The organism is Rhodococcus sp. IEGM 1354, assembly GCF_030056855.1.
Taxonomy (GTDB): Bacteria; Actinomycetota; Actinomycetes; order Mycobacteriales; family Mycobacteriaceae; genus Rhodococcoides.
The window spans coordinates 56,871-112,497 of sequence record NZ_JASHKT010000006.1 but is presented as its reverse complement, the minus strand read 5'-3'; the positions used below and the strand labels follow the sequence as shown (position 1 = coordinate 112,497).

The following is a 55,627-nucleotide window of genomic DNA, read 5'->3' as shown; positions in this document are numbered from 1 at the left end:
GACGCACCGCATTCGGTGGCCCCTCCCACGCGGCCTCGATCGCCGACGCCAACCACGGGGCGGACTCGACGTCGTCGTACTCGGGGAACGGAGAGAATTCACCCCACCCACCGGGACCACGAATCAACATCACCTCACGGGTGGTGATCCCGCGGAACTTCGTGCGCATCGGCATCGAGAGCACGTGCGCACCGTCGAGCAGGTCGTCGATCGGGGGAATCATTGCTGCCCCGGGAGCAACTGCACCATCAATGCCTCGCAGTCGGCGAGCAGGTTGCCGTCCAGATCCGTCAGCCTCGCGCTGATGAACGTCTTACGCCCCTCCACCTTGTCCACGGCGCCCTCGACGACCAACTCGGTGTTCAGCGGAGTCACCTTGCGGTAGTTGATGTGCAGGTATGCGGTCCGGCTGATGGGACGACCGTAGGCATGTTGGATCAAGCCAAAGAGGTCGTCGAACAGCAGCGGCAGCGTGCCGCCGTGCGCGGCGGCGTTGCCACCGAGATGGAAGCGTCGGAACATGCCACGGCTGCGGACGCCGTCGGCTGCGAACTTCTCGATGACCCACGGCGGCAGCAGCAGCGAACCCCGGCCCGGCAGAGCAGGTACCCGCCCCGCGGTCTGCTTGCCCTCGGCGACCACGTGCGGCTCCAACAACTCGATCAATTCCCGAGTCTTGCTCGCGGCTGCCTCGGTGACGTCTGCGGGCAACGACGTGGACACGGCGAGATCCTGGACCGTGCGCAGCGCCTCGAGCAACTGCCCGTATTCCGGCCCCACCTTCGCCGGAACGAAACGCGGGAAGCCGCCGTGGTGGTCGTAATCGGGGTCGGAACTGCGGTCGAGCTGCATCGGATCGGTCATGACCTGCACGCTAGCTGCATCGCCCGGCCGCAACGGATTCAGCCCTCGCCACCGTTAAGCTGGCCCACGTGACCTTCACTCCCGCACTGTGGCGTCCCGTTCCCGGCTTCGAAGATCTGACCGACATCACCTATCACCGCCACGTGTCCGACGCGACCGTGCGGGTGGCGTTCGATCGTCCCGAGATTCGCAACGCTTTTCGGCCGCACACCGTCGACGAGCTCTACCGCGCGCTCGAACACGCACGCGTGAGTTCGGACGTGGGAACGGTGCTGCTCACCGGCAACGGGCCGAGCAGCAAGGACGGCGGCTGGGCGTTCTGTTCCGGCGGCGATCAGCGCATTCGCGGACGAAGTGGCTACCAGTATGCGGACGGTGAAACGGCCGAGACGGTCGACAAGGCTCGCGCGGGCCGTCTGCACATTCTCGAGGTGCAGCGACTGATCCGCTTCATGCCCAAGGTCGTCATCTGCCTCGTCAATGGGTGGGCAGCCGGTGGCGGGCACAGCTTGCACGTGGTGTGCGATCTGACGCTCGCGAGCCGCGAGCATGCTCGCTTCAAGCAGACCGACGCCGACGTGGGCAGCTTCGACGGTGGTTACGGCAGTGCGTACCTGGCCAAGATGGTCGGGCAGAAGTTCGCCCGTGAGATCTTCTTCCTCGGCGAGACGTACTCGGCCGAGGAAATGCACCGCATGGGCGCGGTGAACAAGGTGGTCGATCACGCCGAACTCGAGAACACCGCCATCGATTGGGCCGCGAAGATCAACGCCAAGTCGCCGCAGGCGCAGCGGATGCTCAAGTACGCGTTCAACCTGCAGGACGACGGTCTCGTCGGCCAGCAGTTGTTCGCCGGTGAAGCCACCCGGCTGGCGTACATGACCGACGAGGCCGTCGAGGGGCGCGACGCGTTCCTGGAGAAGCGCGAGCCCGACTGGTCGCCGTTTCCTCGATATTTCTGACGCTTCGTGACCCCGAACTCACATCACCGCGATCGCGGTACTGCCGCGGGTGCTCTGTGGGCCTGGTTCACGCAGCCGTACGACTACCGCTGGATGGTGGACTTCCAGAACTCGCGGCCCACCGGAAAGCTCATCCGATGGGTGATGGCGATCCTGACGCTGAACTACGGCGCTCTGGCGGTGGTGGCCCTCTTCTCCGACGGCACCTCGCGAAGCGCCGCGGCGATCGCCTGGAAGGCCTTCCTCGTCGTCATGGTCGTGGGGGTCGCGGCCGCGTGGATCGCCAAGCCGTTCCCGGGCCGTCTCGGGGTGGTCGCATTCGCGGTGTTCGCCGATCTGGGCACCGCGTCGTCGATCCTCGTCAACCCGATCGCCGACGCTATCCTGACGTGCGCGCTGTTCGCCGTCATCGGCACGTTCTGCACGTTCTTCGTCAGCCCACGGTGGCTGGTGGCTCACCTGGTCTTCTCGGTGGCGTGCACCGTCGCTGCCGCGGCGGCGACGTACCGCACCGGCGATGTGGACGTCGCGTCACTGATCTTCCGGACCGACGTGGTGTTGCTCGCGATCGCCGGGGTGCCGCTCACCTCGCATCTGTTGGTCACCGTGTTGACCGACGACGCCCGCAGTTCGGTGCTCGACCCGCTCACCGGGTTGCTGAATCGACGCGGACTCGAATCGGTGATCCACGACGTCTGGTTGCTCGGCCGCGAGGAGGATCGCTGCTCGGCCGTCGTGGTCGTGGACATCGATCGCTTCAAAGCCGTCAACGACGACTACGGGCACGAAGAGGGTGACGCCGTCATCGTTCGCGTCGCCGAGCGTCTGGGAGCACACATGGGTAGGTACGGCGTGATCGCGCGCACCGGCGGCGAGGAATACCTCGCCGTGGTCTCGACGTCGCGCCTGCACATCGATGCGTTGATCCACGGTGTTCGACGAGCCCTGCGCGACCCCGACGACGGCGTCGCCGTGACGGTCAGTGTGGGGGCAGCCATCCTGCACGCGAGTTCACCCCTGTGGGAGCGCGATGTCGACCTCGTGACGCGTGCGATGCGGGTGGCGGACTCGATGATGTACGAGGCCAAGGCAGCCGGTGGGAACCGGATCGTCACGACGGTGCTGTGAACATCCTGGTCGTTCCGCAGGCTCCACTCCTGCTGTGACGATCCTGCGTAAGCAGGACCGGTCGACGTGATATCCATGCGAGGTGGACATCCTCGCTGCACGTACCATCCTGCGCCCGGCCGACTATCGGAAGACCCTCGCGTTCTATCGAGACGGACTGTCCCTTGCGGTGTGCCGTGAATACCCTGGCGGCACGGTGCTGTTCGCAGGCCAAGGGCTGATCGAGATCGCAGCGCACGGCGGTACCGAGGAGCCGGGATCGTTCGCCGGGGCACTGTGGCTGCAGGTTCGCGACATCGATTCTGCCACAACTGAATTGGAGCAGGCCGGCATCGCGATCACGAGAGCGGCGACCACCGAACCCTGGGGGCTCATCGAGATGTGGATCGAGGATCCCGACGGAATCCCCATCGTGCTGGTGCAGATTCCGCAGGACCACCCACTGCGCCGGGATACTCGCTAGCCACCCGAGACGGTTCGCAGAACCGCGGACGCCGATTGCGGCCTCGACCACAGATATCCCTGTGCCAGAGTGCATCCGAGATCGAGAGCGGCGTCGGCCTGAGCTCGACTTTCGATCCCCTCGACGATCATCGTCAGCTCCAGATCCTTGGCGACGGATGCCAACGACTTGATCATCGCCCGACCGGCCACGGTGTCGATGAACCGCGTCAGATGCCCGTCGATCTTGATGCCGTCCGGTTGCAACGTCACCAGCCGTTCCAGAGACGACCAGCCGGAGCCGAAGTCGTCGAGCAGAACGCGAAAACCCAGCCGGTGCACGTCGTCGATGTGCCTGCGCAGCAACGGCCCTGGCGTCACCGACGAGGTCTCGGTGAGTTCGAGCGAAATGGATTTCGGCGACACCTCGGACGACGCGATCGCACGCTCGAGCTGGCCGACCCCGTCCGGATGCGCCAGGTGACGCCCGGAGATGTTGACGGTCAGCCGCAGGTCCGGTCGGTGTACATGCCACTTCTTCATCTCCGCGGCCGCCTGCGCGAGCACGCTCAGATCCACGTCGATGATCAGTTCACTGGCCTCGGCGAACGGTACGAAGTCCGCGGGCACCACCAGGCCCCGCGTGGGATGGTGCCAGCGCGCCAATGCCTCGAAGCCGACGATCTCCTCTGTCCGCAGGTCCACGATCGACTGGAACCACGGCACGATGTGACCGTCGGCGAGTGAATCGGCGATGTCGTTGTCGCTGCCGAGTCGAGTGGACCCCGAGCCGACCCGCCGATGCAGATCGAGCTGCTCCTCGAGGACGGACGCGAACTGTTCGAGCTCCTGCATCTGATCGTCCGAGAGTGGCCGCGAGGTGCGGTCGAGCAAGCACAGGGTGCCGATCACCAGACCTTCTCGTCCGCGAAGCGGAACCGAGGCATAGGACTCGATACCGTTCTCGTCGAGCAGCGCGCGTTGCCGAGTGGTGGCATCTATCCGGCCGTGGGCGACGACCGCAGGCACACCCCTACGCACCACGTCGTCGCACAGGGTGTCGGCCCGAACCACGGTGGACATCGGCGGACCACCGATGTTGACCAGCGTGTACTGGGTGTCCTCGTCCAACACGTTCAGCTGGGCGATGGCGAATCCGACACTGCGTGCCGCGAATTCGACGGTGGAGCGCAACGCGGGTGTGGTTGCTTCCAGATCGAGGTAGCGACGAGCCGAGTCGCTCTGCCTCCGAGACTGGGAGCGTGCGGTGTCGTGCACCTCACCGTCCACCAGCATCTCCTCGCAGCCGACATCCGGACACGCTCTCGACCCGGGTGGAACCGAGTTTAACCGTGCGCGAACGGCAGACCGCAGGCAAACCCCATCTCGAGCTCGTCACAATGCCGGGAAGCGTGTGTGCAGGAGCCGATGACGCAACACAGCCGCGGCCACCCGTGCGCCTTCGTCGGTTGCGACGCGGTTGTCGGCCGAGCGGAACGCCCCGAGAGCGTCGAGTTCGGCGATCAACGTGTCCGCCAGAGTCTCGGCGTGCTCCGACTCCGGCTCCTCCCCCGCATGGGTCCATCCCTCCGCACGCAACAGTCGCGCCGAATCGTCGGCCGTCGCCTCCGTGTCGGCGACGTCGTTGCCCAGGATCATCCGGGCCAGGAGAACCTCCGCCGCGATCGAGTCGGGGTGGTAGTCACTGCCGACGATCCCCGCGGTGAGCACACGCCACAACCCGTCGGAGCTCAGCTGCCGGGTGCGGGTCGTCGGGACCAGCCTGCCTGCGGAGCGCCGCATCAGACGCAGTCGCATCACCAGACGCCGGAGAGCGAGCACCTTGTCGGTGTCCAATTCACGTCCCACGAACGTCGGACGCTCGGCCACCGGAAAGACGGTGCGCGCGATCCGCGCCACCAGATCGTCCGGCAGATACCCGGCATCGGTCAGCGCCACGCCGTCGCCGATACAGCCGATGAAGCTCTCGAGTCTGCGCACGCATCCGTACACCGGCTCGGCCGCCTCGTGCAGCGCCTCGCGCAACCCCAGGTAGAGCTCGGCTCGTGGAGCGCTGTAACTGCTCCACAGTTCGATGCGGTGGTCGAGAAGTTGTTCGAGCAGAACGTCGTCGGTGTCGTTCTTGCCCTGATCCGAGGTCAGCACCGCGTCGGTCACGCCGCGACGACGCGTCGCCCGTGCGGTGACTCCCAGCGGTCTGCCACCGGGCTTCGACGGCTCGAACTCACCGGCAATGGTCGCCACTTCGAGTGTCTCACCGATCTTTTCGACGATGGCCCGCTCGACCCCGGTCGGAGCGTCCTGCCACGTCACCAACTCGGTGTCGACTGCCCCGATGCCGGATTGCTCGGTGGCGGCGCGGTACTGCTGCAGCCAAATCGCATCGTCGTCGGCACGGACGAGCTCTTCTGTCACGCCGCTGCGTGCGATCTCCGCATACGCGACGCGCCCCAGCCGCTCGAGCAGATCCCCGAGCGCACGGGCGATGTCGACGGCCCGATCGGGACCCTCGGTCGCGTGGCGCAGATAGATCCACAGAAATGTCTGTACGGAATGCTGCGTCGGCCCCGCCGGCGGCGACACCCCGGCCAGTCCGTCCCACCCGAGCCGGGCGTCGGCGGCAAGAGCCGGATCGACGGAATCGAAGTACGACAGCGCGGCCGACACCGCATCATCCATACCCGATCCCTTCACGTCGTCCACTGTTCCACAATGCTTCGACCGGAGGAGACCACCGTCGTGCGCTACGCCACAGACGAAGTAGACATATAAGGCAAAAAGGTGAACTGGAGGTGAACTGGAGACGACTTCGCGGCACCCGAGAAGAACACTTCGCAAGAAATTTCCGCGAATGGCCGTTCGTGTCCCACACTTTCCACCGTGAGCGCTGAATTTCTCGTACTTCTCGTGGTGGTCGTGACGGCCCTGGCCTTCGACTTCACCAACGGTTTCCACGACACCGCCAACGCCATGGCGACGTCGATCGCAACGGGGGCACTCAAGCCCAAGGTCGCGGTCACCCTGTCTGCCGTCCTCAACCTGGTCGGTGCCTTCCTGTCCGTCGAGGTCGCAGCCACCGTCGCGAAGGGGATCGTCAATCTCGGCGACACCGGCGGCCAGGCCCTGCTGACCATCATCTTCGCCGGCCTCGTCGGCGGCATCCTGTGGAACCTCGCCACCTGGCTGCTCGGCATCCCGTCGAGCAGCTCGCACGCCCTGTTCGGCGGCCTCATCGGTGCCACCATGGCGGGCCTCGGTACCAGCGGCGTCGTGTGGGACGGGGTATGGAGCAAGATCGTCCTGCCCGCCGTGCTGGCCCCCATCGTCGCCGGACTCGTCGCCACCGTCGGCACCTGGATCATCTACCGCATCACCAACGCAGTTCCCGAGAAGTCCAAAGAGCGCGGATTCCGCTGGGGCCAGATCGGTTCGGCCTCGCTCGTCTCGCTCGCCCACGGCACCAACGACGCCCAGAAGACGATGGGCGTGATCTTCCTGGCGCTCGTCGCCTACGGCACCGTCTCACCCGATGCCGAAATGCCCCTGTGGGTCAAGGTCACATGTGCGCTCGCCATCGCGTTGGGCACCTACCTCGGCGGCTGGCGCGTCATCCGCACCCTCGGTAAGGGCCTCGTCGAGATCGCATCTCCGCAGGGCATGGCCGCCGAGTCCTCCTCGGCCGCAATCATTCTGACGTCGAGCCACCTCGGACTCCCCCTCTCGACCACGCAGGTCGCGACCGGCTCCATCCTCGGATCGGGACTCGGCAAGCCCGGTGCCGCCGTGCGCTGGAACGTCGCAGGCCGCATGGCCGTCGCCTGGGTCATCACCTTGCCGCTCGCCGGAGTGGTCGGCGCTGCGTGCTGGCTGCTCGCCCACACGATCGGCGGCCTACCCGGCATCCTCGTGGTCTTCGCCATCCTCGTCGGCCTGGCCACCGTCATGTACATCCGCTCGCGCCGCGAACCCGTCGATCCGGACAACGTGAACGCCGAGTGGGACGGCGGACTCGTTCCCGCCGCCGCCGAAACCGACTCCCCCGCGAAGGTCTGAAGACACCATGGAAACCCTCAAGCACACGCTCGATTCGCTCTGGCAGGTCGTTCTCGTCGGCCTGCTGCTCGGTGCCGGACTGCCCGCGATCTTCGCTTTCGGACTCAAGGCACTCTCGGTCGGTGAGCCCTCCGACGAGGCCACTGCCTCGGGCACCACGCGCGTGGCCCGGCCGGCAGTGGCCACTGCCGCGGCCGTCCTCTGTTTCGCAGTGGTAGTCGTCGCGATCGTGGCCGGAATTCTCTTCATCATGAAGAACTTCCTCGACAGCACATTCGGCATCTCCGTCTTCTGACACCCGAGAAGGGGTACAGCTCTCATGACCGACTCCACCAAGACCGCATTTCCGGCCTCGGTGCTCGAATGGCTCCGAGCCGGATACCCCGAAGGCGTTCCGCCCAAGGACCGATTCCCGCTCGTCGCCCTTCTGCGCCGCGCCGCACTCACCGACGCTCAGGTGCAGGAGATCGTTCTCGAACTGGTCTCTCCCGCCAACGGTGCACTCGACGACGGCGCCATTTCGACCGCAGAGATCGCGACGTACATCCGCGACCAGATCGACGCCGAGCCGACGGCCGAGGACATCTCCCGTGTCTCGGCGCGACTGGCCGCCGGTGGCTGGCCACTCGCGGATCCGGCTGCCCTGTAAGACCATGGCGGTCCCGTCGTTCCTCCACTCGATCGTCGAGTGGCTCCGCGGCGGGTATCCCGACGGGGTACCCGAAGCGGATTACGTTCCCCTCCTTGCTCTTCTGAATCGGCGACTGTCCGACGACGAAGTGCAGTCGGTGATGGATGCCCTCATCGCCGACGGCCAGCTGCCTGCCGACAAGGCAGGAATTTCCGTCACCATCACCAAGGTCACCAACGAGATGCCTCGAGAAGAGGACGTCAATCGGGTGCGCGCGAACCTCGCCGCCGGGGGTTGGCCTCTGGCCGACCCGTTCACGATCCGGCGCACGGACTAATCTCGCCACTGTGCTCGAGAGCGTTCCCATTCCTTCCGGACCGGCCGCGGCAGACATCCTGCCGCGGCTGAGCCGTGTGCTGGCCGGCGACGGCCCGGCCATCCTCCCCGTCCCCGCCGACGATCCACGCGAGATCCGACGCCTGCACGACGCGTTGGCACCGGGCACTCCCATCGACGACGGCGTCGCGTTGGTCGTCGCGACATCGGGCACGACGGGAATTCCCAAGGGTGCCATGCTGTCTGCGTCCGCACTGGTCGCGTCGGCGACGGCAACCGAGGAGCGACTCGGCGGCCCCGGCTCATGGCTGCTGGCACTCCCCGCGCACCACATCGCCGGGATGCAGGTGCTGCTGCGCAGTGTGCTCGCCGGCACGTCGCCGGTGATCATGGACGTATCTGCCGGCTTCGACCCGGCCGCCTTGGTCGACGCCGTGGGACGGATGTCGGGTCCGCTGCGCTACACCTCACTGGTGCCCGGCCAGTTGGTCAAAGCACTCGAGAACCCCGAGGCCACTGCTGCACTGGCATCGTTGGACGCCGTGTTGCTCGGCGGCGCCGCCACGCCGATTCCGTTGCGCGAGAGAGCTGTTGCCGCAGGGGTTCGCTTGGTGCGCACCTACGGCATGAGCGAAACCGCAGGGGGCTGTGTGTACGACGGTGTTCCGTTGCACAGCACCGTCGTACGCATCGACGACGGCAGAGTGGTTCTGGGTGGGCGAACTCTGGCCTCGGGCTATCGCGGATTACCCGACCACCCGGCGTTCGCCGAGCCGGGCTGGTTCCGCACCGACGACGCCGGCACGATGATCGCCGGGGTGCTGAGCATCACCGGGCGACTCGACGAGGCCATCTCGACGGGCGGCTTGACCGTCGTACCGCAGGTGGTCGAAGCCGCGCTGGCAACGCATCCGGCCGTCCGAGAGTGCGCTGTCGTCGGATTGCCGGATGATCGACTCGGCCAGAAAGTGGTGGTCGCAGTGGTGGCCTCTGCGCCGGTGACGTTGGCGGAGTTGCGTTCTCACGTCGAGCAGTCACTCGATACCACCGCTGCACCGCGGGAGCTGTTCCTCGTCGACGCACTGCCGACGCGGGGTCCGGGCAAAGTGAATCGAGCAGAATTGCGGGCTGTGCTGGGGAAGCGCTGAGGGGCCGCTGTTCGACACTCCCCCGGTTGGCGACACTCCCCCGGTTGGCGGCAAACGCGCTCGCGTTTGCGCTCGATCACCTCAGCGGCGTGCCCTGGTGGTGCACCGATTCCCATCCGGATTCGGTTCGACGCCACAGCGATGTTCGGCGCGCTCGCATCCCCGCTCTTTGCGAAATCCATTGCAGCAATGCGAAATCCCTACTGATTGCTCGCCCACTCAGTTCGAGCACCTCGATCTCGACGGGATCTTCGCTGGCCAATAGGTCGAGGATCGAGGACTTGTTCCATACGGTGCCCGAGGCTCCCACTTCGGTGAAGTCCTCGGCGAGCAGGTCGGTCAGCCGGTCTGTGTCGCATCGACATTGCGCAGTCTGCAGCTCTCGCTCGAGCTCGAGAACTGTCGACAGGTCGATGAAACCTTCGTGATTGGACGGCATGAGTCACTGTCTCACGCACAAACGCGCTCGCATTCGCCAGGTGCGCGTGAAACAGATGGTGCCGAGGTAGCGAACTCGCGCGCGTCCGGCAAACGCGCTCGCGTTTGCGCTCGGCGGGGGCAGGGGCAGGGGCAGGGACGGGGGCAGGGCCAGCGAACGATCGGCTCAACCCGCCATTTTTTCGTACAGCCGCTCGACGTCGGCGTCGGACCATCCCGGCGGTTCGAGGATGTCGGCCCACATGCGCACCGCGTCGGCTCCGTAGCTGTGGCCGTGCCCGTCGTCGACGTCGGTGGAGAACACCTGGTCGAAGGTCAATTGCCAGAACGTCACGAACGGGAACCACTGCACTCCCGGATCGACGTCGGTGCCGCGGGGTTCCCTTAACCAGTCGGGCCTGCCGAGGATCAGATCGGGTGACCACCACACGATCGGGTCGGATGCGTGCTGCCAGTAAACGATTCGCGGTTCTTCCCACGGACCACCGATGTCGAGATCCCCGGACGAGCTCGCGAATCGCACGTGCTCTCCCCCGTCGATGACAGGCAGGATTTCGCGGGAACCGGCGTCGCGTCCGCTCGTGATACGTGCCCACTGAGGCGTGAAATTGGGGTTGCCGACCCACAGAGCGCCGTCGATGCGCGCGATCATGTCCTGTGCACCGCTGAATGCATCCTGCCCGCCGTAGGCACCGAGGCTCTCACCGAACAGCACCAACTTGGGGCGTGAATTTTCCGGGAGTTCGCTCCACACCGCGTAGATCGCCTCGAACAAGGCACGTCCGGCGTCCTGCGGGGTCTGCCGGTCGGCCAGAAATGCCATCGGGCTCGGCAGGAACGAGTACTGCATCGACGCAATCGCCGAATTGCCGTCGAACAGGTATTCCAGTGGGCGAGCGACGGATTCGTTGACCCATCCGCGTCCGGTGGTGGTCGCGACACCGAGCACGGCCCGCGAAAACGCACCGGTGCGTTCGAGCTCGGCGACCACCCGATCTGCGACGCCCTCCACGGTGTCGGCCGATTCGACTCCGGCGTACACGCGGATCGGTTGCACTGCAGGCCTTCCGGTGAACTCGCCGATCTCGTCGGGCAATGCCCCGGAGACCACGAAGCGTCGCCCCTCCTGACCCAGGGACTCCCAGTCCTCGTTCGACGCATCGGACCCCGAAAGTTCTGCTGCATCAGGCTTTTCCACACCCTCGTGGTTGCCGCGGTCGGCGGTCGACGCCGACTTCTCCGCAACGGCCACGATGCCCCGGATCAGGGCACCGTTGACGGCGAACACCACCAGCAGGGCAACGACGATCACACTGGCGATCCTCGCCAACGGCCTCGGTACGTACTGCTTTCCCCATCGCGTCAACGCACGAGTTGCTCGCCGCAACAAGCGACCGAGAGCAAGCACGGCCATGGCCACCACCAGCGAGAGCACCAGCACCGCGATGTACAGGGGTCGGCCGGGGTCCTCCACACCGACCAGCCTGCGGACGATCTGCTGCCACCATGATCCGAGGATCAGGAACAGCGGAATCACCACCACCGCAGCCGCCGCCAACGCCCACCACCCACGTCGACGCCACCGATCCGGCCAGTCCGGTGACACTCCGCAGAGCCGAACCACCCAGGCAACGAGGCACCCCACGCCGTACCCGATCGCGACGCTGATCCCCGTGGCCACCGCCTGCAGGTACCACACACGAGGTAGCAGAGACGGAGTCATCGACAGCGCGAAGAACACTAGAGCGAAGAAGATCCCCACCGGATGTAGTGCGCGACAGTACCGATCCGCTCGCGAGTGCCGCCAATACGAACGTATCGAGGCCGACCGCCGTGTGGTCACCCATAGATCGTATTGGCCCGCCGACTGGGCCGTACCTACTTCGACGTGCAAGCATTCACGCCATGAGTGTTCTGGTCTGCTTCCACGCGCATCCCGACGACGAAGTGTTCGGGACGGGCGGCGTCATGCGGCTCGCGGCCGACGCCGGCCACCGCGTCGTACTCGTGACGGCCACCGACGGTGCCGTCGGCGAATATCCCGACGGCATCCTCGCCGACGGCGAGACGTTGGCCGAGCGCCGACACATCGAATTGGACCGGTCGGCTGCCGTCCTCGGCGTCGCGCGCGTCGTGCGCCTGCACTATGCCGATTCCGGGATGGCCGGCACGCCGGAGAACGGCAACCCGGAGGCGTTCTGCAACGCCGACGTCGACACCGCGGCGCAGCGATTGGCGGACATCCTTCGCGAGGAACACGCCGACGTCGTCACCATCTACGACCCGCACGGCGGTTACGGCCATCCCGATCACATCCAGGTTCACGTCGTCGGCAAGCGTGCCGCCGAGATCGCCGAGACCCCCAACGTGTACGAGACGACCACCGACCGAGACCACATGCGCAGGTTGATGGAAGCCAATCCCCAGTGGAGCGAAGAGACGACGCCCCCGGAAGTGGAGCTGTTCGGGTTGCCCGAAACGGAAATCACCACAGTCGTCGACGTGTCGAGCGTCATCGCAGCCAAGCGGGCCGCGATGGAAGCGCACGAAACTCAGGTCGGCGATTTCGGGCCGTTTCTCGCCATGCCGATCGAGCAACTGACGACTGCATTCGGTCTCGAATGGTTCCGCAAACTGCGAGGCACCGGCGGCGTCGGCCTGAAGGAGACGTCGCTGCCGCTCTGACACCGGTCTGCCGGTCGTGAGGTCCGTCTGTTGGCGTCGTAGGCCGCCGGTCGAACACCCTCTACCTGACGTTCGGATTGTTTTGGACCGCTAATCAAACCTCGAGACGGTACAGTGTCCACGTCGCCGTACAGGAGAGGCCGGGTGGAGATGCGTTCGTCGGTAGGTGTGTCCCTGGGAACGTGCGGCATCCGCACGTCTCGGACGACCGAAGACGGCACGTGGACCGACGCCGCTCCCTTCGAAGACTGGCAGCTCTCCCCGTCCCCCGAGGACGTCGCGCGAGTCGTTCGCGGAATCGTCGACCGCCCGGATGCGCCGCAATCGCTGGGCATTGCATACCGGACCGCCGACGAACGTGATCGCATCACGGACGCTCTGGCCGAGGAATACGTCTCGGACGTACATCTGATCGACGAGACCGACGCTGCCCTCGAATACCTGCGTCCCGGCCTGGCCAGCCAACACCGCACCATCGCCCTGTTCGACGCAGGCGAGACCGGTGTCGACATACACATCGTCGACGTCGAATCCGGCCGCTCCTACGGCTCGACCCGTACGACAGCAATCAGCGGAGCCTCGTTCGACGCGGTGGTTCGGGAACACATACTGGGCCTCGGCATCGTGCGGGAGCCGCACACACACGACGAGGACACTGCTCTGACGGCATTCTGCCGTGGCATCAAAGAGGCACTGTCCACGCACGAGACCACCAGCACACCCGACGGCGAACACATTCTTCTCGAGCGCCACATCTTCGAGCTGTCGATCGCCCGGTCCACCGAACAGGCGGCCACCACGGTCCGCCAACTGGGGCTCGAAGCCGAGTTCTATCCCGACGCCGTCATCGCCATCGGCGGTACGAGCAACGTACCTCTGGTTCGCACGACACTCGAACGGTTTTTGCAGCTGCCGATCATCGTCCCCGAGCAACCGGAACTCGTCGTTGCAGGCGGGGCAGCCGTCCACGCTGCACGCGTCGACGTCGACCGGATCGTGCCGGTCGTCTCGCACCGACCGGCGCTGGCGCGGCTCGGCTTGATCGCGCTGCCGATCGTGGGCGTCATCGCCGTCGTCGGACTGTTCTCGGGCCTGAGTTCCGAGAACGAAGATCAACCGCTGAGCACCCCTGCCAGCGTGGGCGAGGGCATCCGGCAGACCACGACACCGTCGGCTGCACGGACCACCACTGCCACACCGTCACCGACCCCGGACGTCCCGGTCCCGCCGCCGACGTCCGCTGCATCGCCTCCGGCCGCCGACAGCGCGCCGTACGTGCACTATCAACCGCAATACAACCCGCCGCCACCGCCGCCCGCTCCGACGGTGCCGCTACCGCAGATCCCCGGTGTCCAGATGCCTGTCATTCCGCTCCCGGTACTGCCGCGTCTGCCGTTCTGACCGGCCGCGTCCGCACCCTCCCGGCAGATACGGAAAGATCGTCGCTCATGGCCACCACAGCACAATGGATCGAAGGGGCGCGACCCCGAACGCTCCCCAACGCTATTGCCCCCGTCCTCGTCGGCACCGGTGCAGCCGTGTCCCTGGACGCAGGCGTGTGGTGGAAGGCCCTACTGGCACTGATCGTCTCGTTGGCGCTGATCGTGGGCGTCAACTTCGCCAACGACTATTCCGACGGAATCCGCGGCACGGACGACGACCGAGTCGGTCCACTTCGACTCGTCGGCTCCAAGGCCGCCTCGGCAGGAGCCGTCAAACGGGCAGCCATCGGCTGCTTTGCGGTCGGTGCTGTCGCAGGTCTCGTCCTGGCCGCCACGAGCGCATGGTGGTTGGTGATCGTCGGCCTGATCTGCATAGCCGGTGCCTGGTACTACACCGGTGGCTCGAAGCCATATGGCTACAGCGGATTCGGCGAGATTGCCGTGTTCGTGTTCTTCGGACTCGTCGCCGTGCTCGGCACCCAGTACGTGCAGGCCGAGCAGATCGACTGGGCGGGCGTGCTTGCCGCGGTAGCCGTCGGATCCTTCTCCAGTGCGGTACTCGTCGCGAACAACCTTCGGGACATCCCTACCGATACCGAATCCGGAAAGCGAACGCTCGCAGTGCGATTGGGCGATACCCGCACACGCTACCTACACCTGGCACTGCTGGTCGTCCCGTTCGCCATGACGGTCGCGCTGATCGCCCGAACCCCATGGGCCCTGGTCGCTCTGCTCGCGCTACCCCTCGCTGCGCGCGCCAACTCGCCGGTTCGCGGCGGTGCTCACGGCTTCGAGTTGATTCCTGCGCTGCGTGATTCGGGATTGGCAATGCTCGTCTGGGGTGCCGCTACCGGTGTGGCGCTGGCGTTCGCCTAACGCTTCTCGGGCACGAATGCGCCCAGCAGAAAGTTCACGATCGAGATGATGATCGCGCCCCAGAACGCGGCCGCGAAACCGACGATCTCGAGGCCGTAACCGGTCTGCGACGACAGCCACCCCGTCAACATCAGCATCAACGCGTTGATGACGAGGGTGAACAGTCCGAGGGTGAGAATCAGCAGCGGCAGCGACAACAGCTTCACCATCGGCCTGATGAATGCGTTGACGATCGTCAACACGGCCGCGATACCGAGCAGAACTACGATGTCCCACCCGTCACCGCGGCCCGAGCTGGTCACGGTGATGCCGTCCACGAATTCCTTCGCAACCCAGATGGCGACGGCATTGATCACGAGCCGAATCAGAAAGTTCATGGCGCCCATCGTAGAGTTCGGGCCCGCTCGGAGCTATGTCGTGCGAACCAGCAGGACGGCGTCGCGCAGATCGTCCAGGCTTCCGCGATCAGTCACGAGCTCGGTGAACGATGGATCGGTACCTGCGATCACACCGAGAAGCATGTGCTCGACGCCGATCTCCCTGTCCCTCAATCGGACGGCCTCCTTCAACGCCAGCTTCAGCGCTTCCTTGGCCGACGGCGCGAACGGCAGGTGAGAATCGTTCGAATGGTCGACGTCGCCGAACCCCACCGCAGTCTCGACGGTGTCGATCACTTCGTGAAGGTCGATGCCGATGGACCGTAGGGCCCGGGCGTCCCTCGACAGCACGTCCTCGAGCGCGTTGTCGAGGGTGAACCCCGCCTCGGCCAGCGCCGACCCGAGCGGTTCGTCGGCCTTGTCGAGCGCACCGAGGAACAGATGGATGGGTTCGATCCGCTCCGAGTGCAACACCCGGGCGTGCAGCCGGGCACTGATGACGACCGCCCTGGCCTGTGTGGTGAATCGCTCGAACATGGTTCTCTACCTTCCCTTTCCGCCGTGCTTCTTGTGAACGGCCTGCCTGCTGACACCCAGCGAATCCGCTATCGCCTGCCACGCCCATCCCTGATTCCGCGCATTGCGAACCTGGACGGCTTCCAGACGTTCGAGTAGACGGCGAAGTGCGGCTACGGCACGCAACCCCTCCCCCGGATCGGAACTGGCGGCCGCGGCGGCCAATGCAGTGGCTTCTGTCATGCATGTCAATGTAGGTTGACAGAAAGGGTGTTGTCAACGTTTATTGACACGCAGGTCGGCCGGGGCGTTCAGGGGCGACCGATCAGTGGTCCACAGTGATGTCGACGGACACCCGCCCACGGTCGTCGCGGGTCGCCGTCGCGAGCCCGGAGTACCGGACACCGCCGAGGTCGACATCGACGCGACCGCCGCCGTCCAGGAAGTTCCGCCACCAATTCTTCTTGTCCGGCATGGCCACCCTGACCAACAGGTGCTCGCCTTTCCGGCTGACAGCGAGCGGTAGTGAGATCCTCTTGCCGGACTTACGGCCGGTGTAGGTCAAAATGCCCATCGAACGTCCGAGCACCCTGTCGAGCACCGGTGCCCTCATCACGACCATGAAGACCTTGTTGAACGCTGCCGCCGACTTCTGAAAAGTGTTCATCGTGTCCGCCTCCGAAATCGCCCCGCACGTGTCGGCGAGCGTAGCCGTGACGCAGGCCGAAAGGGACGTCACTGCGACGGCAGACCGGACTTCGTTGCCCGGGGCCCCTTCCATCGGCGCGAAGAGTGTGTCGGTGCCCTGTTTTACACTTGCAGCACGGATCGAATACGCGTTCGATCTTCGGTCGCTGGGGGGTGACGTGGGGCTACGCAAAGCGGCGTGGGTGACGGGGGACCATTCTCCGCTCGCCGACGTTCTGGGGGCGCGACGGACGGTCAACGCTGCAGTCGCGTCAGAACTCGCTTTCATGGACGTGTACGTCCGCAGTCGAACGGCCGGCGCGTCACCGTGGGACACCGGGGTCACCGAGAAAGACCTGTTCAACTCGGCAGTCTGCGAACTGGCGGCCGCACTGTCCTCCACGTTTGCCGCCATCAACAACAAGCTTCAGATGTGGCGTCAACTGAGCCCTCACGTGCGTCAGGGCTTCATCGACGGTGTGCTCGATCTGGAGCGAGTCAGAACGATCCACGATCATCTGCTTCATGCCCGGCCGGAGACGACCGTTGCTCTGGAGACCGAAATTCTCAAGGCCGCCCTGGAGATGGCACCGGGTGCTCTGGGCCGCGAAATCGATCGACTGCTCACCGAGGCCGACGCCGACTGGGACCGCGCGGTGCGCAAACGTGCCGCGCGCACCGAGAAGCGAATCCGCCTTCGTCGCCGGGCCCGAGGACTGTCGAGCCTGACCACACTGATGACCGACGGCGAAGCCGACGAACAGCTTTCGCGAATCGACGCCGAGGTCATACGCCTGCACCCGGAGGATCCTCGGTCGGACGACCAACGACGGGGCGACGCTCAGACTGCCTTGATGCGCGGGGAGACACTGCTGTGCGAGTGCGCGGCATGCCTGACGCCACGCGACAGCGACAGGGCCCCCGAGCACGATGATCCGGACACCGCGGACAACGAACCATCGGACACCAACTTCGCCGCAACCGATGGAACACTCAGCGGCAGTTCCACTTCCGCTGCGCCGGGGGACGAGCCGCCGACGAGCCAGTCACCGAACACGGCCCCACCGGACGCACCGCCGCCCAGGCTTCCCACGCCCGGCTCTGGGTTCACCAGAGCTACCCGATCGCGGCCGGGTGGAGGAACGCTGATCGAACGGTGGCGTGCCATCGTCGGGAACGACCCCATCGGGATCCACGCCTTGTACCCCGACGGCCACGGGGGCATGAAACTCCCACCGCCGGGCGCGCTGAGCTATGCACCCAGTCGAGTTCTTGCGGCGCAAGTTCGAGCCGAACAGCCCTTCTGCCTGCATCCTGGATGCAACGTGCCCTCGGAACGATGCGACCTCGACCACATCGTCGAATTCGACCGACATCATCCAGAGAAAGGTGGCTGGACGATCCTCACGAACATCGGTCCGCGCTGCCGGCTCCACCACAACTTGAAAACGCGCAAACTCTGGCGCACCGAACTACTCCCGGAAGGAGTCATGCATATCGTCGATCCACTCGGAAATCACTACTTCACCCCACCCGCCCTGTGAAAACCCATCACCTAGGGTTGGTTCGGTGAGCACCGCGAATCTGACCCGGACCGAAACTCGCAGGCGATCGCGCCACATAGACGGGGTGAAGTATCACGTCGATCTGGATCTCCTGCGCGCCGAGGACACGGCCGTCGACACTTTCGAGACGGTGACGACCATCGAATTCGACGCGACGACGGCCGCGACATGGGTCGATTTCATCGGTGCAGCCGTGGACGAGGTCACCGTCAACGGCGTCGACTCTCAGGTCGATTACGACGGCGCTCGCATTCAGCTGGTCGGACTCGCAGAGCACAACGTCGTTCGGATACGTGCACGTGGGCGGTACAGCAGGTCGGGTGAGGGACTCCACCGCTTCGTCGACCCTGTGGACGACAACGTCTATCTGTACACCCAGTACGAACCTGCCGATGCTCGACGGGTGTTCGCGAATTTCGAGCAACCCGACCTGAAGGCCTCGTTCACGCTGAGGGTCACAGCGCCCCCGGCATGGACGGTCCTGTCCAACCGCGCGGAAGTCACCGACGGCACAGTCACCACGTTCGCCCCGACTCTGCCCATATCGACATACATCACCGCGGTTGCAGCCGGGCCGTACCACGGCGTCGAATCGTCCTGGACTCGAGGCGATCTGACCATCCCGCTCGGCGCGTACTGCCGTGCGTCCCTCGCCGAGCATTTCGACGCCGAGGACATCTTCGACATCACCGAACGTGGCCTGGACTTCTTCCACGACAAGTTCGACTATCCGTACCCGTTCGGTAAGTACGACCAGATCTTCGTCCCCGAATACAACCTCGGTGCGATGGAGAACCCCGGGCTCGTCACGTTCACCGAATCGTACGTATTCCGTTCGGCGGCAACCGAAGCCCAGTACGAGGCTCGGGCGAACACGATCCTGCACGAGATGGCGCACATGTGGTTCGGCGATCTCGTCACGATGCAATGGTGGGACGATCTGTGGCTCAAGGAGTCGTTTGCCGACTACATGGGTGCGTACGCGTCGGCCGAAGCCACTCGGTTCACCGACGCCTGGGTCAGTTTCGCGAACCGCCGAAAGGCGTGGGCCTATCTGCAGGACCAGCTTCCGACCACTCACCCGATCGTCGCGGACATCACCGATCTCGAGGCAGCCAAGCTCAACTTCGACGGCATCACCTACGCCAAGGGTGCGAGCGTACTCAAGCAGTTGGGCGCGTTCGTCGGTGCCGACGCCTTTTTCGCCGCGTCCCGCAACTACTTTCGTACGCATGCTTTCGGTAATACGACCCTGACGGATCTGCTGAGCGAAATGTCCACCGCCAGCGGGCGAGACCTCGATACCTGGGCGGGCGCGTGGCTGCAGACCACCGGCGTGTCCACACTGACCTATACCGGCGACGCCGTCGAGCAGACGGATCCGCGTCCGCACCGCATCGCGGTCGGGCTCTACGATCCGGACGAGGATGGGAACCTCACGAGGACCCACCGCTACGAACTCGACATCACCGACTCGCGAACGCCCGTCGACTTTCCCGAGGCTGCACTGGTTCTACTCAACGACGACGATCTGACCTACGCCAAGATCCGATTCGACGAGCGCTCCACCGCTACCGTGCGCACCTCCCTCGATCGCATGGTCGATCCCCTGGCACGAGGGCTGGTGTGGTCGGCATTGTGGAACTCCACCCGGGACGCCGAGCTCTCTGCGTTCGAATACCTGGACATAGCAACCAGATTCGCGCCGACCGAACCCAAGATCGGGTTGCTCTCCGCGGTCACAGCCAACGTGGCGTACACACTCGAGTACTACCTCCCCGAAGACCGACGGGACGAGCCCACCCGGCATTGGTTGGAAGCGTCGTGGCGGCAGCTGCAGTCGAGCGAACCCGGAAGCGACGCGCAGTTGGTATGGGCGCGGGCGGTCGCATCGGCTGCGCAGCTCGACGACTTCCTGGCCGACGATCTACGCTCCCTGCTCGATGGCACCGAGACCATTGCTGGGCTCGGACTCGACCCCGATCAGCGCTGGGGATTCTGGCTGGCACTCGCCGCCACCGGACACGCAACTACCGCAGAGCTCGATGCCGAACTCGCTTCGGACGACACCCTTTCGGGGCGTACTGCCCACACCGCGGCGTCGACGGCGATCCCGGACGCCACAGTAAAAGCCAGGGCGTGGACGTCCATCACCGAGCGCGACGACGTGTCCAACGATGTTCTCGACGCCTTCATCACCGGGTTCGGGGCGGGTCACCGACCGGACCTCACGCAACCGTACGCGGACCGGTACTTCGAGTCCATCTCCTCGTTGTGGACCTCACGCAGCATCGAGATCGCACGGAGGATAGTTGTTCGCCTCTTTCCTCGGCAATCGTCGACCGACAGCGCAGACGCGTGGCTCGCCGATCACGAGTGGGCACCGGCTGCGTTGCGGCGCTTGGTGATCGAGCAAAGAGATCACCTGGCCCGGAGTTTGCGCGTGCAGGCTCGGCTAGGGTGACGACCATGTCCGACCATGATGCTCGACGTTCGTTCGCTACGTCCGCTCTCGCCGCAGGCGGCCTGCTCGGCGGCTTCGCTGTTGCTCGCCGGTCGCACAATCGCCAACTCGGCGGAGCAGTGCTCGCAGCAGTCGGCGTTGCCTGCACCGCGCAATGGCAGAAATCCTCGGGCTCGGCTCGTGCCGGCGCACTGCTCGGGACGTACCTCGTGGCGTTCGGTGCGTCGCACCCGCTCGCAAAGAAGATCGGTGCATGGCCGGCCGTCGGGACGGTCGCCGCTGTCACTGCCGTGACGTCGATGGTCGTGACCAGGTAGATCTGGTCAGAACACCCCGGTACGGATGAACTGCTCGAGAGCGGCGGTCGGTTCGTCGAGATTCATTCCCTGGCCGGCGACCCAGGTGTCGTCGAAGTAGGTTTGCGAGTAACGGTCACCGCCGTCGCACAACAACGTCACCACACTGCCGGTGTGTCCCGCGGCAATCATCTCGGAGATCAATCCGAAAGCACCCCAGATGTTGGTGCCGGTGGATCCTCCCACCCGTTTGCCGATCGCAGCCGAGGTGAATCTCGCGGCCGCCACGGACGCAGCGTCGGGCACCGCGATCATTCGATCGATCACTTGGCCGACGAAGGACGGTTCCACCCGCGGTCGCCCGATGCCTTCGATACGTGAGGACTTGCCGGTCTCGAAACCCGCGTCACCGGTCTCGTAGCCTCCGATGAATGCCGAGTTCTCGGGGTCCACGACGGCCAAACGCGTTGCATGCCTTCGGTATCGGATGTAGCGACCGATGGTGGCGCTCGTTCCGCCTGTTCCCGCGCCGACAACCACCCAATCGGGGATGGGACACTTCTCGAGCCGGAGCTGATCGTAGATGGACTCGGCGATGTTGTTGTTCCCTCGCCAATCGGTGGCCCGTTCGGCGTGGGTGAACTGGTCCATGTAGTGGCAGTCGGGTTCGGCTGCGAGCCGATGCGCCTCGGTGTACATCTCACCCGGGTGGTCGACGAAGTGGCAGCGCCCACCGTGCGATTCGATGAGGGCGATCTTGGCGGGACTTGTACTTCTGGGCATGACCGCGACGAATTTCAATCCCAGCAGGCCGGCGAAATATGCCTCACTGACCGCCGTGGAGCCGGACGACGCCTCGACGACCGTGGTTCTCTCGGTGACCCAGCCGTTGCAGATCGCGTACAGGAACAGCGATCGCGCCAGCCGGTGTTTGAGGCTGCCGGTGATGTGGGTGGATTCGTCCTTGAGGTACAGCGAGATTCCCCATGCAGCAGGCAGCGGATAGCTCAGCAGGTGAGTGTCGGCGCTGCGCTGAGAATCGGCTTCGATCAACCGGACTGCGTTGTCGACCCACTCACGCGATCCGGAGCGGTCCACCGATGCGGTCACTTGCGGCCGTCTTCACCGCGCAGCTTGGACTGCAGGTCCGCACGAGCGGTGCGTCGGTGTTCGTCGACTGCAGCAATGGATTCGTTGACGCGGATGCGCATCTGCTTGAACAAGAGCAAAGACAGCGGCAACGAGATGAGGACGCCGAAGATCGCGGCGACGAGGATCGGAACCTCGATGCCGAAGAGTAAACCGACCCCGATGATGATCGCGGCAATGACGATGACGAGCGCCAGACGCGCGAACGTGTACACGGCGAGATTGACGGCAAGGGACTTCTTCGCAGAACGGCCGGGCGTGGGGTTTCCCCTGGTCGGGTCGCTTCGGTCGGCATTCGTCGCATCGCTCACGAGTTCAAGGTTACCGGGCCGTGCGGGGCTCCCCACCCACCCCTGACGTGACCGATTTGTCCATTACCTCCCCTTTACCAACCTTGTATCAGTCGAGTACCTAGGGGTCCGAGTGCAACCATGGGGCTCACAACACCGCAGACCGATATCTCCGGTTCGACGCAAATGCACAGAACCGCACCGTAGGAGGACACGACAGATGAGCGCACCCACGTTCCACAAAGCTCAGGACTCACTTCTCACGCCGGGTCAGGTAGCAGCGCTTTTTCACGTCGACCCCAAGACTGTGACTCGCTGGGCGCATGCCGGACGTCTCGGATCGCTCCGCACCCCCGGCGGACACCGTCGGTTCCGCGAAACCGAGGTCATGCAGCTGCTGACTTCTCTGACGACCGAAGCCGGCGTACAGCACTGAAATAGGCCATTCGGCGCAGTTTGGGCAACGACCTCCGCACCCGTACGAACTCATCGAACATTCTCAGGAATCTTCGACGCTCGACGGGTGCGGAGGTCGTTGCATGACGGCTACCCTCGTAGTAGGAGGTGCGTCGTGATCTATCTATTGGCGTTGATCGGTTTGGTGGCAGTGATTGTGCTGCTGTGGAAGGCATTCGGACCCAGCACGCAACCTGAACCCCCGCGGACCGTCGGGCCGGATGACGATCCGGAATTTCTCTGGAGAATCAACCGGGATGCTCGTCGCGGAGGCAAGGACGGGACCGACGCCGGCACTGAAGTCGGCGAATGAAGTTTTCGGTCAGCTGCGGCGAGAAGTAGTGGGCAAGGCCGGAAAGCCTGCTGCCACCGCCGCAGCTACTTCGAGGAGTGCCTTTCGCGTGCGTCCACGAAGTCTGCCCAGTTCGATCTCAGCCCCCTCCTCCAGATGTGGGTCGAACGGAATCGTTCGCACCTGAGCGCACCGCTGCTCGAAATGTTCGACCACCTTCTGCAAGTCGACTTTTCCCGCCCTCGGTCGCACCGCGTTGACCACCGCCACCGACGTGGCGACCAGATCTCGGTAACCGTGAGCGTCGAGCCAATCCAACGTCGCCGACGCGCTCCGCGCCCCGTCCACCGACCCTGAGCTGACGACGACGAGAGTGTCCGCGCCCTCGAGAATGCTCTCCATCGCCGAATGCATCAATCCGGTGCCGCAGTCGGTGATGACGATGCTGTAGAACTTCTCGAGCAGCGTCACCGTTCGGTCGTAGTCCTCACCGCTGAATGCCTCGGATGCCGCCGGGTCCGAATCGGAGGCCAGCACCTCCAATCGATGGACGTTCTGCGAGGTGTAGGCCCGAACATCGCTGTAGCGCTCCAAAGAACTCATGTCTCGCAACAGGTTTCGTACCGTTGCCGTAGTTTCGGACGGCACCTTCTGCCCCAGCGTTCCGCGATCGGGGTTCGCGTCGATCGCGATCACGCGGTCACCGCGGATGTCCGCGAACGTCGAGCCCAACGTGGCCGTTGTCGTCGTCTTTCCGACCCCACCCTTCAACGACAGCACCGCGACGCGGTAGCACCCTGCCAACGGTCGATCCACCTGTGCGGTCAACTCGAGGCGTCGCTGTTGCGCCGGACTGTTCCCCACATCCATTCGGCCACCGGACATCAGATACAGCGCACGACGCCACCCGGCCACCGGAGCGACACTTGCAGACCTGATGAGCAACGAATCGCCGAGGTCGGCGGCGGACATCGGCTGCGAACGCGGTCGATGATCCGGCTGAACTACAGCAGCCACGGCAGGAAGCACAGCAGGAACGTGGCCGGGCAGCATCGGTTGCGGCCACGAACCGGGTTGCGGAGCCCACTGCGCATACCCCTGACCCTGCCCCTGCCCATATCCCTGCCCCTGCGTCGGCCAGCCGTTCTGGGCCTGCCACTGATTCTGGGCTGCCCACTCGTTGTTCGGCTGCCGATACTGCTGAGGCGCAACAGTGTTCTGGGGCAACATCACCCCGTTCTGCGGTAGGACAGGGTGCTGGCTTTGTTGCCCAGGCGGCTGTGGCTCGCCTGTGGGCCGAGTCGGCGGACCAGGGGGCATGGCCGTGCCGGACGAAACAGGTGACACAACCGGTGGACCCGACGCTTCGGGCATCGTCGGCATCTCGTCGGTCGGTGGCGTCACCTCGACGGGTGGAGTCGACATTGCCGCGACAACAGGAGTCGGGCTCGGAGCATCGGCGGGCGGCATGGCGATGGGGGTGGATCGGAACGGTTCACGCTCCCCCGAAACCCGAGACTCCCCCGAAACGCCCCCGCCTCCAGCAGATCCGGGAACCGGGGTCTCGTTCACCACCGACTCCGGGGTGTTCGGGGGTTCGTCGTCGTCCATCGGTCGGACGGGTTGCCAATTGTTTCCATGCCGATCGGCCATGACCGATTTCCCCCCAGTGTGCGTCCCGCATCGAGTGCCGGCTCGGATGTCTCCCCCATCGAGCCGGATCGGACGCTACCAGCTACGCGTCGGCAGCGGAGCGTGTGGAACGCGCAGAGGTCAGTTCAGTCCTGCGTAGCTGTGCAGACCCGAGACGACCATGTTGATGATGAAGAGGTTGAACAGCATGGCTGTGAATCCACCGACGTTGATCCAGGCAGCGCGGGTGTTTCGCCAGCCGGAGGTGGCGCGGGCGTGCAGGTAGGCGGCGTAGATGATCCACGTGATGAACGACATCGTTTCTTTGGGGTCCCAACCCCAGAAGCGTCCCCAGGCGGCCTCGGCCCAGATCGCGCCGAGGATGACTCCGGCTCCGAACAGAGGGAAGGCGACGATGGTTGTCTTGTAGGCGAGTCGGTCGAGGGCTTGGGCGTCGGGGAGCTTGGAGGCGAAGCGGCCCCAGAATGCCACGCTTTCCTCGCCGAGGGGCTGTTTGATGCGCAGCAGAAACAGCAGGCTCGCGACACCGGAGACCAGCAGAATGCCACTGCCGACGCTGACGATGGTGACGTGGATGGGCAGCCAGTAGGAGCGCAGCGCAGGGACGACGGGTGCGGCGTCGGCGTAGAGCTTCGTGGCGGCGAAGAACATCAGCACGATGATGGGCGCGAGGACGAACACCAGCATCGGGCGCATCGTCTTCTTGCGCAGCACCACCACGGAGGTCAGTGCTGCTGCAGCGGTTGCCATGGTGACGAACTCGTACATGTTGCCCAGCGGGAATCGGTGGGTGGCGAATCCGCGGAGCACGACCGAGGCGATGTGTAGGACGAGGGCCGGTGCGAGCAGCGCGAAGCCCATACCTGCGAGGCGTTCGGACAGCGGGCGCTTGGGTGCCTCGATGACGCGTCCCGGGCCGGAGGACGCAGCCTGCGGCGACGCGGTCACGGGGGCTCCGGCACCGACGAGCTCCTTGGCCTGGGCGGCCGTCGCCTTGGCGGAGGCGTACTGGGCGATGAGCAGGACGAATGCGAGCACGTAGATGGTGAAGGCTGATTCGAACGACCAGTCGCTGTACTGCGAGAGTGTCTCGTTGATCGGCATCGGTCAGTTCTCCTGTTTCGAGGTGTCGCCGAGCAGGCGGGTGCACAGGCGGTCGAACTCTTCGCCCCACCCCGCCTGATCGGTGCGTGCAAGTCCGCCGAGTTCTACTACAGTACGTCGTGAGTCGTCGGCGGCGGTGAGTCGGACCCAGATTCTGCGACGTTTGATCACCAGTGAGACGAGCAGTCCGCCCATCATCGTCAGCGCGAACACCAGGACCCAGGTCTGAGCCGGGTCGTGCGAGACCTGCAGGTTGACGAATTCCTTCGCCCCGTCGAATCTGACGACTGTGCCGTCGCTGAGTGTGGCCGATTCCCCGGGCATGAGGTTGACGCGGTCCTGCTTGACGAGCCTGCCCTGGGCGATCATTTCCTGATCGAGCGAGAAGATGGACTGCGGGAGTCCGGTGTCGAGTCCGGTGTCACCTTTGTAGATGTCGATGGCGACGGCCGGGTCGTTCATCGCCGGGAAGCTCGACGACAGCAGACTGCCGTGGAACGACGCCGTCGGCGCGAACAGTCCTTCGATCGCGATCTGGTTCTTACGCCGGTCCAACGCGTCGGGGTAGAGGCCACCGGGTGGGTCGACTCGCAGAACCCCGCTGGAGAGGAATGTGGTCGCGTCCGTCGGCTGCCATTGGATGGTGTCGGTGCGGGTCTCGCCGTTCGGGAACGTCACCGTGAAGGTGGGCGCATAGCCGTGGCCCTGCAGGTAGACGCGGTCGCCCGCGACCCGCAGCGGATGGTTGACCTGCAGTCGGTCGTCCTGCCAGTCGTTGTTCGTCAGGTCGTCGCCGGCCTGGTATTGGATGTTCGAGGTGAACATTTCCGCCTGGCCGTTGTCGAGGTAGTCCGCCTGAAAGTCCTTGACGCGCAAGCACAACGGCTCGAGGTCGGTGCCATCGACGAGATTGCCCGCCCGGAACGAGTCGTAGTTGGCAGGCGTGGAGGTGCAGAATCCGGGGCCGTCGTCGGCGATGACGATGCGGTTTCCCTCGTAGCCGAGCAGCTTGCCCATGGCGATCGCGGCCAACAGTCCGACGAGCGAGAGGTGGAACACGAGGTTGCCGAGTTCGCGAACGTAGCCCTTCTCCGCCGAGAGCGTCACTGCCCCGCTGCCCTCGGACCGTTGCGCGACGCGCCACCCACGCAGCTGAGTGCGGACCTGAGCTGCGATCTCCTCGGGTGCGCCGTCGACGTCGTACCGGGTGTGGTGCGGCAGGCGCGAGAGGTTCCGCGGCGCGCGAACGGGCTTGGTACGCAACTGCTTTGCGTGCTCGATGCACCGCGGCAGAATGCAGCCGATCAGAGAGATGAACAGCAGCGCGTAGATCGCGGTGAACCAGAAGCTGCCGAACACGTCGAACAGTTCGAGCTTGTCCATGATCGGACCGAGGGTCGGGCGGTCCGCGATGTATTGGTCGACCTTGCCCGCGTTGAGGCTGCGTTGCGGTACCAGGGCTCCGGGCACGGCGGCGAACGCCAGCAGGAACAGCAGAACCAGTGCGGTCCGCATACTGGTGAGCCCGCGCCAGGTGTTGCGCACCACGGCCACGGCCTTACCGAGTACGGACTGCTTGTGCGGCGGCGACGCTTCTGTCCGCTCCTCGGTCTCGGCGGTCATATCGGCAACACCACATCGGAGACGAAGGCGTCGCGTACCCAGCCGACGAATTGATCCCAGGCACCGGTTACCAGTGCAATTCCTACCGCTATCAACATGATTCCGCCGAACACCTGTATCTGTCGTGCGTGTGTACGTAGCCAGCCGACGCCTCGCAGCGCGCTGACCGAGCCGAACGCGAGGATCACGAACGGCAATCCGAGACCGAGGCAGTACGCCACGATGAGGGTGACTCCGCGCGCAGCAGTCGCACCGTCGGTGCCTGCGGCGAGCGAGATGACGCCGGCGAGGGTGGGTCCGAGGCACGGGGTCCAGCCAAGTGCGAACACTCCCCCGAGCAAGGGCGCTCCAGCGAGGGAGCCGATCTGCTTCGGCTCGAACCGCACATCGCGCTGAAGTGCAGGGATCAGTCCGACGAACACCAGGCCCATGGCGATGGTGACGACGCCGCCGATACGCATGAGCAGTTCGCGGTTGATCGCCAGTACCGAAATTGCGCCGAACACCGACGCGGTGGCGAGAACGAACACGACCGTGAATCCGAGAACGAACAGTCCCGCGGCTCCGGCGACGCGCAGGCGACCGCTGCGCACCTTCGTCTTGACGGCCGCTTCGTCGGCGCTGACCGCGGGAGCGTCGGCTCCGACGACCCCGGCGAGGTACGACAAATATCCCGGAACCAGCGGTACGACGCACGGTGACGCGAAGGAGACGAGCCCGGCCAGGACGCAGGCACCGAGGGCCAGCAGCAGCGGCCCGGAGGCCGCAGCTTCCTGGAAACTCGCGCCTATCCCGGCGAGGTACATCGTCTCGGTCACGGCTGCACTTGCTCCTCGGCTGCTATCCGTTCGACGACGGGCTGCAGGTCGTCGGCGAGCAGCTCACGCAGGAACACTGCCGCGACGCGATGCTGCCGGTCGAGCACGATGGTCGTCGGAATGACGGAGGTGGGAACGCCACCGAGCGCGGTGAGGGTGCGCATCGGCGGGTCGTAGATCGAGGAGTACGTGACGTTGTTGCTCACGACGAAATCCTGTGCTGCGGTTTGTGATTCGTCGCGCACGTTGATGCCGAGGAATTCGACGCCGGAGGCCTTGGTGGCCTCGTAGACCTTCTCGAGGTCGTCCGCTTCTCCGCGGCACGGTCCGCACCACTGACCCCAGACATTGAGGACGACGACGTCACCGTCGTAGTCCGACAGCGAGGTCGTCTTGCCCTCGGTCATCAGGTCGGGCCCGGAGAGTTCGCCGAGGGCACCGCGGTCGGACGGCGGATCGTAGAAGATGTCGGTCTTGCCGCCCGGCGAGACGAACTGGAAGGTACCGCCCTGAGCAACCGCGTCGGTGCCGGTCGAACAGCCGGCGACGAGGGCCACTGCGGCAACCGCGAGCAGTAATCTACGCACCGGTGATCCTCGGGTCGGACGCTCCCGCTGGCTCGGAGTAGACGAGGTCGACGAGCTGATCGCCCTCGTAGACCAGTGACGTCAGCGACGCGAGTCCGCACTGGCGATTACGCGGGTCGTGCCAGAGCCGGTCGCCCTGGAGGAACCGACGCAGCGTCCAGACCGGAAGTTGATGGCTCACGCAGACCGCCTCGTGCCCGACGGCAGCGACGCGGGCCGCGTTGACGGCGGCGAGCATGCGGTGCGCGATCTGCAGGTACGGCTCGCCCCAGGACGGGGTGAACGGGTCGCGCAGCTTCCACCAGTGCCTAGGCCGGCGCAGGGCTCCGTCGCCCACAGCAACGCGCAGTCCCTCGAATTCGTTGCCGGCCTCGATGAGGTTCTCGTCCTCGGACACCGTCAGGCCGTGGGCTGCCGCGATCGGGGCAGCCGTCTCCTGGGCGCGTTGCAACGGCGACGCGACGACGTGGGTGATGTCGTGGCCGGCGAGCGCATCTGCGACGGCCTTGGCCTGGGACTGGCCGGTGACCGACAGCTTGAAGCCGGGCAACCGCCCGTAGAGGATGCCCTTGGGGTTGTGCACCTCGCCGTGCCGGAGGACGTGCACGATGGTGCGCGTCGTCGAGTGCGGATGTGTTGCGGGGGCCTCGGTCACGTCGGGGTCCTGTTTCTCGCTAGTCGGGTGGTGATCACTTCTGAGTGGACGTCACAGTGGTGCTACAGCGGATGCCGCAGCCTTCGCGGCAGCCGGGGCCGCGTCGGCGATGATCTCGAAAGCTCTGTCGTCGAGAGCAGCCGAGACGAACCATGCCTCGAAAGCGCTCGGCGGCGGGTACACCCCGCGAGAGAGGAACGCGTGAAAGAACGCCGGGTAGCGCCACGTCTGGGCAGCCTTGGCCTGCGCGTAGTCGATGACGGGTCCATCGGCGAAGAACACACTCACCATAGTGCCCGCGAACTGCACGTGGTGGTCGACGCCTTCGGCGGTGAGAGCGTCGCCGAGCAGTGTTCCGAGTCGCTGCGAGTTGGTCTGCAGCTTCTCGTAGACGGCGGCGTCGGCCAGTTGCAGGCTCGTCAGGCCGGCAGCGACGGCGACGGGGTTTCCGCTGAGGGTGCCCGCCTGGTACACCGGTCCGGCCGGTGCGAGGTAGGCCATGATGTCTGCACGGCCACCGAATGCTGCGGCCGGCAGCCCACCGGACATGACCTTGCCGAAGGTGTAGAGGTCGCCGGCGACACCGTCGATGCCGTACCAGCCTGCGGCGCTGACACGGAATCCGGTCATCACCTCGTCCATGATCAGCAACGCGCCGCGCTCGGTCGCGAGTCGGCGTAGGCCCTCGTTGAAGCCGGTGACCGGCGGAATCGCGCCCATGTTGCCCGCGGCCGCTTCGGTGATGATGCACGCGATCTCGCCGGGATTGGCGTCGAACGCGGCGGTGACGGCGTCGAGGTCGTTGTAGGGAACGACGATGGTGTCCGACGCCTGAGCGCCGGTCACTCCGGGTGACGTCGGCAGTCCGAAGGTGGCCAGTCCCGAACCGGCGTCGGCGAGCAACGCATCGACATGGCCGTGGTAGCAGCCGGAGAACTTCAGGATCTTGGTGCGGCCGGTGAATCCGCGAGCCAGACGCACCGCGCTCATCGTGGCCTCTGTGCCCGAATTCACAAGGCGAACCTGGTCGACGGGGCCGACGCGGCGCACGATTTCCTCGGCGAGTTCGATTTCGCGCTCGGTGGGTGCGCCGAACGACAGCCCGGTTGCGGCCGCCTTCTGCACGGCCTCGACGATGGCCGGATGCGCGTGTCCGTGGATCATCGGACCCCAGGACGAGATGAGGTCGACGTAGGACTTTCCGTCCGCGTCGGTCATCGTGTATCCGCTGGCCTGCGTGATGAAGCGTGGAGTGCCGCCGACCGATGCGAACGCACGCACCGGAGAGTTGACGCCACCTGGAATCACTGTGCTCGCGCGGGCGAAGAGTTGGGCCGATACGGGGGCGTCGTTGCCGTCAGGAACAGTCACGACTTCCAGTGTCCCAGGTTCTGCGAAATCACCAACTACAGGGCGTAATAATTGCCGAAACGGGGAGTCGGCCCGGTTACGGCGATTGAACACCCTGGCCCCGGGTATTTACTTTCGATGACAAACACCGATGGCGTCACCAAGGTCGCCGAATTGATGTCCGAAGCCGGACTCTGCATGTTCACCACGGTGGGCCGAGACGGCCACCTCATTTCGCGCCCGATGGCACTGCAGGAGGCCGAGTTCGATGGCGACCTGTGGTTCTTCGCAGCCCAGGATTCCCGAAAGGTGGCCGACATCGCGGCGAACCCGACGGTCAACGTCTCGTTCCAGTCCGGTCAGGGCTGGGTGTCCCTGTCCGGTACTGCTGCGGTCGTGGAGAACAAGGCCAAGGCGGAGGAGCTGTGGAATTCTCGGGCGGCCGCGTGGTTCGAGAAGAACCCCGATTCGCGTGAGGTCGCTTTGATCCACGTGGCCGCCGAGGGTGCCGAGTACTGGTCCACCCCGGGCTCGAAGGTGTCGACCCTGCTGGCCTACGCCAAGGCGAAGATCACCCGCGAGCGTCCGAACCTGGGCGAGAACGACGTGGTCGAACTCGAACTGCCCAATACCTCTACGAGCTAGTTCCGCTCGTGCCGGGCTGCCGTCGGGGGCAGATCCGGGTTACCGGTCACGCCAGGCTGTCCTGCCTCGGTCCGGTCGCTGCTCGCGTTCCGATCGACAGCCGCGTTCCGATCGACAGTCGCGTTGTGATGGGCACTCGTGCCCCGGTCCGTGCTCGCGTCGCGGCCGCTGTTTTGGTCACCGGTCATCTTTCGGTCGCTCTTCACATCTGGATCGATGTGGTTCGCGCGCTCGAACTGTGAGTTCACTTCGTCGCGTGATGCCGCGGCGACTCCCTGGTGAGACTGGGCTTGTTGAGCAAGTTTCTCGGCCTCGGCGGCTTTGACGTCCGCCTCCGCCTGGGCGCGGCGTGCCTTGGCCTCGCTCTCGCGGGCCTGCAGTTCACGCTCCTCGACGATGGCCGCTTGATCGGCCGCCTTCTCGCGAAGGTCGTTCGCTTCCAGCCTCTTTCGCTCTTTGCCCTTGCGTGCCACAACCAGGGCGACGGCAACGACCAACACTACGACGACTACTGCAACGATGATCCACACTGCGGTGCTCATGATGGAACTCCCGATCTGTTCCGACTGCCGGAGTGGCAGACGTTCCCAGCCGGTTACCCGAGTAATGAGTAGGCAAACTCGCCGAACATCGCGCAGGCGAGCGCACCGAAATCCTTCTCGTCCAGCGCAGCGGCCCCGTCCGGCACACACGCCACCAGCTCGACGCCCGTCACGAGCGGTAATTCCTCCATGTTGACCCTTGCCGCCAGATCGGGTTCCGCCGGCCACGATCCGATCGCCAGCCCCGCACATGGCACACCCGCTGCGCGCACCGCGGCAACGGTCAGCGCGCTGTGATTGAGCGTCCCCAGCTCTGCCCCTGCCACGATCAGGACCGATGCGCCGACGGCACCGGCGACATCGAGTGCGGTGAACCCGCCGGTGCCCAGGCGCACCGCTACCCCGCCCGCACCCTCGACCACCACGAGATCGTGGGCCTCGTCGAGCACTCGCACCGCATCGGCGACGTGGTCGAGTTCGAGCATCGACCGACCCGAACGGCGTGCTGCGACATCGGGCGCGAGTGGCTCGGGGTATCGCGCCAGCTCGATTCCGCGGACTCCCGAAAGACGTTCCACCACATCGATATCCGACTCGCCCAGGCAGTCGTCACCGACTCCGGTCTGTGCCGGTTTGCACACCGCCACCGTCCGTCCATGTGCCCGGGCGGCGGCCGCGAGCGCCGCGGTCACCACCGTCTTGCCGACGCCGGTCGACGTTCCGGTGACGAGAAGAACCGTCATCCCGATACCGCCGCACGCAACACCGTCGAGAGAACGGACGTGGCACGGTCGATATCGACGTCGCTGAGGTCGGCTCGTGCGGTCAATCGCAGCCGAGATGCGTTCGAAGGAACCGACGGCGGCCGAAAGCACCCGACGCGCACGCCCAGGTTCAGACACTCCCCGGCCGCGCGGACGGCACGCACGGCGTCGCCGAGTACTACCGGAACCACTGCCGACGCCGTCGGCGATACCCCGGCGGCCGCCGCCAATTGCCCTGCCCGCCGACCGATCGCAGCGACCCGATCGGGTTCGCTGCGCAGCATCGCCAGCGCTGCCGATGCCGCGCCGACCGCAGCCGGGGCGAGCGCGGTATCGAAGACGAAGCTGCGCGCACTGTGCAGCACCTGGTGCCGCACCGAAGCCGGCCCGAGCACCACCCCGCCCTGCGATCCCAGTGCTTTGGACAGCGTCGCGGTGATCACCAGGTCCGGCAGTCCAGCCACACCGGCGTCGTGCACGGCACCGCGTCCACCGTCACCTCGGACGCCCAGCCCGTGGGCTTCGTCGACGATCAGCACCGCGTTCCATCGCCGGCAGGCCGCGTACAGCTCGTGCAGCGGCGCGAGGTCGCCGTCGGCACTGAAGATCGAGTCGGTCACCACGAGCGCGCGGGATTCCGTTCGTTCGCGCAGTAACTGCTCGACGTGCTCGACATCGCGATGCCGAGCCACGGCCACCCGCGCCCGAGACAGACGGCAGGCATCGATCAACGACGCATGCGACGCGGCGTCCGAGATCACCACGGAGTCGCGGTCGGCGAGCGCGGTGACGACTCCGAGATTGGCGGTGTAGCCGGACGAGAAGACCAGTCCGGTCTCGGCACCGACGAAGTCGGCAAGGTCCTGCTCGAGCTGTTCGTGGGCGGTGGTCGTGCCGGTGACCAGCCGAGATCCGGTGGACCCTGCTCCCCACCGACGCGTGGCCGCGCAGGCCGCGTCGACGACGTGCGGATGACGAGACAGACCGAGGTAGTCGTTCGAGGCCAGGTCGAGTGACGAATCCTCGGGACTACGAGCGTGGACGACGCGCTCGAGCCCGGCCGCGCGACGGTCGTATGCGGCGGCGTCGAGCCAATCGAGTGCACTCATGTCCACGACCATACTTGAACAGCGTTCAAGTATGGGTGTTCAAGCATGGTCGTGCGCCACCGCCACCGCCACCATGGCATCGGCAATGGCTGCCACATCCGCCTCGGTACAGACATACGGCGGCATCGCATAGACCAACCTGCCGAACGGCCGCAGCCATACACCCGCGTCCACTGCCACGACCGTCGCACGTGCCATGTCGACCGCTCCGGCCAGTTCGATCACCCCGATTCCGCCGAGCACCCGCACGTCGGCGACGCCCGGGAGCAACCGGGCCGGCTCCAGCCGCGCTGTCAGCACGTCTGCCACGGCGGTGACCTCGGCACGCCAGTCGCGCGAGAGCAGCAGCTCCACCGACGCCACCGCAATCGCACATGCCAGTGGATTGCCCATGAACGTCGGCCCGTGCATCAGGCCGCCCGCCTCACTGCTCGAGACCGTCTCGGCCACCTCGTTGGTGCACAGCGTCGCCGCCAGCGTCATGTAGCCGCCGGTCAACGCCTTGCCGACGCACATGATGTCGGGTGCGATGCCCGCGTGATCGGCGGCGAACAGCTCACCGGTGCGGCCGAACCCGGTAGCGATCTCGTCGAATATCAACAGCACGCCGTACTCGTCCGCCAGCCGGCGCAGTTCGACCAACACGCGTGCGTGGTGGAAGCGCATTCCGCCTGCACCCTGCACGATCGGCTCGACGATGATCGCGGCCACGTCGTTCGCGTGCGCCGCGAGCACCTGCTCGAACTCGGCGACGTAGGCGGCGATACCCGCCGCATCGGACGCGGCGGGTGGCGCGGGCGCGAACACCTGCTGCGCCAGCACACCGGTCCAGATCCTGTGCATCCCACCGTCCGGATCGCAGACACTCATCGGCGCGAACGTGTCCCCGTGATAGCCGCCCCGCCACGTCAGCAACTTCGTTCGCCCGCTCTCACCCCGCCCACGCCAGTACTGCACTGCCATCTTCACCGCGACTTCGACGGACACGGACCCGGAATCCGCGAGGAACACCTTGTCCAGCCCGGCCGGCGTGATCGAGACCAGCAGCTCCGCCAATCTCGCCGCCGGCACGTGGGTGAGGCCCCCGAACATCACATGACTCATACGGTCGAGCTGGTCTCGCGCTGCCGCGTCGAGCACCGGATGCCGGTAGCCGTGCACCGCCGCCCACCACGAACTCATTCCGTCGACGAGCCGGCGGCCGTCGGCCAACGTCAGTCGAACCCCGGACGCGCTGTCGACGACCAACGGTGTCGTCGTCGACGGAAACCCGCTGTAGGGATGCCAGAGATGCTCGGAATCTATTCGACGGACGTCGTCTGAAGTCAGCACGCCAGAGCACACTGCCACAGCACCCGACCGGCCGTACCGAGACTGGGCGGGTGGCGAAATGTCCGAATCCTTTAGCATTGCGACATGACGACGCGCACCGTGACGAGACTGGCAGGGGTGGTCGTGGCCGTAACTCTGACGCTGTCCGCCTGCGGGGGACCGTCCGAAACGCCGACGCCCACGACCACCACCGCACCGGCGTTCGCGATCGACACCTCGACGCCGCTGGGCGCGATCAACGACCGGATCGTGCAGTGGATCAATGCCGACGCCGCCCCGGATCCGGCAGCGGTGAACGCCGTGACGGGCCCGGAGCTGGCGGCAGCACTCGAGCCGATGGGCGGGCTCGTCACCCCTCTCGAGCAGTTGCGCGCCGGCGCGCCGAACGTGGCGACGGGCTTCGAGGAAGGACCGGACGGCGCCGTCCTTCGCTTCACCGCCGACGGTATTCCGGCCACGATCACCACCTCCCTCGGTGCCGACGGCACGCTCGACGGCATTCTGGCCAGCCCGGAAACTCCGGCGATCTCGTCGTTCGACGAGCTCGACGCCGCCCTGTCGAAGGTGGCTCCGAACTACTCCTACAGCGCGTCTCGTCTGAACGGCGGTGAGTGCGAGTCCGTGTACTCGGTCAATGCCGACGCGATGCTCCCGCTGGGATCGGTGTTCAAGCTGTACGTTCTCGGCGCTCTGACCGACGAGATCGAGGCAGGCAGCGTGCGATGGAACGAGCAGCTGATCATCCGCGACGAGAACAAGAGTGCGCCGTCGGGCGAATTGCAGAATCGCCCCGATGGCACGACGGTGTCGGTGCGCGAAGCCGCGGAGAAGATGATCTCGCTGTCCGACAACACCGCCACCGATCTGCTGATGGAACGCCTCGGTCGGGACCGCGTCGAGGCTCAGCTCGCCACGATGGGTCATCACGATCCCTCTGCAATGACGCCGATGATGGATACCCGACAGTTCTTCGTCATCGGGTTCGGTAACCCGAATCTTCGTTCCGAATGGGCGGACGCGGATGCCGACGGACGCGAGCAGATCCTCGCGGAAGCCGATTCCCGGCCGCTGGACATCGACTTCGAGAACTTTCTCGACAACCCGGCATCGGCCGACGGCGTGGAGTGGTTTGCCAACGCACAGGACGTGTGTGCGGCGGTGGGCTACCTGGCGACCGGCCCGTCGGCGGAGGAGAACCGTCGCATCCTGGCCATCACCCCGGGTGTGCAGCTCGATCCCGCGCAGTGGCCCTACTCCGGCTTCAAAGGCGGTAACGCTCCCGGCGACCTGGCCGCGGCGTTCCTGGCCACCGACGCCTCGGGGCAGGACTGGATCGTCACCGAGCAGTTCCGGGCGGACGGAGCCATCGACCTGATCCCGTCCAGCTACGCATTCCTCGTTGCGCAGGAAGCTTTTGCTCTGCTGAAGTGAGTGGGATTTGTAACACCGGTGTTACCGCTGGATTACACTCGTCCCCGTGGAGGCACAACACGAACCGGCTCAGCAGGCGTGGCCGACGGGCTTCAAAGAGTTCCTGATCTGCGAGTTCACCGACTTCAGTCCCCTGGTGACCAGGGCCATGGAAGACAATTGCGCGTCGCTGTTCCACGACGGTCCCTACGGCAGATCCGGCTTCTGGCGGACCTTCCGAGCCGTGTTCCGAGAATTCGTCTGGCCGGTCTGAAGTTCCGGGCCTCATGGGCCGCGGCAAAAGGTTACCGTCGAGTATGGCAACCACAACGGATCACCTTCGGAACACTCTGGACGGCCGCTGGCGTGATGTGAAGAACGAGGCGCGCAAGCAACTCGCGCGCGACGAGTTCCGCCCGCATTACACACCGAACACCGTCATCGCCCGCACCAAGGCGCTCGAACAGCTCAAGCTTCTCGCCGCGGCCGGGGCTGCCGACAACGGCTTCAAGAAGGAACACGGCGGTACCGGAGACGTCGGTGCCGCGGTGACGATGATCGAAATGCTCGCGATGAGCGACCTGTCGTTGATGGTCAAGGCAGGGGTCCAGTGGGGACTGTTCGGCGGTGCCATCGAGAATCTGGGTACCGAGCGGCACCACAAGGCATACGTACCGAAGATCATCAACCTCGAGTTGCTGGGTTGCTTCGCCATGACGGAGACCGGACACGGCAGTGACGTGCAGTCTCTCGAGACGACGGCGACGTACGACCCGAAGACCGACGAGTTCGTGATCAACTCACCCACTCCGTCCTCCCGCAAGGACTACATCGGTGGTGCCGCCGAGACTGCGACCGTCGCTGCCGTCTTCGCGCAGCTGATCACCGCAGGGCCGGGCGAAGAGCCCGAGGGCCACGGCGTGCACTGCTTCTTCGTACCGCTGCGGGACGAGAACGGCGACGACCTCCCCGGCGTGACGACCTCGGATTGTCAGTACAAGGGCGGACTCCCCGGCGTGGACAACGGCCGACTGATGTTCGACCACGTCCGCATTCCGCGGGACAACCTGCTCAACAAGTACGCCGACGTCTCTGCCGACGGCACGTACACCTCCCCCATCGAGAATCCGTCCAGGCGGTTCTTCACGATGCTCGGCACGTTGATCCGCGGGCGCGTCACAGTCGGTGGCAGCGCTGCGGCCGCAGCTCGTGTCGCCCTCGACATCGCGACGCGATATGCGTTGCAGCGCAGGCAGTTCGCTGCCCCCGGCTCCGATCAGGAAGTGCTGATCATGGACTACCTGGTGCATCAGCGTCGACTCTTCCCGCTCATCGCCAAGTCGTACGCTCTGCAGTTCGCGCAGAACGAGCTGGTGTCGAAGATGCACGAGCTGCAGACTGCGGACAACCCGGATGCCGAGGAGCAGCGCGAGCTCGAGTCGCGTGCCGCCGGCCTCAAAGCCGCCAATACCTGGCACGCCACTGCCGCGATCCAGGAAGCACGCGAGGCATGTGGCGGCGCGGGCTACCTGGCCGAGAACCGGCTGATCTCACTCAAGGCCGACACCGATGTGTTCACCACCTTCGAGGGTGACAACCACGTGCTCACGCAGCTGGTGGCCAAGGAACTGCTCACCGCGTACGCCGACGACGTGAAGTCGATGAGCCCGGTCGAGTGGGTCAAGTTCGCAGCCGACATGGTCGGCGATCGCGTCGTCAAACGCACTGCGGCGCAGGCGATCATGCAGACCATCCTCGATCGGCGTCAGGACAACGAAGAGGAGGGGTCGCTGTTCAATCGCGGCACCCAGGTCAAGATGTTCGAGGATCGTGAGGAGTATCTGCTGTCCACGGTCGCGCGCCGTCTGCAGTCGAAGTCGAAGGAGAGCAGTTCGTTCGACGCGTTCAACGCGGTACAGGACCACGTTCTGCACGCTGCGAGCGCCCACATCGACCGCATCATCTTCGAGGCCTTCATCGCCGGCATCGAGTCGTGCGAGGACGAGACCACCAAGGACCTGCTCGAGGAGGTCTGCGATCTCTACGCCCTGTCGGTGATCGAGGACGACAAGGCCTGGTTCATCGAGCATCGCTACCTGTCCACCGAGCGCTCCAAGGCAGTGACTCGCGCGATCAACGAGCGGTGCCGCACCCTGCGTCCGCATGCGGAGTTGCTGGTCGACGGCTTCGGCGTGCCCGAGGCTCTCGTCGGTGCCGCGATGCTCGGCGAGCCCGGAGCGGGTACCGAGGAAGAACCGGCCGGAAACCCCAGCCACGCGCACTGACGCGTAGTCGGGGGTCAGCCGGGAGAGATCGCGAAGACCCGGCAGGGACCACCGGTCGCGCCCGCGTGCTTCGGTGCGCCGACGACGACCGTGGCCCCTGCCGGGGGCACGGCATCCAGATTCGCCAGTGCCTCCACTCCGTATCGGCCCGCGCCGAGTACCGCTGTGTGCGCTGGATAGTCGCGGTCGCTCATCCGATCGAGACTGAGCGTGTCTACCCCGATTCCGACGACGTTGCGCTCGCGCACCAGCATCCGTGCCGCGTCACCGCCGAACCCGGGAGCGGCACGTTCGGCGAGCCGGTCCTGCCATCGACTGTGCATGACCACCAGTGCGCGATCGGGTATCCGTCCGTGCTCGCGCTCCCACCGGGCGATGTCCTCGGTCGTCACGACCGATTCCGGATCCGACGCGGCCCGCGCGGAGATGTCCAGCACGACCAGCGGGGCGATCAGGTCTTCCAGCGGCAGGATGTCGGCCGTCGCACCGCCGCGCACTCGATGCGCGGGGGCATCGATGTGCGTGCCCGTGTGCTCGTAGTACGAGAGCTTGTTGACCAGAAAGCCGCCCCGCTCGTAGGCGGCGACCGGGTGCATCGAGAACGGTTCGTTACCCGGCCACACCGGAAACGTCGGACTCAACGTGTGCGTCAGATCGATCAATCGACCCGCCGGGATCGCCATTGCGAGCGCCGGTGCGGCGTGTGCAGCACCGCCGGCCGCAACCGTCAGAGCAGCTGCCCCCAACGACCCGAACAGCGCCCTACGTCCGATTCTGCGGTGAACGGTCTCGACGACCTCGGGGCCGCACATCAGTCGGCAGCGGGGGTGACGAGCAGAACCTTGTCGTCGGATCCGTTGTCGGTGGTCAGCAGGAAGGCTCCGTCGCTTCCGAAGCTGGTGAGCGAGCGCAGCCGACCGTAGGTACCCACCAGGGCGTCGGCCTCGTCGACGTAGTCCGCGCCGTCCTCGGACAGCTTGAGGAACACGAGCTTCTCGCCCTGTTGACTCGACATCACCGCGGCACCGTTCCAGGAACCCCACCCGGCGCCGTTCGCAAAGGTCAGGCCAGGGGTTGCGATCGTGGGGCTACCCGAACTCCACACCGCCGCGCGTGCCCCGGGCACCCGGGTGGGATCGGTCATCGGCACCGACTCGTCGTACACGAACGGCAGCCGATCCGGCCGGTAGCCGTAGTTGCCGCCGGGGACCAGCAGGTTGAGTTCGTCGTCCCTGGTGGTGCCCTGCTCCACCTCGTAGATGTCCTGGGTGCCGGGCCGTATCGCGAGCCCCTGCACGTTCCGATGACCGAGCGTGAAGACTCGGCCGGGTGCATCGGAGGCAGCCGAGCCATCGGCGTTGATGTGCAACACCTTGCCGCCCAGCGAGTTTCGATCCTGCGGCACCGAAGGCGATGCCGTGTCTCCTATCCCGATGTACAGGGTGCCGTCAGGGTGGGCCAAGATGCGGCACCCGCCGTGGCGACCACCGTCGGCGACGGGGATGTCGTCGACGAGTGTGCCGGTGCGCGTCAACTCGGTCCAGGCGGGGTCGACGGTCCACGACACCACGGCGATGTGGTTGTCGGTGCCCCCGCCCGCACTACCGGTGCCCGCACTGCCGGCACCTGTTCCCTGCCCCTGCACGCCCTGGCAGGTGTAGATGGTCCTCGATGTGGCGAAGTCCGTGGCCAGTGCGATCCCCATCAGGCCTGTCTCGCCCGACGCGTAGAGATCGCCGAGATCCGCTTCGAGATCGCGGGTGGTGCCGCCGACATCGCGGATCACGAATCGCCCCGCTCGCTCGCCGGTCAGCACCGTCCCGTCGGGGGCAACCACGGCATCCCACGGTTTCGCGAGCCCGTCGAGCACGGTGGTGACCGTCAGGTCGGGCAGCGGATCGGCCTGTGCCGTCGCGCCCGTCGAGCATGCCAGCGTCAGGAACACGCTGGCGGCGAGTACACCGGAACTGGACACCAGCTTGTTCATCCACACTCCTGACGACGATCGGCCACCAGCCCGATATGACCGGTATCACACGATCATAAACACACCGGAGGGGTGGCCGGCGCAGTCAGGACGCGATTCGGTAGCCGGCTTCTTCGATCGCGGCGTCGACGGCTGCTGCGTCGAGTTCCGTGTCGCTGCTGATCACGACGGCTCCGGTATCGACATCCACATCGACGCCCGTGACGCCCGGAACCTCGGACACTTCTTCCTTCACCGACGCTGCGCAATGCGCGCACGTCATGCCCTCGACGGAGTAGGTCGTCTGCATGTCATTGCCTCCTGTGCCTGGTCAGGAACGAACGAGACGCGCAATGGCCTCGGACGCCTCTTTGACTTTCGCGTCTGCTTCGGGACCGCCCTGCCGCGCGGCGTCGACGACGCACCCGGCGAGGTGGGCGTCGAGCAGCTTCAGCGAGACGGACTGCAACGCCTTCGTCACCGCGGATACCTGGGTGAGAACGTCGATGCAGTACCGGTCGTCGGCAACCATGCGTGAAATGCCGGCCACCTGCCCCTCGATGCGACGCAGTCGTTTCAGCAGGTCGTCCTGTTCGGCGCTGTAGCTGCTCATGCCGTCGATGATACCCCTACCCGGTATGGGGAGGATCGACGGTCAGCAGCCGGCGGACGCCGTCGATGGCAACCAGTCCCCCGACGATCACCGCCAGGGCGGCGACCGCAATCCACGACCCCGAATAGAACGTGCCCGTGTACGCCGGGGACACGTCGGGAACGGCAGCGAATTCGGTCGTGCGCACCCCTGCCTTCCAGCACGCCACCGCGCAGATCACCGCGACCACCGCGAGGACCAGTTCGACCCAGCCGACGGACTTCCTCACACGTACTCCTGCTTCGCCGTCTCGAGTGCGGCGCGTAGACCGTCGTCGTCCTTCGCCCACGCTTGCACCAGACCGCCGCCGACCAGTCGCAGCCCGATGCCGTGCCGTTTGCGCGGCACCCCCGAGAGCTCACCGAGAACGCGTGCGGTTTCCCACTTCTTCGGCTCGTATTCGCCGTCCTCGTACTCGGCGGGCGGGAAGATTTCCGTGATCTCGGCGACGTCGACGGTTTCGGTCCCCTGGCGCAGCTGCCGGGTGGTCAGCTCGACGCTGACATGCATGCGGGCCGCGCGGAGCTGTACGTAGGTCAGTCCGACGAGAATCAGCGAGAACAGCGCCAGGGCGAACCAGTGGATCACCGGTCCCGACGCCAGCTCGACCGCGAGCACCACCAGACAGAACGCGGGACCCCACAGCAGAGCGCGCCAACGGCCACCGGGCTCGTGGAACAGAACGGGGTCGGTGCCGCCGAGATCATTGCTCACGGACGAACCACTCTCGCGCCGACGGGCGATACACCAGCACCGATGCAACGACCAGTGCGATCGTGATGATCAGCAACACGAACGGGAAGACCAGCGCGGCGAAGGTCGACAGCAGCGCAGTCGCCCCGGACAGCGCCACCAACGCCCGTCGGAACCGTCGGTCGCCACCTCGGACGGGGCCCGACATCAACCCCACTGCCAGGCCGACCACGCCGAAGATGACACCGAGACCTCGGAACACGGTCAGAAACGAGTCGATCTGTTCGTCGCTCGCACCGCCGTCGGTGAACGACGCGCGGATCTGATCGACGGGCAACGTGAGCGCGATCATGCAGACGACGATCAGCATCACTGCCGACGCCAACCACAACCAGTACGCGGTGGAGACCACCCGGGGACGAACCATCGATTCGTCAATGTCAGCACTCACGCTCGACATACTGCCACCGCGGCGTGGCGCGGAGTTCAGCCGGCAGAAATTCCCAGCGCCATGATGGCGATGGCCGCCGACACGGCGAGCAGCAGACCGAGCAGTGCCCACCCAGGTCTGCCGTTCTCGGCGGGACACACGGTGCTCTCGGCCGCCGCGATCGACTCCGGGAGGGCACGGCTGGGCGGCACCGGAATGTTCTCTGCCATATTCGATCCGATCACTCGATACGTTTATCGAAAGTGATGGTAGTCACACCGACGGGCTCGGCGCGCGGAACACGCTCGAAATCAGCGCTTCCGCGAGGACAGGAAGTACTCGTTGGATTCCTTGCGGTGCATCAGGTAGATCGCACCCGCTGCGAGCACACCCTGGCCGATGCTCAGCACGCTCATGACGATGTTCATCGCACCGGTACTGGATGCGATCGCGAACAGGTCGAGAATCGTGGTGAACACGGTGATCGAGCCGATGATGGTCAGCAGCATGCGCGCCCACATCTTGCCGGCACGCATCCTCTTCACCCAGAACAGGAACAGCGCACCGAAGCCCACGACGACGAACAGCGTCACGACGAGCATCACCGTCACCATCGACTGCGTGGATTCGACGGTCATGTCCGCCGCCGCACCCTGAGCAGCGAGGTCGTCGAGCAGAGACTGCGCGAATTCCGCGCGTGCGCCGAACAGCGTCCACACCGAGTACAGCGCCGAGATGGCACCGATCAGCGCGACTCCCCACCACAGGTGCCGGGCAGTCTCCACATCCACCGGTGCCGGGCGAGCGGCAGGCTCGAGTTCGGGACCGGACTGAGGGAAGCCGTGTTCGAGCTCCCAGCGCTGCCAATCCGGCTGCGACGGAGGGTTGTTCGGCACGTTGCTGTCAGGACTGCTACCGTCCGCGTTGTTGTTCGGAGGAAAATCGTTCACAGCCAGCCCGCCACTTCGGTTGCCCAGTAGGTCAGTACGACATCTGCACCGGCGCGTCTGATGCCGACGAGCGATTCGAGGACCGCGGCGTCGCGGTCGATCCACCCGTTCTGGGCAGCGGCGGTGATCATGGCATATTCCCCCGAGATCTGATATGCCGCAACCGGAACCGGTGACATCTCGGCGACGTCACGGAGAATGTCCAGATACGACATCGCCGGCTTGACCATCACCATGTCGGCACCCTCGGCAAGGTCGAGCTCCACCTCGTGGGTCGCCTCACGGCGGTTGGCCGCGTCCTGCTGATACGTCCGACGGTCACCCTGCAGCGACGAGCCGACCGCTTCACGGAACGGTCCGTAGAACGCCGACGCGTACTTCGCCGAATATGCCAGCTGCCCCACCTCGACGTGCCCGGCCGCATCGAGTCCGGCACGAATGGCACCGACCTGCCCGTCCATCATGCCGCTCGGACCGAGCAGGTGCGCACCGGATTCCGCCTGCGCGACGGCCATGTCGACGTAGCGCAGCAACGTCGCGTCGTTGTCGATCGAGCCGTTCTCGCCCAGCACACCGCAGTGTCCGTGCGAGGTGAACTCGTCGAGGCAGGTGTCGGCCATGATGACCGTCGAGTCCCCGAGGTCGGCCTTCAGACGGGCCAGGCCTCGGTTCAGAATTCCGTCCGGATCCGTTGCGCCGGAGCCGCTCTCATCCTTGTCCTCCACCATCGGGACACCGAACAACATGACGCCACCGACACCGGCTGCGACTGCTTCCTCGGCGGCCCTGCTCAGCGAGTCCAGCGTGTGCTGGAACACTCCGGGCATCGAGCTGATCGCGCGGGGCTCGGAGATGCCGTCGGCCACGAACATCGGCAACACCAGATGCCGTGGCTGCAGCGACGTTTCGGCCACGAGGCGGCGCAGGGCCGGAGTGCGGCGAAGGCGTCGGGGACGGTCGGTGGGGAACAAGCGGACCTGCCTCACTTGATTCGTCGTGCGCGTTGTGCGTAGCCGGAGGTACGCACAACGCGCACGAGGCGCGTCAGCGCCTGCGTGACTTCTTACGCGGCGGTGGCAGTGCACCCTCGGCCCGCAGGCGAGCCGCGTGCTCTGCCAGTGCCTCGACCAGCGGTCCGACCTGAGCCGACTCCGGCTGCACATCCACGCGCAGACCGAACTCGACGGCCGTCTCGGCAGTCTTCGGGCCGATGCACGCCACGAGCGTGCGAGCATGCGGCTTACCAGCGATACCGACCAGGTTCCGCACGGTGGAGCTCGAGGTGAAGCACACCGCGTCGAATCCACCGGTCTTGATCATCTCGCGAGTCTCGGCGGGGGGCGGCGCTGCCCGGACGGTGCGGTAGGCCGTGACGTCGTCGATCTCCCAGCCGCGTTCGCGCAGACCCTCGGCGAGCGTTTCGGTAGCGATGTCGGCGCGCGGCAACAGAACTCGGTTGACCGGGTCGAAGACCTCGTCGTACGGCGGGAAGTCCTCGAGCAGTCCGAGCGAGCTCTGCTCCCCCGAAGGCACGAGCTCGGGGTTGATGCCGAACGAGCGCACCTTGGCCGCCGTTGCCTCACCGACACAGGCGATCTTGACGCCGGAGAACGCACGCGCGTCCAGGCCGAATTCCTCGAACTTCTCCCACACCGCGCGAACGGCGTTGGTCGAGGTGAACACGACCCACTGGTAGCGGCCGTCGACCAAGCCCTTGACCGACCGTTCCATCTGAGCCGGGCTGCGCGGGGGCTCGACGGCGATGGTCGGGACTTCGATGGGGATGGCCCCGTGTGTGACGAGGCGATCGCTCATCTCGCCGGCCTGATCCTTGGTGCGCGGCACCAGCACGGTCCAGCCGTACAGTGCGCGAGACTCCCACCAGGACATCTTGTTTCGTCCGGAGACGACCTTGCCGACGGTGACGACCAGAGATCCGACGAGCTCGGATCCCGCGTCGTTCAGGGTGGCCAGTGTCGCCTCGACGGTGCGCTGCTGACGGGTGGTGCCGCGCACCGTGATGGCTGCAGGTGTCTGCGGTGCCAGGCCGTGTTCGACCAGGGCACTGGCAGTTTCGGCCAGGTGCCCCGCCGTGGCGTGCAACACCAGCGGGCCGGGAGCAGCCGCGAGGGCAGCCCAGTCGACCTCGCCGCGAACGTCCGCTTCGGTGTGGCCGGAGCCGAGTGCCATGCCCGCGTAACTGGGTACCGCGGAGCCCGAGGGCAGACCGGGCAGCACCTCGAACGGCACGTGAGTGCGGGCCACGGCACTGACCTCGGCGATCACCGAGTCGGTGGTCAGCGGATCTCCCGAGACCAGACGCACCACATCGTGGCCGTTCTTGGCTTCGGCGAGAAGGGTTTTGGCGACCTCGGCGGGCTCGCCGAGTGCCGGGCGCACCTCGACCCCGTTCTCACCCGTCTCGGCATCGCGGGGGACGTCGGCACCGACGAGAGCGGTGACACCCTTGTCGACGTCGGGATCGGTGAAAGCGAGCTCGGCCGCTCCGAGCACTTCCCGTGCCCGGACCGTGAGCAGAGCCGGGTCACCGGGCCCGGATCCCACGAACAGGATCCGTCCGTTGGTGTTCTTGCGGACTGGGCTCATCGGTTGTTCTCCAGTGCTGTCTTGTGTGGGTACTGCAGTTCTATCGGGGTTGCGGTGCCCCGTTTGGGAATCAGCCGGGCAGTGGCGATCGACTCTCTTCGCACTACGGGACGGGTCGCCGCGCGTTTGGCGCGTCCGCGAACGGGTGCCGTTATTGCCCTAGACATGAGATCCGCCCTGTACTGGTTCGGTGACCGAAACGAGTTCGCGTGCACCGAGATCGAGTAGTTCACGGGCCAGTTCGCGGCCCAGTTCCTCGGCTCGGTCGGGCGACCCGACGATCGACGCGCGAATGGTGTCGCTGCCGTCGATGGCCGCCACGCAGCCGCGCAGCGACAACTCGTCGAAGATGCGACCGTCCTCGTCGATGGACTCGACGACCTCGGCGATGGCACCCACCGGCGCGGTGCAGCCGGCTTCGAGCTCGGCGAGCAGTCCGCGTTCGGCGGCCACTGCGGCCCGTGAATGTGCATCGTCCAGGGTGGCGATGGAGGCGGCGAGATCGGTGTCGGCACTTCGACATTCGACGGCCAGTGCACCCTGCGCGGGTGCCGGCAGCAACTGCACCGGATCCAGGGCTTCGGTGACGACGTCCAACCTGCCGATACGGGCCAGTCCTGCGCGCGCGACGATGACGGCGTCGAGCTCACCCGAGGCCACCTTGCCGATGCGGGTGTCGAGGTTGCCGCGCAGGGGTCGAACGTCCAATCCCTGTCCGAGAGCACGCAATTGAGCAATTCGGCGAGGCGCGGAGGTACCCACCTTCGCGTCGGCCGGCAGCTCACCGAGCACGAGACCGTCGCGGGCCACCAGTGCATCGCGGGGGTCTTCACGCGCCGGAATGGCAGCGATGATGAAGCGCTCGTCGGCGGCGGTCGGCAGATCTTTGTACGAGTGCACGGCGATGTCGACGGTGCCGTCGGCCAGGGCCTCACGCAACGCCGCGGTGAACACACCGACGCCGATGGTCTGCACCGGTGCTGCCGACAGGTCGCCTGCGGTCTTGACGATCACCAGTTCCGCCTCGACTCCGGCCGCAGAGAGAGCCACCCGAACCGTGTCGGCCTGAGTGGTCGCGAGAAGGCTTCCGCGAGTACCGATCTTGACGATGCCGGTCATACCTGATCCCCCTCGGCGGTGGTTCCGGGGCGAAGATCGGTACGGCTTGCCGTGAAGTCGTCGACCAGCTCCAGGGAGCCGATCTCCATCGGAGTCGCCACGGCCTCGACCGAACCGGGGCTGAGCTCGAACAATTCGCGCAGCGCCGCGGCATAGGAATCTCCGCCGGGCGTACTGGCAAGCTGCTTCACGCGGACCGTCGGTGAATGCAGCAACTTGTCCACGACGCGGCGCACCGTGCGGGCCACTTCGTCGCGCTGTGGGGAGTCGAGCCCGGGCAGCCGCGACTCGAGCCGCAGCAGTTCCCCCTCGACCACCTCGGCGGCGCGCTGGCGCAGCGCCGTGACGGTGGGGGTGACCTCGGCAAGTCGTTGTCCCGCAAGGTAACCCGAGAGTTCGTTGGAAACGATCTCGCGTGCGGCCGACGCGTCGTTCGCGGCAGCTCCAGCAGCTGGGTCGCGCTGCAGGGATTCCATGTCGAAGACGGTGATGCCCGGCAGACCGGACACGGCCGGGTCGACGTCGCGCGGCAATCCCAGGTCGCAGATCACGAGCGGCCGGTCTGCGTCGCGGCGGGCGAGCGCGAGGTGTGCGTCGGCGATGGAGACGACGGCCCCCACCGCACCGGTACAGGTCACGAGGATGTCGGCGGCGGCCACTGCGTCGGCCAGGTTCTCGAGCGCGACCGAGGAGGCGGTGATGCCGTTCGAGACGGCGTTCTCGGCCAGGTGGTCGGCTCGTTCGCGGGTGCGGTTGACGACGGTCAGCGCGTCGATTCCGGCGCGGCCGAGGTGTGCGACGGCGAGTCCGCCCATCGCTCCGGCGCCGAGGACCACCGCGGTGCGGCCACGGAGCGAGCCTCCGAAGACGTCTGCGGCGCGATCGAGAGCGACGGACACCACCGAGGCTCCGGCGGCGTCGATACCGGTTTCGCTGTGCACGCGCTTGCCGACTCGCAGTGCCTGCTGCGCGAGCTCGTGCATGACGCGGCCCGATGCCTGCTGACCGTCCGAGGCGGCGTACGCCGATCGAATCTGGCCGAGGATCTGCTGTTCTCCGATGACCATCGAGTCCAGGCCACTGGCCACGGCGAACAGGTGCTCGACGGCTGCCTCGCTGTACCGAACGTAGGCGTGCTTGGTCAGGTCGGCGATTTCGAGGCCGGAGTGCTCACCGAGAACTTCGCCGACGGCTGTCAGTGCGCCGTGGAACGCGTCCACGACTGCATAGATCTCGACGCGGTTGCACGTGGAGACCACCATGACCTCGGAGATGTTTCCGCTGGCCATCAGTTTGTCGGTCAGTTTCGGGCGATCGGTGTCCGTGATGGCGACACGCTCGAGGACTGCGACGGGAGCGCTACGGTGCGATATCCCGACGAGAAGGACACTCACGGTGCAATCACCGATCCGTTTCTTGTCGAACTGTTGACTGGGCTTGGATTACCGGCGATGCGCGGGCCGTGACTGCGGCCCAGACGCGAGGTGGAAGGCAGTGGTGACGCCGATACGGGCGTCGGCACCGGGGCCGTCACGATCGTCGGCCCGGACACGTTGCGGGAGCTGTTGAAGGACAGAACCTGCATCTCGACGGCCAGGTCGACTCGACGTACCTCGACGTGGTCGGGGACGTCGAGCACCATCGGCGAGAAGCTCAGAATGCACTCGACCCCACCCGAGACGAAGTGTCCTGCCACCCGGTGGACGGCCTCGTCTGGAGTGGCGATGACACCGATGGTCGCCTCGAGTTCGCGGCAGGCGTCTTCGAGCTCGTCGATGTGTCGAACCGTGAGTCCCTCGACTTCGGTGCCGACCAGCGCGGGGTCGATGTCGAACAGTCCGACCATGGTGAATCCGCGACGTGCGAAGCCGCCGTATCCGGCGAGAGCCTGTCCGAGGTTGCCCACACCGGCCAGTACGACGCGGTGGCCACGGTCGAGACCGAGAGCACTGTCGATCTTGGCGCGCAGGCGTGCGACGTCGTACCCGACTCCACGAACACCGTTGGGTCCGAGGAACGAGAGATCTTTGCGCAATTTCGCCGATCCGACGCCTGCTGCGGTGGCAAGTTCTTCACTCGAGACGATGAGAACGCCTTCGTCTGCAAGGATCGAGAGGACCCGCAGGTATGTCGCGAGACGAGTGACCGTAGCCTGAGGGATGACCCGCTCTACGCCGCTGGGCGACGGGCGCTCTTCGGTCACGTCTGGGGCTCCTCGTCCGAACGGCGTCGATGCCGGTCTTCACGCTGATCCTGCGTTCGTGTCTATTTCACGAATGCTGTTCACACCACGGTAACTGCTTGTGAACGAATGAACAAAGTTGCGCATACCGGCCCTCACCTGCACACGGAGAGCAATCACACGTTCTTAGGGTGCCCTGCCCGGTCCAGATCGGCCCGCAATCGGGGCACGTCGACCTCCCAGTAACTGTGCTCGACACCGTCGAGTAACACCACGGGTACTCGGTCCCCGTACTCCGCGCGCAGGTCAGGCGATTCGGCCGCGGCCTCGTCCACGTCGATGACCGTCACGTCGACGCCGAATTCGGCGCACACCTCGCGGAGCACCGCCGATGCGTGGGTGCAGGAATGGCAGCCTGCGCGGGTGAGAAGTGCCACGCCGGACGGAGTCGTTTCCATCCGTCCACTGTGACACGGCGGCAACAGAGACGAAGGTCACAGCAGCTCGGTGCGTCGGGAACTGTTCATCGTCGGTAGGTGCCGTCGTGCAACGCTCGTGTCGGACGCACGCATTAGGCTGCGAGAGACGTACTGGAGAGGGAGGTGGACGTGGTGACTGACGGGGGCACAGACCTGCCGATCGAGGACACGCCCGATGTCGACATGGTCGACACGAACGATCCGGACGGGGACAAGCAGCGCAAGCGTCGTATTCGCCGAATTCGCAATCCGTTCGGCCCGTCCGATGCGGAGGTCCGCGCCAATGTTGCGGGCGAAGCCAGCGCAGATGCTGCACTGGCACTGCAGGTCGAGTCCGAGGGAGCTGTTCCCCGAGATCTGACCGCAGCCGCCTTCTTCGACGTGGACAACACCATGGTGCAGGGCGCGTCGATCATTCACTTCGCACGCGGGCTCGCTACCCGGAAATACTTCACCACTGGTGACGTGGCCCAATTCGCTTGGCAGCAGGTCAAATTCAGGGTCAGCGGCAAGGAGAACAGCGAGGACGTGGCCAGTGGCCGCGAGAAGGCGCTCTCGTTCATCACCGGTCGTCCCACTGCCGAACTGAGCCGGCTCGGCGAGGAAATCTACGACGAGATGATCGCCGACAAGATCTGGGCGGGCACCCGTGCCCTCGCCCAGATGCACCTCGACGCAGGTCAGCAGGTGTGGCTGGTCACCGCCACTCCCCTCGAACTCGCCCAGATCATCGCCGAGCGGCTGGGCCTGACGGGCGCGCTGGGGACTGTCGCCGAGAGCAAGGACGGCGTGTTCACCGGCCGTCTCGTCGGCGACATCCTGCACGGCATCGGCAAAGCTCATGCCGTGCGTTCGTTGGCCGTACGTGAAGGCCTCAACCTCAAGCGGTGTACCGCCTACTCGGACAGCCACAACGACGTGCCGATGCTCTCGCTCGTCGGTACGGCCGTCGCGATCAACCCAGATCCGGACCTGCGTGAGCTGGCGAAGAACCGCGGCTGGGAGATCCGCGACTATCGCACCGGACGTAAGGCCGCCAAGATCGGTGTGCCCACTGCGTTGGCCCTGGGCGCGGTGGGCGGCGGTCTCGCAGCGGTGATCGGTCGTCGCAAAGCCTGACCCCGCCCGCCCGTCGGGTCAGAGCGTCAGTTGCATCAGGGTCAGATCCAGCCATCTCCCGAACTTCACGCCCACCTGCGGCATCTGTCCGACGCGAACGAATCCGAACTTCTCGTGCAGTGCGATGGACGTGGTGTTCTCGGATTCGATGAACCCCACCAACACGTGGATGTCACCGCCTCGTGCCCGGTCGATCAATTCGCTCAGCAGGGCACTGGCCAGGCCGCGGCGATAGAAGTCGCGGTGGATGTACACCGAATGTTCCACCGAGTGCCGGTAGCCGCTCTTGACCCGCCACTGGCCGTACGACGCGTAGCCGGCGACCCGGCCGTCGGCCTCCGCGGTGAGTACCGGGTAACCGGAAGTGATCCGTCCCTCGAACCACGCTGTGCGATCGGCGAGGTCCACCTGTTCCTCGTCCCAGATGGCGGTGGTGTTGGCGACCGCATCGTTGTGGATGTCGAGAATGTCGGGGAGGTCTTCTACCGTGGTGTCGCGAATATGCACTGCCAGAGGATAACCCGGGCTAACCGAGAAAGACGTTGCGTCTCTTGGCAAGCAGTCGGTACAACGTGTGCTGAATTGTTTCGCGCACGTGGTCGGTCAACTCGAAGAGCACCATCGGATCTTCGAACGCGGTGGCGTCGTAGGAGTCGGTGTGAATGGGCTTGCCGAACTCGATGTACCACTTCGACGGCAGTGGGATCAGCCCCAGCGGCCCGAGGTGCGGGAAGAACGGTGTCACCGGGAAGTACGGCATCCCCATCAGTCGCGCCAGCGGGGCGATGTCGCCGATCTTCGGGTAGATCTCCTCGGACCCGACGATGGAGCACGGAATGATCGGCGCACCCGTTCGCAGCGCAGCCGAGACGAAGCCGCCGCGACCGAAGCGCTGCAACTTGTACCGCTCGCTGAACGGTTTGCCGATGCCCTTGAAGCCCTCGGGGAACACTGCGGCCACTTCCCCGGTGCGCAGCAGCCGTTCCGCGTCGGGATTGCACGCCAAGGTGTGCCCGGCCTTGCGGGCGATCGTGCCGACGCCGGGCATCTCGAATGCCATGTCGGCAGCCAACATTCGCAACGGCCGGTGGGCAGGGTGGTGATCGCGCACGGCAACCGAGGTCATCAGTGCGTCGACCGGTACGACTCCGGCGTGGTTGGCAACGACGAGCGCACCTCCCTCGGCGGGGATGTTCTCGATGCCCTTGACCTCGACGCGGAACCACTTGTCGAACAGCGGACGCAGCAGGGGCAGCCAGACGGCGTCGGCGAAGTGCGGGTCGTAGCCGAACTCGTCGACGCTGTAGTCGCCGGCCAGGCGTCGACGCACGAACTCCGCGACCGAGGAGATCTGGTCGACGATCGCGGTCTTGGTGTCGTCGATCATCGACAGCACGGGTGCCGCTTCTGCGGCGATCGCGGCCGCACCGGCAGCGGGGGTCGGGTCCACCAGCGGCGTCGGCTCACGTGGATCGGCGTAGGCCGATGGGTGCCGCTCGCGTGAACCCTGCGCTGCGCGGGCGGAACGGGCGGACGCGCCGCCGTGCAAGGGAATGACTTTGGCCACGTCGCTCACCTGTCCGCTCCGGATTCTCGCGCCGTGTCGGCACTGCCGAGCGACGCCAGTACCCGCGCCGCGGAAGCCCCTGTGTCGACGGCCCCGAGCAGCCGATTCTCGATGGCGTCGACCCATTCGGTTCGGACGACCGGCCGAAGCGCCGCGCCGCGCACGAAGTCGTCGAACGCCTGGACTGTGGTCCACCGAGGCTCGAAGCCGAGTACGGACCGCATCCGTGTGGTGTCCAGTCCGCAGCCGAAATGGAAGTAGTCGAGTTGCTCGGTGGTGAATTCGCGCATCATCCCGCCCATGAGCGCCCGCCCCACGCTCTTGAACAGTGGAAACGGCACCGGAACCTGCACACGACCGGCACGTCGAATGGCCTGCGAGAGCATGATGGTGCCGTCGGCACCGATGTTGAACGTGCCTGCCGGCCCGCCGATGGTGGCGCGTTCGAGAGCCGCGAGCGCGTCCTCCTCGTGCAACAGCTGCATGCGCGCATCGCGTCCGACGATGCTCGGGATCAGCGGCGACGTCATGTACCGCGAGATGGTGCCGTTGAGCCGCGGGCCGATCAGTGGGGCCATACGCAGGATCGACACCGCGATATCCGGGCGGCGACGACCGAGTCCGCGAACATAACCCTCGATGTCGATGGTGTCCTTGGCGTACGCGCCGCTCGGTGGGCGTCGAGCACTCATTTCCTCGGTGAATTTCACCGGATCCTTCGCGCTGCATCCGTACACCGAGGACGACGACCGCAGGACCACCTTCTCCACGGTCGGCGACTTCTGGCACACCGCGAACAGCTGCATGGCTCCGATGACGTTGAGGTCTTTCATCGTCGCGCGGCCGCCGGACTTCGGGGGCTTGGCAACCGTGGCCGCGTGCACGACGGTATCGACACCGGCGTTACGAATCACTTTGCCGATCAACGGGTTTCGAATGTCGGCTCGAACGAACTCCGCGCGACCCATGCGTCGCAGCAGATCCTTGCTCGGAGATTTCTCGTCGACGGCGATTACACGTTCGATGCGAGGATTCTGAGCCAGCCGGGTGACGAGGTAGCCGCCGAGGAATCGACTGGCGCCGGTCACGAGCACCACTCGGGGCGCGGCAACACCACGATCGCTCGGACTCACTGCGCCTCCCCAACTTCGGCTCCCGTGCCGAGCCTACTGGATCGACGGGTTTCCGCGAGGTCTGGAAGGAAAGGAGGCCTGGAAGAAACGCTGCCGCTCGCCTTCGAACGAGCCGAGCCCGCCACCGATGGTGACGGGCTCGGCCGTGAAGCAGATGACGGCAGGCTTACTTGCCGAGTTTCCTGCGCTGCACGCGGGTACGACGAAGCAGCTTGCGGTGCTTCTTCTTCGACATGCGCTTGCGACGCTTCTTGATCACTGAACCCATGCGGGTGTCCTCACGTTCTTCTCTAGCGTTTTCGCGCACGCCGTTTGCGTACGCCTACCTGACAACCAAGCCCGAAGGCTGCGGTCACCGAGCTGGCGCTGGGGCCACGTACTCGCCCACGGCTGCACACCGGCTGGCTGGCACGACGAGCGCCAATCCTACCGGTGTGAACCGTGACTTACGAAACCGGCCCGGTCTTACGACCTACCTACGTGCACTAGCCTGCGTCGAAATACGAGGTCTCGAGATAGTCGTGTACCGCCTTGGCGTGCACACGAAAAGATCGACCCACCCGTACTGCGGGCAGCTCTCCGCCGTGCACCAGTCGGTACACGGTCATTTTCGAAACTCTCATCAGAGTCGCCACCTCGGCGACAGTGAGGAACTGTGTTCCGGCCAGAGCCGGTTGACCGTCCGGGGACGAACCCTTGGACGGCTTGTTTATAGACGCCATCAATCCACATACCTCCGGCACGTCTCATGCGGCAGGCTTCCCCTCCTGCCGAACAGACACGCACGTGCTGCCCCCGAGCCTATAGGGACAGATGGGGTTACTGCGACGGGTGTGGGGAAAAGATTTTTTATTCTGCTGTGATGCCCATCTCAATCGATCGGGCGTTGGCAGCACCGAGAGCATCGAAAAAGGCTGCTCGGAGGCCGTTTCGCTCCAATTCGCGCACCGCTGCGGCGGTCGTTCCGCCCGGAGAAGTCACTGCATATCGGAGCTCGCTCGCGGACTCGTCCGACCGATCCAGCATCGCTCCCGACCCCACCATCGTCTGCGCGACGAGTGCCGACGCGACATCCCGGCTCAGTCCCAGGCCCACTCCCGCGTCGATCATGGCCTCGGCGACCAGGAAGAAATAGGCCGGTCCGGACCCGGACACGGCCGTCACCGCGTCGAGCTGATGTTCCTTGACAACGACGACCTTGCCGACGGCCGAGAGGATGGAGCGGACGAGCTCGAGGTGCTCGGCGCGGGCGTACTTTCCCGGGGCCAGCACACTGACGCCCTCCCCCACCAGCATGGGGGTGTTGGGCATGACCCGTACGACCGGGAATCCAGCGGGGAGCTTGGGCTCGAACTTGGCGGTGGGCACGCCTGCGGCGAGGGAGACGATGAGTTGTTCGCGGTCACCGTCGAGCTCGATCTTGGTGATCTGATTCAGTGCGCCCTCGACGTCGGCCGGCTTGACCGCCAGCACGATGACGTCGGCTCCCTCGGCCGCGTCGGCGACACTGGCGGTCAGCACCCCGAAGTCCTTCGCGATCTCTTTGGCGCGCGGCTCGGACTTCTCGGCGACCACGAGGTCGCGCACGGCATGACCGGCCTCGAGGAGTCCCGCAATCAATGCCTCGCCGATCCGTCCGCCACCGATCACTGCAATTCTCGTCATACGGCCAAGCCTGCCATGTCAGTTCGAGCGCGGCACCATCGCCAACTGTCGGCTCTGCACCACCACCGCAC

At 65.6% G+C, this 55,627-nt stretch carries 65 protein-coding genes and 1 pseudogene (2 of these 66 only partly in view); 22 read left to right on the top strand and 44 right to left on the bottom strand.

The annotated features are described in order from the left end of the window. Positions 1–223, bottom strand: the 5' portion of a protein-coding gene (locus QM588_RS14845) for an o-succinylbenzoate synthase (RefSeq protein ID WP_283314367.1). Its footprint begins 749 nt before the window's first position; 223 of the gene's 972 nt are visible here — the first part of the coding sequence; it begins with the start codon at positions 221–223; its stop codon lies off the left edge, out of view. Next, positions 220–864 (bottom strand): PaaI family thioesterase, encoded by a 645-nt coding sequence (locus tag QM588_RS14840; protein WP_222081013.1) that lies wholly within the window; start codon positions 862–864, stop codon positions 220–222. The genes QM588_RS14845 and QM588_RS14840 overlap by 4 nt, the downstream gene beginning before the upstream one ends. Positions 865–932: 68 nt before the next feature. Between QM588_RS14840 and QM588_RS14835 the strand changes: the two genes are divergently transcribed. The 3 genes from QM588_RS14835 to QM588_RS14825 all read left to right on the top strand — a co-directional run bounded on the left by QM588_RS14835 (position 933) and on the right by QM588_RS14825 (position 3,417). Beyond that, entirely contained in the window at positions 933–1,826 is an 894-nt protein-coding gene (locus tag QM588_RS14835; RefSeq protein WP_135041230.1) for a 1,4-dihydroxy-2-naphthoyl-CoA synthase, read from the top strand. A 6-nt stretch (positions 1,827–1,832) separates the two neighbouring features. Next, on the top strand, positions 1,833–2,954 hold the full coding sequence (locus tag QM588_RS14830; RefSeq protein WP_283314363.1) for a GGDEF domain-containing protein: 1,122 nt from the start codon (positions 1,833–1,835) through the stop codon (positions 2,952–2,954). A gap of 82 nt (positions 2,955–3,036) precedes the next feature. Next, positions 3,037–3,417 carry a VOC family protein gene (locus QM588_RS14825; RefSeq protein WP_283314362.1) on the top strand — a complete coding sequence of 127 codons (381 nt, stop codon included), beginning with the start codon at positions 3,037–3,039 and terminating at the stop codon, positions 3,415–3,417. On the opposite strand, the gene QM588_RS14820 is transcribed toward QM588_RS14825, so the two are convergent. Then, positions 3,414–4,685, bottom strand: a complete 1,272-nt coding sequence (locus QM588_RS14820) for a sensor domain-containing phosphodiesterase (protein WP_283314360.1) — start codon at positions 4,683–4,685, stop codon at positions 3,414–3,416. The genes QM588_RS14825 and QM588_RS14820 overlap by 4 nt on opposite strands. 105 nt (positions 4,686–4,790) lie before the next feature. Next, entirely contained in the window at positions 4,791–6,119 is a 1,329-nt protein-coding gene (locus tag QM588_RS14815) for a hypothetical protein (RefSeq protein WP_283314359.1), read from the bottom strand. A gap of 177 nt (positions 6,120–6,296) precedes the next feature. Here QM588_RS14815 and QM588_RS14810 point away from each other — a divergent pair, with 177 nt between their 5' ends. From QM588_RS14810 to menE, 5 genes are read left to right on the top strand one after another with little or no spacing between them, the layout of a single operon-like run. After that, positions 6,297–7,469 carry an inorganic phosphate transporter gene (locus QM588_RS14810; RefSeq protein WP_027498304.1) on the top strand — a complete coding sequence of 391 codons (1,173 nt, stop codon included), beginning with the start codon at positions 6,297–6,299 and terminating at the stop codon, positions 7,467–7,469. A gap of 7 nt (positions 7,470–7,476) precedes the next feature. Next, complete coding sequence (locus tag QM588_RS14805; protein ID WP_027498305.1) at positions 7,477–7,764, top strand: hypothetical protein; 288 nt, start codon at positions 7,477–7,479, stop codon at positions 7,762–7,764. A 24-nt stretch (positions 7,765–7,788) separates the two neighbouring features. Next, a complete protein-coding gene (locus QM588_RS14800) occupies positions 7,789–8,118 on the top strand; it encodes a DUF3349 domain-containing protein (protein WP_283314358.1) in 330 nt (109 codons plus the stop codon). A 4-nt stretch (positions 8,119–8,122) separates the two neighbouring features. Next, positions 8,123–8,437, top strand: coding sequence for a DUF3349 domain-containing protein (locus QM588_RS14795; RefSeq protein ID WP_283314357.1), 315 nt, complete (start codon positions 8,123–8,125; stop codon positions 8,435–8,437). A 10-nt stretch (positions 8,438–8,447) separates the two neighbouring features. Further along, a complete protein-coding gene (menE, locus tag QM588_RS14790) occupies positions 8,448–9,584 on the top strand; it encodes an o-succinylbenzoate--CoA ligase (RefSeq protein ID WP_283314355.1) in 1,137 nt (378 codons plus the stop codon). A gap of 76 nt (positions 9,585–9,660) precedes the next feature. On the opposite strand, the gene QM588_RS14785 is transcribed toward menE, so the two are convergent. Beyond that, the gene (locus tag QM588_RS14785; protein WP_283314353.1) at positions 9,661–10,023 is read right to left on the bottom strand and encodes a nuclear transport factor 2 family protein; all 363 of its coding nucleotides are present in this window, start codon (positions 10,021–10,023) and stop codon (positions 9,661–9,663) included. A gap of 165 nt (positions 10,024–10,188) precedes the next feature. Further along, on the bottom strand, positions 10,189–11,745 hold the full coding sequence (locus QM588_RS14780; protein ID WP_283314351.1) for an alpha/beta hydrolase: 1,557 nt from the start codon (positions 11,743–11,745) through the stop codon (positions 10,189–10,191). Between the two features lie 182 nt (positions 11,746–11,927). Between QM588_RS14780 and QM588_RS14775 the strand changes: the two genes are divergently transcribed. The 3 genes from QM588_RS14775 to QM588_RS14765 all read left to right on the top strand — a co-directional run bounded on the left by QM588_RS14775 (position 11,928) and on the right by QM588_RS14765 (position 15,025). After that, positions 11,928–12,707 carry a PIG-L family deacetylase gene (locus QM588_RS14775; RefSeq protein ID WP_283314348.1) on the top strand — a complete coding sequence of 260 codons (780 nt, stop codon included), beginning with the start codon at positions 11,928–11,930 and terminating at the stop codon, positions 12,705–12,707. A gap of 150 nt (positions 12,708–12,857) precedes the next feature. Beyond that, positions 12,858–14,108, top strand: a complete 1,251-nt coding sequence (locus tag QM588_RS14770; protein ID WP_283314346.1) for an Hsp70 family protein — start codon at positions 12,858–12,860, stop codon at positions 14,106–14,108. Positions 14,109–14,155: 47 nt separating this feature from the next. Continuing rightward, positions 14,156–15,025, top strand: a complete 870-nt coding sequence (locus QM588_RS14765; RefSeq protein ID WP_032375571.1) for a 1,4-dihydroxy-2-naphthoate polyprenyltransferase — start codon at positions 14,156–14,158, stop codon at positions 15,023–15,025. Here QM588_RS14765 and QM588_RS14760 read toward each other — a convergent pair. From QM588_RS14760 to QM588_RS14745, 4 genes are all read right to left on the bottom strand, one after another. After that, on the bottom strand, positions 15,022–15,402 hold the full coding sequence (locus QM588_RS14760; RefSeq protein ID WP_032365232.1) for a phage holin family protein: 381 nt from the start codon (positions 15,400–15,402) through the stop codon (positions 15,022–15,024). The genes QM588_RS14765 and QM588_RS14760 overlap by 4 nt on opposite strands. 33 nt (positions 15,403–15,435) lie before the next feature. Continuing rightward, positions 15,436–15,939 (bottom strand): Clp protease N-terminal domain-containing protein, encoded by a 504-nt coding sequence (locus QM588_RS14755; RefSeq protein WP_283314344.1) that lies wholly within the window; start codon positions 15,937–15,939, stop codon positions 15,436–15,438. Positions 15,940–15,945: 6 nt separating this feature from the next. Continuing rightward, a complete protein-coding gene (locus QM588_RS14750) occupies positions 15,946–16,161 on the bottom strand; it encodes a hypothetical protein (RefSeq protein WP_032365231.1) in 216 nt (71 codons plus the stop codon). A gap of 82 nt (positions 16,162–16,243) precedes the next feature. Beyond that, positions 16,244–16,585 (bottom strand): nitroreductase/quinone reductase family protein, encoded by a 342-nt coding sequence (locus QM588_RS14745; protein ID WP_283314341.1) that lies wholly within the window; start codon positions 16,583–16,585, stop codon positions 16,244–16,246. Position 16,586: 1 nt separating this feature from the next. On the opposite strand from QM588_RS14745, the gene QM588_RS14740 reads away from it, so the two are divergent. The 3 genes from QM588_RS14740 to QM588_RS14730 are packed head-to-tail and all read left to right on the top strand — an operon-like array spanning position 16,587 to position 20,951. Beyond that, on the top strand, positions 16,587–18,149 hold the full coding sequence (locus tag QM588_RS14740; protein WP_283314339.1) for an HNH endonuclease signature motif containing protein: 1,563 nt from the start codon (positions 16,587–16,589) through the stop codon (positions 18,147–18,149). Between the two features lie 25 nt (positions 18,150–18,174). Next, entirely contained in the window at positions 18,175–20,634 is a 2,460-nt protein-coding gene (pepN, locus tag QM588_RS14735; RefSeq protein ID WP_283314336.1) for an aminopeptidase N, read from the top strand. Between the two features lie 5 nt (positions 20,635–20,639). After that, positions 20,640–20,951, top strand: a complete 312-nt coding sequence (locus tag QM588_RS14730; RefSeq protein WP_283314334.1) for a hypothetical protein — start codon at positions 20,640–20,642, stop codon at positions 20,949–20,951. 6 nt (positions 20,952–20,957) lie between these two features. Here QM588_RS14730 and QM588_RS14725 read toward each other — a convergent pair whose 3' ends face one another. Together QM588_RS14725 and QM588_RS14720 are read right to left on the bottom strand one after the other, a co-directional pair. Further along, positions 20,958–22,040, bottom strand: a complete 1,083-nt coding sequence (locus QM588_RS14725; protein ID WP_283314332.1) for a PLP-dependent cysteine synthase family protein — start codon at positions 22,038–22,040, stop codon at positions 20,958–20,960. Then, positions 22,037–22,390, bottom strand: coding sequence for a DUF4229 domain-containing protein (locus QM588_RS14720; RefSeq protein WP_283314330.1), 354 nt, complete (start codon positions 22,388–22,390; stop codon positions 22,037–22,039). Before QM588_RS14720 ends, QM588_RS14725 begins: the two co-directional genes overlap by 4 nt. Before the next feature lie 199 nt (positions 22,391–22,589). Here QM588_RS14720 and QM588_RS14715 point away from each other — a divergent pair, with 199 nt between their 5' ends. Next, the gene (locus QM588_RS14715; protein WP_027498325.1) at positions 22,590–22,805 is read left to right on the top strand and encodes a BldC family transcriptional regulator; all 216 of its coding nucleotides are present in this window, start codon (positions 22,590–22,592) and stop codon (positions 22,803–22,805) included. A gap of 135 nt (positions 22,806–22,940) precedes the next feature. After that, the gene (locus QM588_RS14710) at positions 22,941–23,138 is read left to right on the top strand and encodes a hypothetical protein (protein WP_283314327.1); all 198 of its coding nucleotides are present in this window, start codon (positions 22,941–22,943) and stop codon (positions 23,136–23,138) included. A gap of 9 nt (positions 23,139–23,147) precedes the next feature. Here the strand turns inward: QM588_RS14710 and QM588_RS14705 are convergent, their stop codons facing one another. The 7 genes from QM588_RS14705 to hemL all read right to left on the bottom strand — a co-directional run bounded on the left by QM588_RS14705 (position 23,148) and on the right by hemL (position 30,928). After that, positions 23,148–24,437 (bottom strand): nucleotide-binding protein, encoded by a 1,290-nt coding sequence (locus QM588_RS14705; protein WP_442972937.1) that lies wholly within the window; start codon positions 24,435–24,437, stop codon positions 23,148–23,150. Positions 24,438–24,890: 453 nt separating this feature from the next. Then, positions 24,891–25,874: a c-type cytochrome biogenesis protein CcsB gene (gene ccsB, locus QM588_RS14700; protein ID WP_283314324.1), complete on the bottom strand. Its 984-nt coding sequence runs from the start codon at positions 25,872–25,874 to the stop codon at positions 24,891–24,893. 3 nt (positions 25,875–25,877) lie between these two features. Beyond that, positions 25,878–27,497, bottom strand: coding sequence for a cytochrome c biogenesis protein ResB (gene resB / locus QM588_RS14695; RefSeq protein WP_283314323.1), 1,620 nt, complete (start codon positions 27,495–27,497; stop codon positions 25,878–25,880). Beyond that, positions 27,494–28,303: a cytochrome c biogenesis CcdA family protein gene (locus tag QM588_RS14690; RefSeq protein ID WP_283314812.1), complete on the bottom strand. Its 810-nt coding sequence runs from the start codon at positions 28,301–28,303 to the stop codon at positions 27,494–27,496. The genes resB and QM588_RS14690 overlap by 4 nt, the downstream gene beginning before the upstream one ends. A gap of 8 nt (positions 28,304–28,311) precedes the next feature. Further along, a complete protein-coding gene (locus tag QM588_RS14685; protein ID WP_283314321.1) occupies positions 28,312–28,902 on the bottom strand; it encodes a TlpA disulfide reductase family protein in 591 nt (196 codons plus the stop codon). Further along, positions 28,895–29,557 carry a histidine phosphatase family protein gene (locus QM588_RS14680; RefSeq protein WP_027498332.1) on the bottom strand — a complete coding sequence of 221 codons (663 nt, stop codon included), beginning with the start codon at positions 29,555–29,557 and terminating at the stop codon, positions 28,895–28,897. The genes QM588_RS14685 and QM588_RS14680 overlap by 8 nt, the downstream gene beginning before the upstream one ends. 51 nt (positions 29,558–29,608) lie before the next feature. Then, entirely contained in the window at positions 29,609–30,928 is a 1,320-nt protein-coding gene (gene hemL, locus QM588_RS14675; protein ID WP_283314318.1) for a glutamate-1-semialdehyde 2,1-aminomutase, read from the bottom strand. Between the two features lie 117 nt (positions 30,929–31,045). On the opposite strand from hemL, the gene QM588_RS14670 reads away from it, so the two are divergent. Next, entirely contained in the window at positions 31,046–31,552 is a 507-nt protein-coding gene (locus tag QM588_RS14670; RefSeq protein ID WP_283314315.1) for a pyridoxamine 5'-phosphate oxidase family protein, read from the top strand. Here the strand turns inward: QM588_RS14670 and QM588_RS14665 are convergent. Genes QM588_RS14665 through QM588_RS14650 form a run of 4 tightly spaced genes read right to left on the bottom strand, consistent with a single transcriptional unit; the run spans position 31,549 to position 35,311 of the window. Further along, a complete protein-coding gene (locus tag QM588_RS14665) occupies positions 31,549–32,094 on the bottom strand; it encodes a hypothetical protein (RefSeq protein WP_283314314.1) in 546 nt (181 codons plus the stop codon). The two genes, QM588_RS14670 and QM588_RS14665, sit on opposite strands and share 4 nt — an antisense overlap. 53 nt (positions 32,095–32,147) lie before the next feature. After that, a complete protein-coding gene (gene bioD, locus QM588_RS14660) occupies positions 32,148–32,837 on the bottom strand; it encodes a dethiobiotin synthase (protein ID WP_283314311.1) in 690 nt (229 codons plus the stop codon). Beyond that, positions 32,834–33,967 carry an 8-amino-7-oxononanoate synthase gene (locus QM588_RS14655; RefSeq protein WP_283314309.1) on the bottom strand — a complete coding sequence of 378 codons (1,134 nt, stop codon included), beginning with the start codon at positions 33,965–33,967 and terminating at the stop codon, positions 32,834–32,836. Before QM588_RS14655 ends, bioD begins: the two co-directional genes overlap by 4 nt. A 39-nt stretch (positions 33,968–34,006) precedes the next feature. Continuing rightward, positions 34,007–35,311, bottom strand: coding sequence for an adenosylmethionine--8-amino-7-oxononanoate transaminase (locus QM588_RS14650; RefSeq protein WP_283314810.1), 1,305 nt, complete (start codon positions 35,309–35,311; stop codon positions 34,007–34,009). 72 nt (positions 35,312–35,383) lie between these two features. Here QM588_RS14650 and QM588_RS14645 point away from each other — a divergent pair, with 72 nt between their 5' ends. The 3 genes from QM588_RS14645 to QM588_RS14635 are packed head-to-tail and all read left to right on the top strand — an operon-like array spanning position 35,384 to position 38,994. Then, complete coding sequence (locus QM588_RS14645) at positions 35,384–36,730, top strand: serine hydrolase (RefSeq protein ID WP_283314307.1); 1,347 nt, start codon at positions 35,384–35,386, stop codon at positions 36,728–36,730. 46 nt (positions 36,731–36,776) lie between these two features. Beyond that, on the top strand, positions 36,777–36,983 hold the full coding sequence (locus tag QM588_RS14640; RefSeq protein ID WP_283314305.1) for an inositol 2-dehydrogenase: 207 nt from the start codon (positions 36,777–36,779) through the stop codon (positions 36,981–36,983). Positions 36,984–37,026: 43 nt separating this feature from the next. Beyond that, positions 37,027–38,994 carry an acyl-CoA dehydrogenase family protein gene (locus tag QM588_RS14635; RefSeq protein ID WP_283314304.1) on the top strand — a complete coding sequence of 656 codons (1,968 nt, stop codon included), beginning with the start codon at positions 37,027–37,029 and terminating at the stop codon, positions 38,992–38,994. Between the two features lie 14 nt (positions 38,995–39,008). Here the strand turns inward: QM588_RS14635 and QM588_RS14630 are convergent, their stop codons facing one another. The 7 genes from QM588_RS14630 to QM588_RS14600 form a co-directional block, all read right to left on the bottom strand. Further along, positions 39,009–39,806 (bottom strand): cyclase family protein, encoded by a 798-nt coding sequence (locus tag QM588_RS14630; RefSeq protein WP_283314301.1) that lies wholly within the window; start codon positions 39,804–39,806, stop codon positions 39,009–39,011. Beyond that, positions 39,806–40,981: a PQQ-dependent sugar dehydrogenase gene (locus QM588_RS14625; RefSeq protein ID WP_283314299.1), complete on the bottom strand. Its 1,176-nt coding sequence runs from the start codon at positions 40,979–40,981 to the stop codon at positions 39,806–39,808. The genes QM588_RS14630 and QM588_RS14625 overlap by 1 nt, the downstream gene beginning before the upstream one ends. 85 nt (positions 40,982–41,066) lie before the next feature. Next, positions 41,067–41,270, bottom strand: coding sequence for a heavy-metal-associated domain-containing protein (locus QM588_RS14620; protein ID WP_283314298.1), 204 nt, complete (start codon positions 41,268–41,270; stop codon positions 41,067–41,069). Between the two features lie 21 nt (positions 41,271–41,291). Then, positions 41,292–41,573 carry a metal-sensitive transcriptional regulator gene (locus QM588_RS14615; protein ID WP_027498342.1) on the bottom strand — a complete coding sequence of 94 codons (282 nt, stop codon included), beginning with the start codon at positions 41,571–41,573 and terminating at the stop codon, positions 41,292–41,294. A 16-nt stretch (positions 41,574–41,589) separates the two neighbouring features. Next, positions 41,590–41,841, bottom strand: coding sequence for a hypothetical protein (locus QM588_RS14610; RefSeq protein ID WP_283314296.1), 252 nt, complete (start codon positions 41,839–41,841; stop codon positions 41,590–41,592). Then, positions 41,838–42,326 carry a hypothetical protein gene (locus QM588_RS14605; protein WP_027498343.1) on the bottom strand — a complete coding sequence of 163 codons (489 nt, stop codon included), beginning with the start codon at positions 42,324–42,326 and terminating at the stop codon, positions 41,838–41,840. Before QM588_RS14605 ends, QM588_RS14610 begins: the two co-directional genes overlap by 4 nt. Then, the gene (locus QM588_RS14600; RefSeq protein WP_283314293.1) at positions 42,316–42,756 is read right to left on the bottom strand and encodes a hypothetical protein; all 441 of its coding nucleotides are present in this window, start codon (positions 42,754–42,756) and stop codon (positions 42,316–42,318) included. The genes QM588_RS14605 and QM588_RS14600 overlap by 11 nt, the downstream gene beginning before the upstream one ends. Before the next feature lie 23 nt (positions 42,757–42,779). Between QM588_RS14600 and QM588_RS25825 the strand changes: the two are divergent. Further along, a pseudogene (locus tag QM588_RS25825) lies at positions 42,780–42,875 on the top strand (hypothetical protein); the annotation flags it as partial. A 171-nt stretch (positions 42,876–43,046) separates the two neighbouring features. On the opposite strand, the gene QM588_RS14590 reads toward QM588_RS25825, so the two are convergent. The 7 genes from QM588_RS14590 to QM588_RS14560 form a co-directional block, all read right to left on the bottom strand. Further along, positions 43,047–43,685: a hypothetical protein gene (locus QM588_RS14590; protein ID WP_283314288.1), complete on the bottom strand. Its 639-nt coding sequence runs from the start codon at positions 43,683–43,685 to the stop codon at positions 43,047–43,049. Then, entirely contained in the window at positions 43,682–44,656 is a 975-nt protein-coding gene (hemB, locus tag QM588_RS14585; protein ID WP_283314809.1) for a porphobilinogen synthase, read from the bottom strand. Before hemB ends, QM588_RS14590 begins: the two co-directional genes overlap by 4 nt. A gap of 73 nt (positions 44,657–44,729) precedes the next feature. After that, entirely contained in the window at positions 44,730–46,292 is a 1,563-nt protein-coding gene (locus tag QM588_RS14580) for a uroporphyrinogen-III synthase (protein ID WP_027498347.1), read from the bottom strand. A gap of 159 nt (positions 46,293–46,451) precedes the next feature. Next, the gene (gene hemC / locus QM588_RS14575; protein ID WP_283314808.1) at positions 46,452–47,402 is read right to left on the bottom strand and encodes a hydroxymethylbilane synthase; all 951 of its coding nucleotides are present in this window, start codon (positions 47,400–47,402) and stop codon (positions 46,452–46,454) included. 5 nt (positions 47,403–47,407) lie between these two features. Then, entirely contained in the window at positions 47,408–48,805 is a 1,398-nt protein-coding gene (locus tag QM588_RS14570) for a glutamyl-tRNA reductase (RefSeq protein ID WP_283314285.1), read from the bottom strand. Continuing rightward, positions 48,802–49,614, bottom strand: a complete 813-nt coding sequence (locus tag QM588_RS14565; protein WP_283314284.1) for a redox-sensing transcriptional repressor Rex — start codon at positions 49,612–49,614, stop codon at positions 48,802–48,804. The genes QM588_RS14570 and QM588_RS14565 overlap by 4 nt, the downstream gene beginning before the upstream one ends. A 155-nt stretch (positions 49,615–49,769) precedes the next feature. After that, positions 49,770–50,051, bottom strand: coding sequence for a glutaredoxin family protein (locus QM588_RS14560; RefSeq protein ID WP_283314283.1), 282 nt, complete (start codon positions 50,049–50,051; stop codon positions 49,770–49,772). 204 nt (positions 50,052–50,255) lie between these two features. On the opposite strand from QM588_RS14560, the gene QM588_RS14555 reads away from it, so the two are divergent. Continuing rightward, positions 50,256–51,191, top strand: coding sequence for an HAD family hydrolase (locus tag QM588_RS14555; protein WP_283314806.1), 936 nt, complete (start codon positions 50,256–50,258; stop codon positions 51,189–51,191). A gap of 18 nt (positions 51,192–51,209) precedes the next feature. On the opposite strand, the gene QM588_RS14550 is transcribed toward QM588_RS14555, so the two are convergent. From QM588_RS14550 to QM588_RS14520, 7 genes are all read right to left on the bottom strand, one after another. Beyond that, positions 51,210–51,698 carry a GNAT family N-acetyltransferase gene (locus QM588_RS14550; RefSeq protein WP_283314281.1) on the bottom strand — a complete coding sequence of 163 codons (489 nt, stop codon included), beginning with the start codon at positions 51,696–51,698 and terminating at the stop codon, positions 51,210–51,212. Between the two features lie 19 nt (positions 51,699–51,717). Then, on the bottom strand, positions 51,718–52,767 hold the full coding sequence (locus QM588_RS14545) for a lysophospholipid acyltransferase family protein (RefSeq protein ID WP_283314279.1): 1,050 nt from the start codon (positions 52,765–52,767) through the stop codon (positions 51,718–51,720). After that, positions 52,764–53,891: an NAD-dependent epimerase/dehydratase family protein gene (locus tag QM588_RS14540; RefSeq protein WP_283314277.1), complete on the bottom strand. Its 1,128-nt coding sequence runs from the start codon at positions 53,889–53,891 to the stop codon at positions 52,764–52,766. The genes QM588_RS14545 and QM588_RS14540 overlap by 4 nt, the downstream gene beginning before the upstream one ends. Before the next feature lie 166 nt (positions 53,892–54,057). Beyond that, entirely contained in the window at positions 54,058–54,159 is a 102-nt protein-coding gene (locus QM588_RS14535) for a 30S ribosomal protein bS22 (RefSeq protein WP_003402602.1), read from the bottom strand. 217 nt (positions 54,160–54,376) lie between these two features. Next, on the bottom strand, positions 54,377–54,613 hold the full coding sequence (locus tag QM588_RS14530; protein ID WP_008713658.1) for a helix-turn-helix domain-containing protein: 237 nt from the start codon (positions 54,611–54,613) through the stop codon (positions 54,377–54,379). Positions 54,614–54,740: 127 nt separating this feature from the next. Beyond that, a complete protein-coding gene (proC, locus tag QM588_RS14525) occupies positions 54,741–55,556 on the bottom strand; it encodes a pyrroline-5-carboxylate reductase (protein ID WP_027498355.1) in 816 nt (271 codons plus the stop codon). Between the two features lie 18 nt (positions 55,557–55,574). Next, a protein-coding gene (locus QM588_RS14520) for a thioesterase family protein (RefSeq protein ID WP_283314274.1) crosses the window boundary here: on the bottom strand, positions 55,575–55,627 show its end. 805 nt of this gene lie beyond the right edge of the window; only the last 53 of its 858 coding nucleotides appear in the window; the start codon falls outside the window, past its right edge; it ends in the stop codon at positions 55,575–55,577.

Coding starts and splice junctions, on each gene's coding strand:
- resB (WP_283314323.1), bottom strand. CDS start 27,497: ATGACCGCCGAGACCGAGGAGCGGACAGAAGCGTCGCCGCCGCACAAG.
- proC (WP_027498355.1), bottom strand. CDS start 55,556: ATGACGAGAATTGCAGTGATCGGTGGCGGACGGATCGGCGAGGCATTG.
- QM588_RS14620 (WP_283314298.1), bottom strand. CDS start 41,270: ATGCAGACGACCTACTCCGTCGAGGGCATGACGTGCGCGCATTGCGCA.
- QM588_RS14760 (WP_032365232.1), bottom strand. CDS start 15,402: ATGAACTTTCTGATTCGGCTCGTGATCAATGCCGTCGCCATCTGGGTT.
- QM588_RS14625 (WP_283314299.1), bottom strand. CDS start 40,981: ATGAACAAGCTGGTGTCCAGTTCCGGTGTACTCGCCGCCAGCGTGTTC.
- QM588_RS14785 (WP_283314353.1), bottom strand. CDS start 10,023: ATGCCGTCCAATCACGAAGGTTTCATCGACCTGTCGACAGTTCTCGAG.
- QM588_RS14805 (WP_027498305.1), top strand. CDS start 7,477: ATGGAAACCCTCAAGCACACGCTCGATTCGCTCTGGCAGGTCGTTCTC.
- QM588_RS14630 (WP_283314301.1), bottom strand. CDS start 39,806: ATGTGCGGCCCCGAGGTCGTCGAGACCGTTCACCGCAGAATCGGACGT.
- QM588_RS14750 (WP_032365231.1), bottom strand. CDS start 16,161: ATGACAGAAGCCACTGCATTGGCCGCCGCGGCCGCCAGTTCCGATCCG.
- QM588_RS14690 (WP_283314812.1), bottom strand. CDS start 28,303: ATGTACCTCGCCGGGATAGGCGCGAGTTTCCAGGAAGCTGCGGCCTCC.
- QM588_RS14770 (WP_283314346.1), top strand. CDS start 12,858: ATGCGTTCGTCGGTAGGTGTGTCCCTGGGAACGTGCGGCATCCGCACG.
- QM588_RS14670 (WP_283314315.1), top strand. CDS start 31,046: ATGACAAACACCGATGGCGTCACCAAGGTCGCCGAATTGATGTCCGAA.
- QM588_RS14765 (WP_032375571.1), top strand. CDS start 14,156: ATGGCCACCACAGCACAATGGATCGAAGGGGCGCGACCCCGAACGCTC.
- QM588_RS14780 (WP_283314351.1), bottom strand. CDS start 11,745: ATGACTCCGTCTCTGCTACCTCGTGTGTGGTACCTGCAGGCGGTGGCC.
- QM588_RS14535 (WP_003402602.1), bottom strand. CDS start 54,159: ATGGGTTCAGTGATCAAGAAGCGTCGCAAGCGCATGTCGAAGAAGAAG.
- QM588_RS14755 (WP_283314344.1), bottom strand. CDS start 15,939: ATGTTCGAGCGATTCACCACACAGGCCAGGGCGGTCGTCATCAGTGCC.
- QM588_RS14840 (WP_222081013.1), bottom strand. CDS start 864: ATGACCGATCCGATGCAGCTCGACCGCAGTTCCGACCCCGATTACGAC.
- QM588_RS14655 (WP_283314309.1), bottom strand. CDS start 33,967: ATGAGTGCACTCGATTGGCTCGACGCCGCCGCATACGACCGTCGCGCG.
- QM588_RS14745 (WP_283314341.1), bottom strand. CDS start 16,585: ATGAACACTTTTCAGAAGTCGGCGGCAGCGTTCAACAAGGTCTTCATG.
- QM588_RS14715 (WP_027498325.1), top strand. CDS start 22,590: ATGAGCGCACCCACGTTCCACAAAGCTCAGGACTCACTTCTCACGCCG.
- ccsB (WP_283314324.1), bottom strand. CDS start 25,874: ATGCCGATCAACGAGACACTCTCGCAGTACAGCGACTGGTCGTTCGAA.
- QM588_RS14555 (WP_283314806.1), top strand. CDS start 50,256: ATGGTCGACACGAACGATCCGGACGGGGACAAGCAGCGCAAGCGTCGT.
- QM588_RS14775 (WP_283314348.1), top strand. CDS start 11,928: ATGAGTGTTCTGGTCTGCTTCCACGCGCATCCCGACGACGAAGTGTTC.
- QM588_RS14645 (WP_283314307.1), top strand. CDS start 35,384: ATGACGACGCGCACCGTGACGAGACTGGCAGGGGTGGTCGTGGCCGTA.
- QM588_RS14530 (WP_008713658.1), bottom strand. CDS start 54,613: ATGGCGTCTATAAACAAGCCGTCCAAGGGTTCGTCCCCGGACGGTCAA.
- QM588_RS14615 (WP_027498342.1), bottom strand. CDS start 41,573: ATGAGCAGCTACAGCGCCGAACAGGACGACCTGCTGAAACGACTGCGT.
- QM588_RS14795 (WP_283314357.1), top strand. CDS start 8,123: ATGGCGGTCCCGTCGTTCCTCCACTCGATCGTCGAGTGGCTCCGCGGC.
- QM588_RS14560 (WP_283314283.1), bottom strand. CDS start 50,051: ATGGAAACGACTCCGTCCGGCGTGGCACTTCTCACCCGCGCAGGCTGC.
- QM588_RS14665 (WP_283314314.1), bottom strand. CDS start 32,094: ATGAGCACCGCAGTGTGGATCATCGTTGCAGTAGTCGTCGTAGTGTTG.
- QM588_RS14580 (WP_027498347.1), bottom strand. CDS start 46,292: ATGAGCCCAGTCCGCAAGAACACCAACGGACGGATCCTGTTCGTGGGA.
- QM588_RS14730 (WP_283314334.1), top strand. CDS start 20,640: ATGTCCGACCATGATGCTCGACGTTCGTTCGCTACGTCCGCTCTCGCC.
- QM588_RS14635 (WP_283314304.1), top strand. CDS start 37,027: ATGGCAACCACAACGGATCACCTTCGGAACACTCTGGACGGCCGCTGG.
- bioD (WP_283314311.1), bottom strand. CDS start 32,837: ATGACGGTTCTTCTCGTCACCGGAACGTCGACCGGCGTCGGCAAGACG.
- QM588_RS14800 (WP_283314358.1), top strand. CDS start 7,789: ATGACCGACTCCACCAAGACCGCATTTCCGGCCTCGGTGCTCGAATGG.
- QM588_RS14705 (WP_442972937.1), bottom strand. CDS start 24,437: ATGCCCCCTGGTCCGCCGACTCGGCCCACAGGCGAGCCACAGCCGCCT.